Below are 57,671 nucleotides of genomic sequence, written 5' to 3'. Positions count from 1 at the left end.
GACCATGGCCTGTACCGGTTTGGTTTTGCGTCTGCGGCCGATGTAGACACGCGAAGCCAAGCCGAGAATCGCCGTCAGCACGGCCGCGGCGAGGAGCAGAAACCCCACCGCCGGCTGTGTCAAGGCCATCTCCACCTCCGGTGTCGCCGCGGCACCTTGGGTCAGCCTATAGGCCGAGATGATCCCGCAGAGTATGCCCGGACGACGAAGTCAAGTGTGGCAATCGCTTTGGACACGTGGAACGAGGTGTAGGCGCCCGGTCATCGCAACCTCTTCTCGAAGGCGATCGGATAGCCCTCGCTCGCGGCGGGCAGGGGCCCGGCGAGCCGGGCGTATCCGGATGACAGGTAGAGCGCTTCGGCCTCGGGCTGACGGTCGCCGGTCGTGAGGTAGACGCTGCGGTAGCCCCGGGCCGCGATCTCGCGCTCGAGTTCGGCGAGCATCGCCTTGCCATAGCCCCGCTGCCGGTGCCCGCTGTCGGTCCACATGCGCTTGAGTTCAGCTCTGGTGTCGTCGAATCGCCTGAACCCGCCGCCGGTGACGGGGATGCCGTCGAGCAGCCCGACCAGCAGCGCGCCGTCCGGCGGCGCGAAGTCGTCGGCGGGGTACTCCTCGAGCAGCCACTTCATGACCCGCTGCTCGGTGCTGCCGTACCGGTCGGAGTACTCCACGGCGAGCTCGGCCAGCAGCGGCGCGGCCAGCGCGTCGTGCTGGCTCACCGCCACGAAGCGGAGTCCCTCGACTGCCGACATACCCATCACCTAACTGTCCAACGTCTGCCCTGCGTATGCATTCCGGACCTGGGGATACGTTCACGCCGGTCGGAAAAACCCGGAAACGTTTTTACGCGAGCGTCAGCTAGGCTCTGCCCTAGACCGTGCGAGACGACCCTCGCGCGCCCCAGGGGCGGCTGCCGCCGACGCCCGTCGCTGTGCTGGACCAGCTTGGCGACTGGTCCCAGGGACACATCCGAACATGAAGGATTCCCAGTGGCTCAGCCCATGGTCACGCCGATCGCAGTCATTGGAATGGCCTGCCGCCTACCGGGCGGCATCGAGTCACCCGAGCAGATGTGGGAGGCCTTGCTTCGCGGTGACGATCTCGTCACCGAGGTTCCGGCGGACCGGTGGGACGCCGACGAGTACTTCGATGCCGAGCGTGGCGTGCCGGGTCGGTCGGTGTCCCGTTGGGGTGCGTTCCTGGACGACGTCGGGGGTTTCGACGCTCCGTTCTTCGGCTTGGACGACGCGAAGGCGGCCGCGATCGATCCGCAACACCGGCTGCTGCTGGAGACCTCCTGGGAGGCCATCGAGCACGCCGGGATCGCGCCGTCCTCGCTGTCGGACTCGATGACGGGCGTTTATCTCGGTCTGTCGCACGACGATTACATGCGGATCACCCTGGAGGCCGGCGAGTACGGCTACACGGGCTTGGCGTCGGCGATGGCCTCGGGTCGGGTGGCCTATGCGCTGAACCTGCACGGCCCGGCGGTGACGGTCGACACGGCATGCTCCTCGGGGCTGTTGACCGTGCACATGGCGTGTCGCAGCCTCGACGGAGGAGAGAGCGACCTCGCCCTGGCCGGTGGTTGCATGGTGATCCTCCAGCCGGAGACCACGGTGTGGGCCTCCGGGCAGGGCATGATGTCGCCGACCGGGCGGTGCCGGGCGTTCGACGAGTCGGCCGACGGGTTCGTGCGCTCCGAGGGGTGCGCGGTGGTGCTGCTCAAGCGGCTGCCGGACGCGCTCCGCGACGGTGACCGCATTCTCGCCGTGATCCGCGGAACGGCGGCCAATTCCGACGGCCGGACCAGGAACATCGCGACGCCATCGGCGGATGCGCAGGTCGCGGCGTGCCGCGCGGCGCTGGCCGCGGGCGGCGTCGACGCCGACACGGTCGGCGCGGTCGAAGCGCACGGCACCGGCACCCCGGTAGGTGACCCGATCGAGTTCGAAGGCCTCGCCCGGACCTACGGCCGCACCGGCACCGTCCTGCTCGGCTCGGCGAAGTCCAACTTCGGCCACACCGAGTCCGCCGCGGGAACGGTGGGTCTGATCAAGGCGATCCTCGAGATGCAACACGGCATCGTCCCGCCGATGGTGCACTTCGAGCGCCTGCCCGAGGCGCTCGCGCAGATCGAGACCGGGCTGGTGGTGCCGCGGCACGCCACGCCGTGGCCCGGCGGTCACGCTGGACCGCGGCGCGTGGCGGTGTCGTCCTACGGGATCTCCGGCACCAACGTGCACGCCATCGTCGAGCAGGCGCCCGAGCCCCGATCCGCGGACCCGTCCGCACCCGCGGACGAGCGTCCCTTGCTGATCCCGCTGTCCTCGAGTTCCGCCGACGAACTGCGGCGTACCTGCGGGCGGCTCGCCGACTGGCTGGACGGGCGCCCGGAACCGGTTGCGTTGGCGGACGTGGGATACACGCTGGCGCGCCGGCGCGGTCACCGAACGGTACGCACGTCGGTGATCGCCGACGACGTCAAGGCTCTGGTCACGGCCCTGCGTGACATCGCCGACACCGGCGACACGCAGTACCCGGCGCAGGTCGGACAGGATGACCGCGGCCCGGTATGGGTGTTCTCCGGGCAGGGGTCGCAGTGGGCAGGCATGGGCGCGGACCTTCTGCACACCGAGCCGGTGTTCGCCGAGACCGTGGCCGGCATCGAGCCGCTGATCGCGCGGGAGTCCGGGTTCTCGGTAACCGAGGCCATGTCGGCTCCCGAGACGGTGACCGGCATCGATCGGGTCCAGCCCACGCTGTTCGCGATGCAGGTGGCCCTGGCCACCACGGTGGCGGCGTACGGCGTGCGGCCGGGCGCGGTGATCGGGCACTCCATGGGCGAGGTCGCCGCAGCCGTCGTCGCGGGGGCGCTGTCACTGCAGGACGGCGTGCGGGTGATCTGTCGACGCTCCGCGCTGTTGGCGCGCCTGTCCGGGTCCGGCGCGATGGCGTCGGTGGAGCTTCCCGAGCAGACGGTGCGTGACGAACTGACCAGCCGCGGCATCGACGACGTCGTCGTGGCCGTGGTGGCGTCCCGGCAGACCACCGTGATCGGCGGCGAAACCCAGACCATCCGCGACCTCGTCGCCTCCTGGGACCAGCGCGAGGTGATGGCGCGCGAAGTGGCCGTCGACGTGGCGTCCCACTCACCGCAGGTGGACCCGATCCTGGCGGACCTGGCTTCCGCGCTGGCGGAGCTCACCCCGACAAGTCCGGCGATTCCCTTCTACTCGTCGACCCGGCCCGATCAGCGGGCGATGCCGTTGTGCGATCCGGACTACTGGGTGGACAACCTGCGTCAGACGGTCCGCTTCTCCGCGGCGGTACAGGCCGCGTTGCAGGACGGCCATCGGGTCTTCGCAGAGTTGGCTCCGCACCCCCTGCTGACCCGCGCGGTCGAACAGACCGCCCAGGGGATCGACACCCCGGTAGCCGCGCTGGCCGGCCTGCGGCGCGACCAACCGTCACCGCACGGCTTGCTCGACGTCGTCTCCGATCTGCACTGCGCCGGTGCCGCCGTGGATTTCGCCGTGCTGTACCCCGGCGGTCGACTGGTTGACGCGCCATTGCCGACGTGGTCTCACCGCCAACTCCTGCTCGCCCGCGCCGACGAGAAGAGCCAAGGCCACCTGGTGGCAGTCCATCCCCTGCTCGGCGCACACGTTCGGCTGTTGGAGGAACCCGAACGGCACGCCTGGCAAACCGATATCGGAACTGCTGCGCTGCCGTGGCTGAGCGACCATCGGGTGCACGACGTCGCGGCGCTGCCGGGAGCCGCCCACTGCGAATTGGCCCTTGCGGCCGCCGAACTGCTCTTCCCCGACGGTTCGGAAGTGCGCGACATCCGGTTCGAAGACCTGCTGCTGCTCGACGCTCGCACCGAGGTCGCCGCCGTCGCGTCGCTGGATGCGCCCGGTGTCGCGGCGTTCGCCGTGCAGACCGACTCGGGAGAAGGAGCCGGCGAGCGGGTCAGGCGCGCCGCCGCCCGCCTGCACGCGGTCGCCGACGGGTGCCGGCCTGCCCGCCGCGACCTGAGCGGGCTGCTGGCCGCGCACCCACTCAACGGCAGTGGCGACGAGGTCCGGCTGGCACTGGCCGCGCGGGGTATCGCGTTCGGTCCCGCCTTCACCGGGCTGACCAGCGTGCACACCGCGGCCGACGGTGCCACGCTGTTGGCCGAGATCGAGGCACCGGCCGGTATCCGGGCTGAGCAGTCCGGCTACGGCATCCACCCCGCGGTGCTGGACGCCTGCTTCCAATCCGTGGCCGCGCACCTCCTGGGCGGCGACCGGCGCGTCGGCCAGGGCGGTCTGTTGTTGCCGTTGAGTGTCGGTCGACTGCGGCGCTTCGGGCCGGGCCGCGACGCCCGCTACTGCCTGGTCACCGTCACCAAGGCCGATGCCACGGCGCTCGAGGCGGACCTGGAAGTGCTGGACGGCGCCGGGGAGGTGGTCCTCGAGGTCAACGCGCTCCGGATGGGCAGTGGCGCGAGCAAGGCCGGCGAACGCGAACGGGTACTCGCCGACCGACTGCTGACCGTGGAGTGGGAGCCGCGAGAGCTGCCTGGTGCGCCGACGGGCGCGCCCGGCTCGTGGGTCGTGGTCACCGCGGCCGCCAATCCCCTCGCAACAGACTTGCGCGATGCGCTGGTGGCCGCCGGCGCCCAGTGCCGGACGGCGCAGTTGGGCGCCGACGACGTCACCCCATACGGGCTGACGGGTGTGGTGATCGTGACGGCGGAGCCGGACGGCGAGCCGGCGCAGGCGTGCCTGGTGCGCGGCCGCGAACTGGTATCGCACATCGTCGGCGTCGCGCGTGGACTGGCCGACGCCGACGCGGCGCCGCCGCGGTTGTACGTCGTCACCCGCAACGCGCAGGCCGTGACGCCCGAGGATCGGGTCAACCTTCACCACGGAGGCGTGCGTGGGCTGCTCCGTGCGCTCGGCGCCGAGCAACCTCAGCTGCGTCCGACGCAGCTCGACGTCGACTCCCAGACGTCCGCCCAGGAGTTGGCTCGGGTGTTGCTGAGCGGCTCGGACGAGGACGAAACGGCTTGCCGCGCGGGCACCTGGTACTCGGCGCGGCTGCGGCGAAGCCCGTTGCGACCCGAGGAACGGCGGAGCGCCCTCGTCGACCCCGGATCGGACGGTATGCGGCTACCGATACGCACCCCTGGCGACCTGCAGACGCTCGAGTTGGTCGCCGCCGCGCGGCCGGCCCCGGCGGCCGGACAGGTCGAGGTCGCGGTGAACGCCTCCAGCATCAATTTCGCCGACGTGCTGGCAGCATTCGGCCGCTACCCGACGATCGACGGCAAGCAGCCGCAACTCGGCCTGGACTTCGCCGGTGTGGTGACCGCCGTCGGCCCCGGGGTCACCGAGCATCGGGTCGGCGACGAGGTCGGCGGGTTCGGCGCAGGCGGCTGCTGGGGCACATACGTCACCTGTGACGTACGCCTGGTCGCGGCGCTGCCTGCCGGCCTGACCGCCGAGCAGGCCGCCGCGGTGTCCACCGGATACGGCACGGCCTGGTACGGGCTGCACGACCTGGCCCGGATCGGGCCCGGCGACCGTGTGCTCATCCACTCCGCGACCGGCGGTGTCGGTCAGGCCGCGATGGCGATCGCCCGCACGGCCGGTGCCCAGATCTTCGCCACGGCAGGCAGCGCGGGCCGGCGCCAGTTGCTCCGGGACATGGGGATCGAGCACGTATACGATTCACGCTCAACCGATTTCGCCGAAGAGATCCGCCGCGACACCGATGGATACGGCGTCGACGTGGTGCTCAATTCGTTGACCGGACCGGCACAGCGCGCCGGACTCGAGTTGCTGGCCTTCGGCGGTCGCTTCGTCGAGATCGGCAAACGGGACGTCTACGAGCACACGCGCCTCGACCTTTATCCGTTCCGGCGGAACCTGACGTTCTTCTACGCCGACCTGGCCCTGATGACCACCGGCGCGCCGAAACTCATTGGGGCACTGCTGCGCAAGGTCTACGAATTGGTCGGCGACGGTGTGCTGCCGATACCCGAGCACACGGTGTATCCGCTGACCGAGGCGGCCACCGCGATCAGGGCGATCAGCGCCGCCGAGCACACGGGCAAACTCGTCCTCTCGGTGCCGAGGAGTGGATCCATCCGGGTGGCGATGCCGCCGAACCGGGCCCCGGTCTTCCGCGGCGACGGGTCGTACCTGGTCACCGGTGGGGCTGGCGGCTTGGGGCTGTTCTTGGCGGCGGTGATGGCCTCCGGCGGATGTGGACGAATCGTGCTGACCTCTCGATCTCAACCGAACCCACAGGCGCAGAAGACAATTGCGCGGCTCCGCAGCAACGGCGCAGACGTCGTGGTGGAGTGCGGAAACATCGCCGACCCGGACACCGCGCGACGACTTGTCAGCGCCGCGACCGCAACCGGACTTCCACTGCGCGGTGTCCTGCATGCCGCGGCGGTGGTCGACGACGCCACCCTGGACAACATCACCGACGAACTCGTCGAACGGGACTGGGCACCGAAGGTCTGCGGCGCATGGTATCTGCATCAGGCGACCGCCGGGCAGCCGCTGGACTGGTTCTGCAACTTCTCCTCGGCCGCCGCGCTGCTGGGCTCGCCCGGCCAGGGCGCTTATGCGGCGGCCAACAGCTGGCTGGACTCGTTCACGTCATGGCAACGCAGCCAAGGCATTCCGGCCACCGCGATCGCCTGGGGCGCCTGGGCCGACATCGGTCGTGGCACCGGTATGGCACAACGCGGTGACGTGACGATGATCAGTCCGGAAGACGGCGGCTACGCATTCCGGGCGCTGCTGCGTCACGATCGTGGGTACACCGGCTACCTGCCGTTGACCGGCATGCCCTTGCTCACCGCGCTGGCGGCACGGAGCCCGTTCGCCGAGTCGTTCCGCGACACCAACGGCGGTGACGGCGCCGAGATCCCCACCGTACTGGCCGAACTCGCAGAACTCGCCCATGATGAATGGCCCAACCGCTTGCGTCGACTGGTCACCGACGAGACGGGGCTGATCCTGCGACGCGCAGTCGACCCCGATCGTTCGTTCGCCGATCACGGCCTGGATTCGTTGGGCACCCTCGAATTGCGCACCCACATCGAGACGCAGACGGGTATCCGCGTGACGCCCAAGACCATCGTCACCTACAGCACGCCGCGTGCGCTGGCCGGGCATCTGACCGAGACGCTGGCGGCCGGGTCCGGGTAGTCAGCCGCCGACCAACCGCGCGGACACCGCGATCGCCAGTCGCCTCGGCAGCACCCTGGTGACAACGCGCGCCACGAGCGCATTGGCGGCACCGTCGACGAGGCTGCGTTTGCGACCCGGCAACGCGCGCATGGTGCTGTCGACGACCTGCGCGGGGGTGCGGGTCAGCGCCCGTGCCGCGGAGCCGGATGCGGCGGCGGCCGCGGCGTCGCCCGCCAAACCGAAGAACGGAGTATCCGTCAGCCCGGGACACACCGCCAGGACGCGAACCCCATGTTTGCGCTCCTCGGCCCAGAGCGCCTCGGTGAAGGACAACACGAAGGCCTTGGACGCACCATAGACCGCCATCTTGGGCAACGGCTGAAACGCCGCGATCGACGCCACGTTGATGATCGTTCCCGCACCCCTTGCTCGCATCTGGGGCAGATAACGGGCGGTCGTGCCGACAACCGTGCGGCAATTGAGCTCGACCGCGTCCTCGAGGCGCCGCGGATCGACGTCGGCGACGTCACCGTGGGTACCGAAACCGGCGTTGTTGACCAACACGGAGATTTCGAGGCCCAGGCCATCCGTCCGTTGCCACAGCTCCGCCGCAGCATCGGGGAGCGACAGGTCCATCGCCAGTACCGTGACCTGCACGCCATGCGCCGCTCGCAGTTGCGCGGCAATCTCGTTCAGCTTGTCCGCACTGCGAGCAATCACGACGAGGTCATGGCCCCGGGCGGCGAACTGGCGGGCGAACTCTGCGCCGATCCCGGTCGACGCCCCGGTGATCAACGCGACCATCGCCAACTCCGATCGGGATGATATGCCGACCGGCAAGGGATTCACACGGCGCTGGTCATCCGGCCGTAATCGTAGATGGGAGCCGGGGACCGGCGGGGACGTAGTGTCATGGAGTGCGGACATGGCAGCAGCTGAGCGGACTCGACGCCAGCATGCTCTACCTCGAAACCGCAACGCAGCCCTTACAAGTGTTTTCGGTGCTGGAACTCGATCCGGCGAGCATTCCGGGTGGTTATGCCTACGAGCGTTTCCGTGACGCGTTGGCGGCGCGGGTGCGCGCGATACCGGCGTTGCGGGAGAAGCCGTCCGAACGATTCGGCAACGTCGATCATCCCGTCTGGGTGGAGGACGCCGACTTCGACATCGACCGCCACGTGCATCGAATCACCCTTGGCGCACCCGGCGGCTGGGCCCAACTCAGCGAGCTGGCCGGGCGTCTGGCGGGTCTGCCTCTCGATCGTCGCCGACCGCTGTGGGAGCTGTGGATCATCGAGGGCGTCGTCGGCGGACGGCTGGCCGTCCTGTTCAAGGTGCACCACTCGGCGGCCGACGGGGTGACCTACGCCAAGTTGCTTTCGCAGTTGTGTAGCGCCGAACCCGATTCGCCGCCGCCGGAACCGGTCGCGGCGGCGGCGGCCCCCACGCGCCTGCAGTTGGCCGTCGGCGGGCTGACCCGGTTCGCGAGCCGACCACTGCACCTTGTCGTCACCGTGCTGCCCGCGGCCATCAGAGCGGCGGTCGACTCCATTCGTCGCGCGGCGCGCGGCAGCGCGATGGCCGCACCGTTCACCGCCCCGCGCACCCGGCTCAACGGCCGGCTCACCGCGCAGCGCAATGTCGCCTTCGCACGGCTGGACCTCGACGACGTCAAGCGGGTCAAGAACCACTTCGGGGTCAGCGTCAACGACGTGGCGATGACGCTCGCCAGCGGGGTGATACGCCAGTTTTTGCTCGACCGCGGCGAGTTGCCGGAGCCCTCCCTGGTCGCGTTGGTGCCGGTGTCGGTGCACGAACCTGCACTGGGCCAGGGGCGAAACCAGGTGTCGGGCATGTTCGCCCGACTTCAGACACAGATCGCGGACCCCGTGGCGCGGCTGAGGGCCCTCGCAGCAGTGACCGCCCATGCCAAGGAACACGCTTCGGCGATCGATGCCACTCTGCTGCAAGACTTCTGCCAGCTGCTCGGCCCCATCGTCCTCGGCATCGCGAAGCGGGTGTACGCGCGGCTGACCCAGTTCCGCCCGATGTACAACCTGGTGGTGTCCAATGTGCCGGGACCACAGACGGATTACTTCCTGGGTGCCGAGGTACTTGCGGTCTACCCGTTCGGTCCAGTCATGCACGGTTCGGGACTCAACATCACGATGTGGTCGGTGAACGGGAAACTCCACGTCAGCCTGATCTCGTGCCCGGCGCTGCTGCCCGACCTGTCGGAACTGGCCGACGGCTTCGCCATCGGCTTGAAGGAACTACTCGCCGAGGTGGGCTGAGCTCGTTCTGCTATTCCGTCGCCCATGCGTACCGCGACGGGATCGCAGCCAGGAGTTCGTGAATTTCGCGCACGTAGGAATCGGGTTCCGGTCCGTGGCTGTGATAGGTGATCACCAACCGACCGTCATACGTTGCGGCGGAATACATGTCGACGCCCGCCGACGTCGACGCGAACAACACTTCGACGTCATACTCCTCGACCGTCAGCCCGGGCGGGGTGCGTACCGGTGGCAATTCTCCGCCGTCGGTGGTCATCACGACGTCGGGCAGCCCCGGCGGATTCCCCTGGTATTGCAGGCCGAAGTGTAGGAACGACTGTTGAATCACGCCGTCGGCCAGGTCGGTGCGGAACGCGTCGACGATGTCACGCGCCAGCTCCATGATGTCGGTGTTCGGGTGAATCTCGGCCAGGTACATCGCCATTCCCACGGGATTGGTGGCCTGGGTGGGACCGACCGGCGGGGTCAGAAAGAAACGCAGATCGACCGGGTACATGTACGGGATGGGCAGGTGCGGGGCATCCCGGATGGTCCACTCGGCCAACAGGATCGCCCCGGCGACCAGAGAATTGAGACTGATCCGGTGGGCGGCACAGATGTCGAGCAGGCTCTGGGTTTCCGGACGGGAGAGCCGGCAGCTGGCCGACGGTACGAGAACCGGCCGGGGGTCGATGCGTCCCGCGTTCCGCTTGGACGCGGGTAGCTCGTAGGCGAACATCGCAGGCAGATAGCGCTCCAGACCGAATCGCGCAAGCTTGCCGATACCGCGCTCGGAGAGTACCGCCTCCAACGACTCCGGAATGGGTTCGGCCTTGACCGGCGGGACACCGGCGCCGGTGACGATGTCGGTATACCAGCCGAACAACTTCTCCAACAGAGCGAACTGGTGGTGTGCGTCGGCCAGCGCGTGGTGGGTGTAGAGGGTGAGTTCGGAGCGCTCGTCGCCTTGACGCAGCCGCAGCTCGACCAGCGCCCGGGACTGGGCCGGCAGCCGCCGGGCAGCCGTGTCGTCGATCTTCTCGAGCCACATCCCCGGATGCTCGTAGTCGTCGACCATGATTTGGTGTCTGCCGTCGGCGTCTCGTTCGAGGTGACCGGCAAGGGCCGGGTACACCTGACACAGCGTCTCGAACGCCTCCGACATCGCGCCCACGTCGACCGGTCCGCGCAGAGTCAGGGTGATACCGATGAAGTTCTCGGCTTGGGCGAAGAACTCCTCGCTGGGCGATAGATGGCGGATCGGCGATGAACCAAACACCGTGAACCCTTCCTCTCGACGTGGCGCCGGAATCACCGACTGGTGCTCGCCCTGCGGTAGCCCACCATGATGGGCCCAAGGCACACCGCGAGGATCCCGGCGAACCACAGCAACGTGGTGATCATCGGCCACCACACCGGACCACCGACCGATAGCCCCCGCATCGCGTCGACGGCCGGTGACATCGGCTGGAACCGGACGAACGCCTGGACCCAGTCGGGGTACTGTTCCAACGGCACGAACCCCGTGCAGAAGGTGGCACCGAGAATGATGACGGGCTGCATCGCCTCCACCAGAACAGCTTTCGACCAATACAGCGCGACGGTCGTGGCCAGCACCGCGAATGCGATGCCGAAGATCACCGGCACCGACACCCACAGCAGCGCAGCGGCGACACCGCGGTGAAAACGGAACCCGAGGATTACGCCCGCGCCGAGGATCACCAGCGTTGTGGCGAGCACCCGGATGGTCTCGGCGGCCAGCCGCGACAGTAGTCCGGCGCCGCGGTGCAGGGGTAGCGCCCACAACCGGCCGAGAAACCCGTCGAGCCGCTCGGCGTTGATGCCCACCACGGCCGTCGTCGACCCTGACATCGTCGCCACCAGCGCCACCAGCGGCACGCTGCGGTACAGCCCGTCCTGGCCCGTGATCGACGTGATCGAGTCGCCGAAGACGACCTTGAGTGTGAGCAGGAACGCCACCGGCAGCAGCAGGGCGTGGACCAGAGTCATGGGGTTGCGCACCGACCTGATGAGCAGGCGCCGGGTGAGCACCACGGTTTGCGGCAGCAGGCGCTCCGGTTCGGCTCGCGTGGCACGGGGCACGCCGACGATCACCGTCATCAGGTTCTCCGCCGGTACACCGCGATGGCGAAGGGCAGGGTCAGGGCGATCACGCCGACCACCCAGGCCACGGCCGGTCCGATGACCGACCAGGTGACCGGTGTCGCGCCCGGCACCGAGTCACCGGCCAACGCGTGCAAAGCGTCCACGATCCGGGAGATGGGTTGATGATGGACGATCGGCTGAATCCATCCGGGAAACCGCTCCAGCGGTTGAATTCCCACCGACAGGAAGCCAAAGATCAACTGCGGCAACAGCAGCCACTGCGCGGTTCCCGCGGGATTCCGCGAGTTGGTGCCGATCACATCTGCCAAGAACGCCAGTGCCAAACCGGTGAGCAGTACCAACAGACAGAACGCCGCGATGGCGGGCGGCGCCCGGTGAAATCGGAAGCCGATGACATAGCCACATGCCAGCGCCACGACGAGCCCGATCACACAACGGTAGAGGCTCGCGCTGATGCGGGCCGACAACGGAATCAGCGGCGCGATGGGCAACGACTGGAAACGGCGGTTGATCCCCTGGATCGAGTCGGTTGCGGCGCGATAGGCGGTGGAGATCGATGCGAACGCGATGGCCTGCAACACGATCAGCGGTAGCAGGTACTGCGCGTAGCTGCTCGCCCCCAGGTCGGGCGCGTCCATGAGCCGGTTCAGTGGGATGTACAGACTCGCGGTCGCCGCCACCGAGACAGCCACGCCCACCGCCACCTCGCCGTTGCGCAATGTGGGGGTGATCAGCCGTGTCGTCAGCACCCACCATTGCTGCGCCGGCGACGGGGCAGGCCGCGTCGTGGTCAACGGCATTGACGCAATCGACGCCGTCACGAGTAGACCTCACCGACCTCGCGTTCTGCTGCGTGGTCGGTGGCCGCGGTTCCGGTCAGCGACAGGAATACGTCGTCCAGCGATGGCCTGCGCAACATGACGTCGGCCAGCTCGATGTTCGCCGAATTCACGCGCAACAGAGCCGCGGTCAGCATGGCCGGTCCGTCCGGCGCGGGCAGGCTGACCCGATCGGACTCCGGGCTGATCGCGGCCCGACTGGCGGCCGGCACCAACGTGCCCAGCGCCTCGACCAACGCGGGCAGGTCATCCGGGTTGCGGGGCACGATCTCGCAGTAGGTGCCTCCGGTGCGCTCCTTGAGTTCGTCGGCGGTGCCCTGCGCGACGATGCTGCCGTGGTCGATCACGATGATCCGGTCGCTCAGCGCGTCCGCCTCCTCGAGGTATTGGGTGGTCAGCAATGTCGCGATGCCCGCGTCCTTGAAGGTGGTCACCAACTCCCAGATGGCTTGCCTGCTGCGCGGATCCAGTCCCGTCGTCGGCTCGTCGAGGAAGACCACCTCGGGACGAACCACCAGCCCGCAGGCGATATCGACGCGCCGGCGCATGCCGCCGGAATACGTACTCACCCGACGGCCCGCGGCGTCCTCCAGGTCGAACTCGCGCAGCAGAACACCGGCCCTCGCCGCAGCGCTGGACTTGTCCAACCCCTGCAACCGGCCGAACATCACCAGGTTCTCGTATCCGGTCAACATGTCGTCGAGCGCGACATGCTGGCCGGTGAGCATGATCGAACGGCGCACCATCGCCGGGTCGGAGACCACGTCATGACCCGCCACGCTGGCGCGTCCGCGATCCGGCGTTGTCAGCGTCGAAAGGATCTCCACCGTTGTGGTCTTGCCTGCGCCGTTGGGTCCCAACAGCCCGACCACCTCACCGCGGCCTACGTCGAAGGTGATGTCGCGCAACGCCGAAACCGAACCGAACGACTTGCCGATGCCTTCGAGTTCCACACCCTTGTCGGACTGTGACATCGCTTCCCTACCTACTCATCGTCGTCGAGAACGGCCGCCGACAGGTCCACCAGCGCGAGTGCTTCGTCCTCCGCTTCGGCGCCGTCACCGCCCTCGTCGCCCGCAACCGCGTCCTCGATCAGGGCGATCAGCGTGGCACCGAACCGTTCCGCGAGTGCCTCGGCGATGCCGCTGGGCACCCGTCGGCGGTCGTACCACCAGTCCACGTGAAGCACGCCGCCGTGTCGATAGGCCCGCAGTTCGAGCAGATGGCCCAACCCCGGCAGGGTCTGCCGGATCGTCAGCTCGGTGTCGCCATCGACTTGCACCGCCGCACCGGTCTCCTTCCATTCGGGGAGCATGCCGAGATAGGAGAAGAAGATTTCCGACGTGGGCGTGGCCTTCAGCAGCTCTGCGGTCGGCGCGTGCAGGTAGCGCAGGAGCCCGTACCCGATGCCGTGGTGCGGCACGGCCCTGACGGTCCGGCTCACCTCGGCCAGCAGCTGAGCCGCGCTGGCCCCCGGGATGTCCATGCAGGGCAGGGCGATCGGATGGATCGCGGAGAACCACCCGACCGTTCTGCGTACGTCGACCTCCGGCCGAAGCACCGATCGCCCGGCACCGGCGAGGTCGACCGTCGCGACGCCGTCACCGACGATGATCGCAAGGATGCGCGCCAGCGCGGCCAACAGAATCTCCTCGGTCGACGCCTGGGAGATTCGGCGGGCGTTGTCGACCTGCGAGGTCTGCTCGGGGGTCAATGCGGTGGCCAGTCTGGTCAGGTCCGCGGCCCCAGGCGCCCCGCCGTGCCCGGCATCGAGCTGGGGGCCGGCCAGGCTCACCGTCGCCATCGCGGCATGGTCGATCCAATAGTTGCGTCGGTTGAGCACCGCGGGGTGAGCGGCCAGCGCCGCACAGCGCCGTGACCACTCTCGCCAGTCCGTGGTGGCCGGTTCCAAGGTGATCTCGCTGCCTGCCAGTCGTTGCGCGAACGCGGTCAACAGGTCGGTCACCAGGATCTCGCGTGATTTCGAGTCGTCGACCATTCCGTGCAAGGTGAGCACCAGAAACCGGGGGGAGCCCTGCGCGTCGACGACAAAGGTGCCCGTCAACGGCGCGCTGTCGAGGTCCTGTGCCCCAATCGTGTCGGACACGATGGTCGAAAGCGCCTCTCGCTCAACATCGTTGCCCGGCAACGCATCTGCGGGCAGCGTGTGTTGCGTCAGCCCTGCATAGTCGGCAGGTTCGCTGATGTGCTGCTCCCACACCCCCGCGCGGTCGGCGACCCGCATCCGCAACGCGTCATGGTGGTTGACCACCGCAGTCATGACGGCGGTGGCATCCTCTGCACTCACGGACGGGTCGATGCGCAACACCAACGGCGTCCGCCAGCGGCCGGGTTCGGCCAACCCGCTGTCGAGGAAGCGCAGGATGTTCGGCGGAACAGGTGGATTCAGCTCGTCGGTGGGCTGGCCGCCCAGACCGCCGGATGCGTATCGGGCGACCAGGGTGTCGGCCAACGCGCCAAGGCTGTCATGGTCGTACAGGTCCTGCGGGGTGAGCTCCACACCTTCGTGTGCCGCGGTCATCGCAACGCCGATCGCCAAGAGCGAGTCGCCGCCCAGTTCGAAGAAGTTGTCGCCCGCCGCGACCGACTCGACGCCCAGACACTGCGACCAGATTCGCTGCAGCGTCGCCAGCATCTGCGAGCGGGCGTCGGTGGCGAGGGCGGGTTGCCCCCCGTCCGGTAGTGATTTCGCTGCCGTGACGATTGACGCAGAAACATCGCCCGATCGCACGAAGGCGGCGGGCTCGATCCAATGGCGCTGCCGCGCAAAGGCATAGCCGGGCAGCGTCACTAGATGCGGCCGATGGCCGTGGCGCGCCGTCCAGTCGACGTCGACCCCGGCCGACCACAATTGGCCGAGTCCGAGCAGAAAAACGTCGCGGTCATTCCTGCTCTGCAACGGGTGCCGCATCAGGCGAACCGCGCGGTGGGTTTCCGACCACCCGGGCAGGCGGACGGCCGATCCGGTCAAACTGCCGCCCGGCCCTACCTCCACGAGCACCCGGTGCCCATCGACGAGCAGTTCGGCAAGCTCATCGGCGAACCGCACGGTGGACCGGATGTGCTTCGCCCAGCGGTGGGGATCGGTGGCCTCCTCAGCGGTCATCCACGTGCCGGTTATGTTGGACAGCATCGGGATTCGGGGCGCGTGCAGCGTGACGGTGGACAGGTACTCCTCGAACGGAGCGAGCACCGAGTCCATCGATCGCGAATGGAAACCATGCGAGGTTCGGACCCGCCGGGCCAGGATGCCCGCGGCGGCAAGGCTATCGGTGAAGGCACGGATGGCCTCCTGGGAACCGGCCACCACGCAATTGCCGAATTCGTTGATGGCGGCGAGGTCCACGTCGGGCGTCATGTGCTCGGCGATGTCGTCGGGGGCGGCGGCCACCGCGACCATGGCGCCGGCCGGCGCGGCGTGCATCAGGCGGGCGCGCATCGACACCACCTTGAGCGCAGTCTCCAAGTCGAAGACCCCGGCCAGGGTGGCGGCCACCAGCTCGCCGATGCTGTGACCCGCCAATGCCGCCGGGGTGACCCCGTACGCCATGACCAGCTGCGCCAGCGCGTATTCCACTGCGAAGAGCGCCGGCTGGGCCAGATCGGTGGACTCCATGCCTGCCCCGTCGAACACCTCGGCCACCACGTCGATGCCGAGTTCCTGGCCGAATCCAGCGGCGCACCGATCGAAGGCCTCGCGGAACACCGGTTCGGCGTCATAGAGGTCGTGGGCCATGCCGACGTGCTGCGCGCCCTGCCCGGGAAACAGGAACGCCACCCGCTGCGCGCCGGGCGTGATGCCGGGCGGACACTGGCCGACCGAAACATTCTCGTGTTCTTGTTGGTCCGGCGGGGCGGTCAACACGGCGGTGGCGTTGGCGCGGTCGGCAACGACGGCCGCCATCCGGACCTCGTAGGCCCGCCGACCCGCAAGCGTGAACGCCACATCGGGCAGCGACGGGTCTTCGTCGCGTGAGTGCCGGGACAGTTCGGCGGCGAGCGCGGCCCTGGCATCCTGCAGGGACTCGGCGGTGCGCGCCGACAACAGCAGCACCTGCGGGCCGCTGGCGGGCGCGGTCACGGAGGTGCGTGGCGCCTCCTCGAGGACGACGTGCGCGTTGGTGCCACCGACACCGAAAGAGCTCACCCCGGCACGGCGCGGTGCGTCGGATTCCCAGGGTGTGTAGGTGTTCGCAACCACGAATGGCGTCTTCTCGAGGTGCAGCTCGGGGTTGGGGGCGGTGTAGTGCACGGTCGGCGGAATCGCCTTGTTCTCCAGGCAGAGAATCGTCTTGATCAGGCCGGTGACGCCGGATGCCGCATCCAGATGACCGATGTTCGACTTCACCGAACCCAGCACGCACGGGCCCGGTCGATCCAGGTCAGAAACCTCGAAAGCCTGTCGCAGGGCTTCGATTTCGATCGGATCACCCAGTGGGGTTCCGGTTCCGTGGGTCTCCACGAATCCGATGGTCGAGGAGTCGACACCGGCGACGGCATGCGCTTCGGCGATGACCTCCGCCTGGCCGGTGAGCGCAGGTGCCGCGTAGGTCATCTTGACCGAGCCGTCGTTGTTGATCGCCGATCCGCGGATGACGGCGTGGATGCGGTCGCCGTCGTCGAGCGCTGCCGCCAGCGGCTTGAGTATCACCGCCGCGACCCCGCTGCCGAAGATGGTGCCGTCGGACCGCACGTCGAACGGTCGGCAGTGACCCGAGGCCGACACCATCGCCCCGGGTTCGTAGGTGTAGCCGACATGATGCGGCACCCGAATGGAGGCCGCACCGGCCAGCACCATGTCGGATTCGCCCGACAGCAGGCTCTGGCAGGCGAGGTGTACTGCCACCAGCGATGACGAGCAGGCGGTTTGCACCGAGATACTCGGTCCACGCAGATTGAACTGGTGCGACGCCCGCGTCGCCAGGTAGTCCTTGTCGTTCAGCAAGACCAGGTTGAACATCTCGACGGTGATGCCTTCGCCGACGAGCGCCTTGGGATCACGGTGCGACATCAGGTTGTTCATCAGGTAGCCGCTGGCGGTGCTGGCGGCGAACACGCCGATCGCTCCGTCGAAGGTGGCGGGGTCGTACCCGGAATCCTCGAAGGCGTGCCACGCGGTCTGCAGGAACAGCCGCTGTTGCGGGTCCATCATCGCGGCGGTGTACGGAGTCATCCCGAAGTATTCCGCGTCGAACTCCTCGGTCCCGTCGAGCAGCGGCGCACGCCGCACATACGCCGGATCGGCCAGGGTTTTGGCACTCACTCCGGCAGCGGCAAGCGCATCCTCGGACAGCGTGGCGATGGACTCCTCACCGCGACGCAGGTTGTCCCAGAACGTAGTCACCGAGTCTGCGCCGGGAAACCGCCCGGCCATTCCGATGACCGCAATCGCGTTGGGCGGCAGGTCATTCGAACCGGTCGTCACATCGGAGTCCATAGCTAAGCTCGTCCTTTCCGTCTGCCGGCAGCAGCTTCCTGGCGGGCCTTGGCGCGCTGCTGGGCTCGGGCGCCCAGGCCGGATCGAGCCGTCGCCGGGATTTCGGTCGCCGTCACGTAGCCCATGCGCGTGCATAGTGCGTCGGTGAGACGCGCGATGGTCGGGTACTCGTAGATGACCGCCGCCGGCAGCGTGATGCCCAAACTCGCGCCGAGGCTGCGCTGAAGCGTCACGCTCATCAGAGAGTCCATCCCGAGTTGGAAGAATCCGGCCGCCGGGTCCAGGGTCGCGGTGGGAGGCAACCCCAGGACGTCCGATGCCAACGCACCGATATGGTCGGCCAGCAGGTCGCGACGCCGCTCCGGTGTGCACTCGCGCATCGCCTTGGCGAACTCGCTCTCCGGGGTCGGCTCCTCCGCTTGGGCGGCCAGCTCGCCCGCCAACACGTCATCGACGATGCGCAGCGCTCCGCGGGTGCGGTAGGCCGCGGCGAGCAGCGGCCAATCCACGTCTGCGACGGTGCACCGCAGCGGCGCGTCGGAAGCCATCACCAACGACAGCGCGCGAATGGCCACCTCGTCGGGCATTGGCACGAGCCCCGAGTTCGACATGACCTGATTCGCATCGGTTTGCCCCTCCGCCAGCGACTTCCACAATCCCCAGTTCACCACCGCAGCAGGCAGACCCATGTTGCGTCGGGCGTAGGCGAAGGTGTCAAGGAAGTTGCTGGTCGCCGTGTAGTGGGCGAGCCAGCGCGAGCCGAGCAGTCCCGAGATCGACGAGAACAACACGAAATGGCGAACGGCGGTTCGCAACGAAAGGGTGTGCAGCACGCCGAGCGCACCAAGCTTCGGATCGAACATGGCGTTGACATCGTCGGTGGTCATGTCGGACAGCGCGACCGGTCCTCCGCCGAAGGCCGCGAGGTAGATGCCCTCCAGAGCCGGGAGGTCGGTGCCGAAACGGCCGAACAGTGCCGCCATCGCGGTCTCGTCTGCTGCGTCGGCCGCCACCGTGATCAGCGTCGTTCCCTCTGCCGATAGCCGGCGGGCCAGTTCGTCGAGCCGCCCGCCGGGATTTCGCGAGACCGCGACGACGGTTCCGGCGCCCATGTCGGCGAGCTGTTGGATCAGGTGCGGCCCGATGCGACCGGTGGCGCCGATCACCAGGTGGGCGGTGTCCTTGCCCAGCAGACCGTTCTGCGCCGCCGGAGGAGTATGCCGTCGTAGCCGCGGCACGTGCCGGGCTCCTGTCCGGTAGACGACCTGGTCCTCCTGCTCACCGGGTCGTGGTTGCGCCTCGGTCAGCACGTACCGCGCCGTCAAGACGGCAGGCACGGCGTCATCGACATCGATTACGCCACCCCAGATCTCAGGGTGCTCCAACGCAAGTGTGCGGCCCAGACCCCATAGCACCGCGTGTGCCGGATTGGCGCGATCGCCTTCGGCGACCGGCTGGGCGTTGCGGGTGACGAAGTACAGCCGCGGCGGTACGGTCATCGAAAGTAGTTCTTCGACAAGACTTCTCGCCTCATTGAACAACGCGTATGCCGACGGGACGTCAATGGTTGCGCCCATGAGCGTGTTAGCGGTCGGCGCGAATACCACGTTGTCCACCTCACCCAGCGCGGTGCGCAATGCGGCCCGGTCGGCGCTCCAGTCCGCAGGTAGGCCAGGAACACTTCCTAATTCGGCACCGAGGGCGGTGTCACCGAGGACCAGCCATGGACCCACGCTCACAGTGTCGGCAGCGGGAAGCGGCTGGATGGGCCAGGTCGGCTCGTACAGCCAGTCCGTCGAGACGGGGCTGGTTTCGCCCGCCGAGGGTCGGTCTGCGCGGCGACCCCCAAATCCGTTGATGGACAACGCCGGTGCGATGTCCATCCAGTGCCGGGCGTGGCGCCACGGGGCAACCGGAATGGCCGGGTGCGGCTCGGCGGGATGTTCACCGTGCGGTGGACGGACGGTATGTGTCGCATTGAGGTTCGTGTGAAATTCAAGGGTGTCGTGAGCGTCGCGCTGCAACGTGCCGAGGCTGTGGTGATGCGCGTTGCCCGTGACCGGCTCGGCGAGCGTGTCCGAAATCGCCTTGGTGAGCAGTGGATGTGGACTGATCTCGACGAACGTGCATGCGGTGGCGCCTGCGGTGGCGACGGCATGGCTGAACCGGACTGGGTTGCGCAGGTTGGCAGCCCAGTGGTCGGCGTCGAACAGCGGTGCGGCACCGGCGTTCTCGACCGTGCTGATGACCGGGATGAGCGGAGACCTCGGCGTAAGGCCGGCCAAGGCCTCCTTCAACTCCGGCAGGATCGGATCCATCATCGCGTGGTGGGACGCCACATCCACGTTAACCCTGCGGGCGAACGTATTCTGCGCAATCGCCCTGGCGACGACGGCGTCGACGGCCTCGGTCGGCCCGGCGACCACAGTCTGGCGCGGTGAGGCATAGACCGCCACCGTGACACCTGGAAATTCGGCGATCAACGCCTCGACGGCCGGCGCATCGAGCTCCAGCAGCGCTATCGCGCCCCTGTCGGCGCGTTCGGCCATCAACCGCGAACGGGTCGCGATCACCTCCAGGCCCTGCGCCGGAGTAAGGGCGCCCGCCACCACGGCGGCCGTCACCTCACCCATCGAATGTCCGATCACGGCGTCCGGCTCGACCCCGTACGTACGCCACAATGCGGTCAGTGCAAGCTGCACGCCCACCAGCACCGGCTGGATTCGCTCGATTCCGACGAGTTCCTGTCCGGTGGTCAGCACGTCGTGCAGCGAGAACCCCACCTGGGCAACGAAATCCGGCTCCAGCTCGCCGACAGCGGCGGCGAACGCCGGTTCGGCGGCGAGCAGGCGTCGGCCCATCCCGGCCCACTGCGAACCCTGACCCGAATACACGAACACGGTGCCGGATCCGCACGGCCCCTGGTGGAGACCGACCACGCCGGTCGCGAGTTCGCCTGCGGCGACCGCACGCAGTCCGGCGATGGCGTCTGCGCGGTCGACCGCACAGACGGTGGCGAAAGTCGGGTGCTGGCTCCGGTGATGGTTGAGCGTGTGCGCGACGTCGGCCAGCGGCACCAGCGCCCCTGCGTCGGCCATCCAGTCGGCCAACGTCGTCGCCATCGCGGTCAGGCGCTCGTGGTTCTTTCCGGTGACGACCAGAGTGGTCACCTGAGGGGCCACCGTGGGCTCCTGCACCCGCACCTTGGGGGCCTGCTCGAGGACCACGTGCGCGTTCGTTCCGCCGAAGCCGAACGACGAAACGCCTGCGAGGCGCGGGTGTCCGGTCGCCGCCCATTCGGTCGGTTCGTCGACCACCTTCAGCCGGAGCTCGCCGAAGGGGATGTGCGGGTTGGGGGTTTCGAAGTGCAGGTTGGCTGGAATTGCGCCGCGTTGCACCGCCAGGGCTGCCTTGATCAGCCCGACGATGCCCGCGGCTGCTTCCAGGTGGCCGAGGTTGGTTTTCACGGCGCCGACCAGCAGCGGCGCGTCGGGTTGCCGTCCGCGCCCGTAGACCGCGCCGAGGGCGCGGGCTTCGATGGGGTCACCGAGCAACGTTCCGGTCCCATGCGCCTCGACGTAGGCGACCTCGGCGGGCTTGACGCCCGCATCGGCGCAGGCGGCCCGCAAGACTGCGGCCTGCGCGGCCGGGTTCGGAGCCATCAGTCCATTGGATCGACCGTCTTGGTTGACGGCCGAGCCGCGGACGACCGCGAGTACCCGGTCTCCGTCACGCTGCGCGTCGGAGAGCCGCTTGAGCACCGCGACGCCGCAACCCTCACCGCGGACGAACCCGTCGGCGGCGGCGTCGAACGCATGGCAGGCGCCGGTCGGCGACATCGCTCCCGCGGCATCGAAGCTGCGCGTGATGGCAGGCGAAAGCAACACATTCACCCCTGCGGCGATCGCCAGCTCGGATTGGCCGGTGCGCAGGCTCTGACAGGCCAGGTGCACCGCGACGAGCGAGGAGGAGCAGGCGGTGTCCACGGTGAGCGACGGTCCACGCAGGTCCAGGAAGTAGGAGAGCCGATTGGCGATGATGCTCAGGGCACCGCCGGTACCCGTCCAGGCGTCGATCTGGCCCAGGTCACGCGCGGCCAGGTAGCCGTATTCGCTGACACATGCGCCGGCGAACACCCCGGTCTGCGAACGCTGCAGCGATTCGGCCGGGATGCCTGCGTGTTCGAGCGCTTCGACCGCGACCTCGAGCAGTAACCGCTGCTGCGGGTCGATGCGGTCTGCTTCGCGCGGCGCGATACCGAAGTATTCGGCGTCGAAGGCGGCGATGTCGCTCAGAAACGAGCCCCACTGGGTGGTTTGGGCCAATGCCGCGGCCGCCTCCGATGAGCCGTCATCGAATGCCTGCCACCGCCCGTCGGGCACAGTTGAAACCGCGGAGCGTCCTGCGGTCAGGAAGTCCCACAGCGCATCGGGTCCATGGATGTCCCCCGGCAGTCGGCAGCCCAGCCCGATGACGGCGATCGGCTCGTTCAGCGAGCCGCCCGCGGTGCCGGGCGATGAGCCGACCGCCGGCTCCAGATCGGGGTGGAGCAGCGCGTGAGCCAACGCGTTGATGGTCGGGTTCTGCCAGAAGTCCACCGGTGAGACCGGTCGGCGCAACAACTCCGACAGTTCACCGGACAGCACCACCGCGTCGCGCGATCCCACGCCCAGTTCGTTGAGGGGTGTGTCGAGGTCGATCTGGTCGGGGCTGCAGCCGATATTGGTGACGAGGTAGTCGACAAGCCAGTTTCGCAGTTCGGGTTCGAAATGACCCCACGACGTCATACCGAGATGTCCAGCCGGTCGAACTCGCCCTGTCGATACAGGTCCGCACATGACGACCGGCGGATCTTGCCGCTGGTGGTGATCGGGATCGAACCGGGCGACACCAGCACGAGGTCACCGACACGAAGATTGTGTAACCGCCAGAGCGCCGTGGACACTTCGCGTTTCACCACGTCGAGCCGCTCGGGATGCTCATCGACGGAGCCGCGTTGCTTCAGCTCGATGATCGCGACGAGGTTCTCGGTGTCGTCGTCTTCGACGGCGATCGCGGCGACGCGACCTCCGGTGATCTCCCCGATCGTCGTCTCGATGTCGTCGGGATAGTGGTTGCGGCCATCGACGATCAACAGGTCTTTCAGGCGCCCCATGATGTACAGCTCGCCGTCGGAGATGACTCCCAGGTCCCCGGTGCGCAGCCAGCTCGCGGCCGGTGTTCCCGTTGAAGGATCGGTGATCCGTGCGTCGAACGTGCGCGCGCTCAGCTCCGGTTTGCGCCAGTAGCCCTGGGCGACGTTGTCCCCGTGCACCCAAATCTCGCCGATGGCACCCGCGGGCTGCTCGATGCCGGTCTCCGGGCGAACGATGCGGATCATGCAGGCGCGAGGCGCGCCGTAACTCACCAGCTCGGTGGTGCCGTCGCGGCCCCCGACGCAGGGGCGGGCAAGGCCGGCCGACAGTTGCGCGAGGTCGAAGCGGGCCGTCTTGACGGCCCTGCCGGGTGGCGGCGTGGCCACGTAGAGCGTCGCCTCGGCCAAGCCGTAGGAGGGGCGGATCACATGCCCTTGCAGGCCGAACGGGGCGAACCGCCCGTTGAACCGCTTCACCGTGGCGCTGGCGACGCGCTCGGCACCGCTGAGAATGGCCTGCACTCCACCGAGGTCCAGACCCGCCATGTCCGCATCGGAGGTCCGCCGGACGGCCAAGTCGAATGCGAAGTTGGGCGCCGCGGAAACGGAGTGAGGATGGCTGGCAAGAAGCTGAATCCAGCTCGCGGGTTTACGCAGGAACGCCAGCGGGCTCATCAACACCGCGGGGCGTCCGGTGACCACCGGTGCGCAGACACCCATGATCAGGCCCATATCGTGGTAGAAGGGCAGCCAGGACACGATCACGGTGCCTTCGGGAGTCTGGCCGTTGTAGTCGAAATAGTCCTGCACCGCCTGGTCGAGGTTGGCCGTGACATTGCGGTGCGTGACCATCACTCCCGCCGGAGTCCTGGTGGAGCCGGACGTGTACTGGAGGTACGCCGCGCCGAGGCCGGAATGGTCGGTGGTGTCGAGGTCGCGCGTGGAATCCAAGTCGAGCAGGTCGACCTCGATCAACGCAGGTCCCTGTCGGCCGCGCTGGCCACTCGCGTACTTGTTGACGTCGGCGACGACCGATGAGGTCGTCAACAGCGCGACCGGGGCGCTGTCCTGCAGTGTGGAAGCAACCCTGAGATCGTGAACGCCGAACTGGGGCACTGACAGCGGAACTGCGATGAAGCCTGCCTGTAGCGCGCCGAGGAAGCCGACGATGTAGTCGAGGCCCTGCGGGGCCAGGATCGCCGCGCGATCACCCGTCGTGCCGACCCGGCGCAGTTCCTCGGCCACGACCAGCGACCGGCGGTAGACCTGTGACCACGTCAGGCTTTCAGCGAAGCCGGTTCCGTCCAGGGCTGCGTCCATGCACGTGTACGCCGTGGCGTCGCCGTGCTCGGCGGCACGCGCGCGCACCAACGCAGGAATCGACAATTCGGTGTAGGGCATGCTGGGCAACCTCTTCGTGTCTTCGCCTATGTTTCGCAACCGGGTTGGACTCGAGCGTGAGGTCGGGATGCAAACCAACATGCGCCGTCCGGCAAACTCCAGTCAGGAAGAGAGAGCCAAGCGCCGACACTTCCCGGGCCCGTGCGGGTGCGGACCCTGCACCGAATTTAACAGTCGCGTCAATCGGTTGCCCAATCGGTCAAGGCGCCGCAGCTGACACACCTACTATGTGCGCAGATGAAAAACTTTGCCCGTGGTGATCGTGGTCCAGTGCATCTCGACAGATCATGCGCCAGCGCTGCCGGTGCGCTGCTTTTTTGGAGCCTAGGACGTTCCATGAACCGTCGGCGGCGAGATTTGCTCTCCAGTTCTCCCTTAACGTTTGCTGAGCAAAAGTCTCACCAGTCAGCAATCCCGCGATCACCGGCCGTGGGCTGACGGTCGAAGACCGGTGCTGCAGTGGACACCCCGCTACCCACTCGGCGGTGCACCGGAGCATCGGGTGAGCAAGCGTTCCTCCACCCACGGCGCGAGTTGCAGCAAATTAGCGTTGATGTAGAAATGGTCGCCGGGGAAGACGGTGAGATCGAAGTCCGACGTTGTACGTTGCGCCCACGGTGTCATCAGTTCGGCAGTGGCCAACTCGTCGTTGTCGGCCATCAGCCCGTAGATGGGGCACGATACCTTCGTCTCGGGCGGGCAGTCGTAGGATGCGATCGCCTTCAGGCCGCGCAGCGTCGGCAGCAGGGTGGCGGCGAATTGCTCGTCATTGAGAAACTCCGGATTGGCCCCGGTGACGTCGCTCACCAAGCTCAGCATCTCCAGGTCAGAACCCTGCAGACCGCCGTGCTGCCGTAACAGCCCGGGGGCGGCGGACGCCGATGCGAAGAATGCCGCGATGGGATTCCCGGCCCGTTCGAAACGCATCGCAACCTCGAAGGCCAGCAGGGCACCCATGCTGTGCCCGAAGAACGCGACCTGCCCTGCCGGAGCATCGGCGGGCTTGAGCAGTGTGCAGAGCTTGTCGGCCAGGTCGGGGAGACTCGTGTACTGAGACAGGTCCTTGCCTGCGCGCTTGCCCGGGTACTGGACCCCCACGCATTTGGTGCCACCGGTGAACGCTCGGGCGAACGGCACGTAGAAGTTGGCCGACCCACCGGTGTGGGGGAAGATGTAGAGCCGCGGCTCGACCTTCGTCTTGTCGTGCTCTGAAGTCACGGCCCCACGGTAGATGGACGCGGCGCCGGCGACCAAGATTCTGCGCTGCCAGCACCAGCACATCCCCTTCCGAGCCAAACTTGACACGTGTAAAGTTCGGCCGCATGGACAACATCCGGGGAAAAACCATCGCGATCACCGGCGCCGCCCGCGGCATCGGATACGCCACCGCCAAAGCGCTGCTGGCCCGTGGCGCCCGCGTGGTCATCGGTGACCGCGAGGTAGCCCTGCAGGAATCGGCCGTCGCTAAGCTGACCAACCTCGGCCAGGTCTCGGGCTATCCGCTGGATGTCACCGACCGGCAATCGTTCGCAGCGTTCCTCGACAAGGCGCGTACTGACGGCGGTGGCCGAATCGACGTGCTGATCAACAACGCAGGCGTCATGCCGATCGGACCGTTTCTGGAGCAGTCGGAACAGACCATCCGCTCGACCATCGAGGTGAACTTCTATGGCGTGCTCACCGGATGCCAGTTGGTGCTGCCCGAGATGGTCGCTCGTCGCAGCGGCCACATCATCAATATCGCCTCACTTGCCGGCATGCTGGCCGTCCCGGGACAGGTTGTCTACGCAGGCACCAAGTTCGCGGTGGTCGGACTGTCCTCGGGGCTCGCCGACGAATTCTCGCCACAGGGCGTCGAGGTGAGCTGTGTGATGCCGACGTTCACCAACACCGAGTTGGTCGCCGGCACCCACACCTCCGCGGCGCAGAAACCGGTGGAGCCCGAGGACATTGCGGCGGCCGTCCTCAAGGTGCTGGACAAGCCGAAGACGCTGGCATCGGTACCGCCGTGGGGGCGATTCTTCGGTGCGATCACGCCGATGCTGTCGGCGAAGACGCGTCGCTGGATGTCGCACAAGATGGGCAACGACACTGTTTTCCTGACCTTCGACCGGCAGGCGCGCCAGAGCTACGAGCAGCGCGCGCAGGACGCGCAGGGCGTCGTCGAGGACAAGCCCTAGGCGAACTGCGGGATCGGGCTCCCCATGCGGTAATCCTCGATCGCGTCCAGATTCTCGAACAACTCCTCGAGCCCGAACTGGTAGTCATCGGCGGTGCCGACGAACACGACGTGGACGACGTCGACGTCGTCCGACGTCATGGCGATCGTGGTCACGGGCACCACGTCCCCGACGTCAGGGACCTCCGCCGTCGACGGGATGAAATACCAGAGCGCCGACTCATCATCGGAGAGCTCTTCGTCAAAAACCCAGCCGCGCTCCGTGATTCGCTCGTCGAGCCGCTCTAGCACCGCAGCAAGCTCGATGTCGTCGGAGAGCCCTTCGAGCACGGTGTCGGGAATCCATCGCGAGTTCTGGGCCGTCTGCCGCTTCTTGCGGCGAGCCTGTTTCGCTTGGGACTTGCGAGACACCGTTGAACCTACGACAACGCCTGGTCGAGATCGCCGATGAGGTCCTCGGTTCCCTCCAACCCCACCGAGATGCGCACCACCCCGTCGCCGAGACCGATCGCGGCGCGACCCTCCGGCCCCATCGAGCGGTGCGTGGTGGTGGCCGGGTGGGTGATCAGCGACTTGGAATCGCCGAGGTTGTTCGAGATGTCGACGATCCGTAGCTTGTCGAGCACCTCGAATGCGCGGTCCTTGCCGGCACTTGAATTATCGGCACCGCCGGCCGCCTTGAGCTCGAACGTGACAACCGTTCCACCGCCGGTCATCTGGCGCTTCGCCAGGTCGTACTGCGGATGCGACTCCAGGAACGGGTACCGCACCCAGCTCACGGCCGGATGGTTCTCCAGGAACTCGGCGACGCGGTGCGCCGACGCGTTCTGGTACTCGACGCGCACCGACAACGTCTCCAGACCCTTCAGCAGGGTCCACGCGTTGAAGGGGCTCAGCGCGGGGCCGGTGTGCCGCATCAGCTTCTGCACGGGCTCGTCGATGTACTGCTTGTCGCCGAGAATCGCGCCGCCGAGCACCCGGCCCTGCCCGTCGATGTGCTTGGTGCCCGAATACACGACTACATCGGCGCCCAGCGGCATGCCCTGCTGCAGAATAGGTGTGGCGAAAACGTTGTCCAGCACCACCTTCGCACCGACCGCATGGGCCATCTCACATACCGCGGCGATGTCCACGAGCTGCTGCATCGGGTTCGACGGCGTCTCGAAGAACACCGCCTGCGTGGGCACCGAAAGCGCCTCCTCCCACTGCGAGAGGTCGTCGCCGTCGACGAACACCGTCTCCACACCCCAGCGCGGCAGGATCTCGCTGCAGACCACGAAGCACGAACCGAAGAGGCTGCGCGCGGCGACCAATCGGTCACCCGCGGCGAGCAGCGCACCCAGCGAGGTGAACACCGCGGCCATCCCCGTCGCTGTCGCGAAACACGCCGGCGCACCCTCGATCAGCCGCAGCCGCTCCTCGAACATCGAGATCGTCGGATTTCCGTAGCGCGAGTAGACGTAGCGGTCGATGTCGCCCGTGAACGCCTTCTCCGCCTCTGCCGCAGAGGAATACACGTACCCCGACGTGAGGTACATCGCCTCGGCGGTCTCCTGAAAGCCTGACCGCAGCAGGCCGCCGCGCACTCCGATGGTCGCCTGGCTGACGCCCTCGGGCAGTTCGGCCGGCCGACGGACGGAAAAAGCCTCTGGGCTCACGACTGCCTCCACGGCAGGCCGACGGCCTTCCATCCGGTGCCGCCTCGGTGCTTGTTTTCATCGAGATTGCCCTCGAACCCATCGAGCATGTTGTAGGACGGTGCGATGCCGGCGTCTGTCGCGGCCTCGGCGGCAGGGATCGAGCGATTGCCGGAGCGGCACAGGAACACCACCGGTCTTTCCTTGACGGGACCCGCGACCCCGATCTTCTCCACGAGGTCGTCGACGAAATCGTCGTTGTGTTTGCCGTCCGAAGTGTTCCATTCGACGTAGACGACCTCGCGGTCCAGACTCGAGAGATCGGCCACCCCGACGAACCGCCACTCGGCCTCGGTTCGACAGTCGACCAGCACCGCCTCCGGGTTCTCGGTCAGCAGCTTCCATGCCTCCGCAGGCGTGATGTCTCCGGCATAGCTCACGATCGTGAGTGTCCCACAGCTAGCTGGGGGCCTGTGTACAGACCTTCCATGCCCCGTCCTCGAGCACGAACGTCGTTTCGACATCGGTGGTGACGTCCGACGCCTTGTCGAACTGGTAGGTCACCTTGGCCGTGGCGCGATCGCCGTTGACCACCACGTCGGTGACGTCGGCGATGCGTCGCGTGCCCTGGTTTTCCTTCGAATCGCGTTGATCGGCAAGCACTTCAGCCTCGGTGCCCTGCTCCGCACGGCACATGTTGCTGCGGAAGTCGGCGTAATTCTCCTTCTGTAGCGCATCGTTCTGCGCCACCGCCGCGCGCACGATCTGCTGCTCCGGCGACAACTCGTCACCCTGGAAGAAATTCACCAGCGCAATTGCGATCACGACAATCGAAATGATTGCCAGCGCACCCAGGAAAGGTGCCGCAGAAGGCCGGTCCGCGCTGGGCTCCGGTTCGGAATTGGGCTCGGGCTCGTTCATGGCTACCAGAGTCTGCGCAGCGCCGCGGAAACCCGGCGGGCCCGGTCCCTGGCGATGATCGGGTCCGGGGCGGTCGCGAGCGCCACCCCAAGGCGGCGCCGCCCCTCGGTCTCGTCGGGCCTGCCGAACAGTCGGACATCGCTTTCCGCCACGGCCAGCGCCTCGGTCAGCACCGCGTTCAGCGGAGCGCCACCACTCTCGGTCGCGTCGGCTCCGGCATAACTGACCTCCGCGGCCGCCGGCGAGATCATGATGGTGTCCACCGACAAGCCGAGGATCGCGCGCGCATGCAGCTCGAACTGCGAAAGTCGTTGCGAGCGAAGCGTTACCAGCCCGCTGTCATAGGGTCGCGGCCGCACGTTGTCGAAGTAGACCTCGTCACCGCGCACCAGCACCTCGACACCGAACACACCGCGGCCACCCAGCGAGTTGACGATCCGGGCCCCGATCGACTTCGCGGCATCCAGCGCGGCGGGTGACAGCTGCTGAGGCTGCCAGGACTCGAGCATGTCGCCGCCGAGCTGCCGGTGCCCGATCGGTTCACAGAAGTGCACCACGGGCCCGGTCGACCCGATGGTGCGGATGGTGAGCAGTGTCACCTCGAAATCCACTTCGACGACAGCCTCGGCCATCACCCGGTTGTGCGGTATCCGGCCCGCGGCGACGGCGCGATGCCAGGCCGGCTCGACGTCTTCGGGACGCACCAGCACCGACTCGCCCACCCCGGGAGCCGCCGCGATCGGCTTGACGACCAGCGGAAAGCCTGCGTGCCGCGCTACCGCGCTCAGTTCCTCCGCAGAACCCGCGAACCAGAACGGGGCGGTCGGCAGGCCGAGTTCGTCGGCGGCGAGCCGCCGCAGCCCCTCGCGGTCGAGGGACAGCCGGGTGCTGCGCGGCGTCGGGAACACCTCGATGTCGCCGCGTTCGGCCACCGCGATCAGCGCGTCCGCGGCGACCAGGGTCGCCTCGGCCACCACGTACCTCGGCTGCTCCTTCTCGATCACCGCCGTCACCGCATCGGCGTCGTTCAGCTTGACGACGGCCGATCGGTCGGCGACGCCGTGCGCCGGCGCATCGGCATAGCGGTCCACCGCGATGACGGTGGCGCCGAGCCGCTGAAACGCGAGCGTCAGCTCCCGGCTCAATTCGCCCGACCCGAGCAGCATGACCGTGGTCTGGGGGGCGGGTTCGGGACTGGGTTCGGGCGCCGTCTCGACCTCGTCGGAGTCGATCTGCGCCATTAACTCGTCACTGTCGGTCGTTTCACTCATCGCGGGTCCAGCCTGCCAGATGCGCGGATCGCGAGGGGGTGAACCTCAACCGGACGTCACGTCGAGCTGGTTGCGGAACGCATCCATCGCAGCGATGAGGGCCGTGAAGGTGCGGTGTGCGGCGCGGAGATCGTCGTCGGAGACTCCGGCCAGCGCGATGCGGGTCTGCTCGGCCAACGGGGTGAAAAAGCCGCGTGCGACGTGCATCCCGTGGTCGGCGACACGCAGGATGACCTTGCGACGGTCGGCGGGATCGGACTCGCGCAGCAGGTGGTCCGATGCGATCATCCGCTCGACCAGGTACGTGATCGCCGCGCCGGACATGCCCATCCGTTTGCGGAGTTCGCCCGCGGTCAGTGGGGTTCCGGCGGTCTCGGCGACCATGATGTGCAGCAACGCACGAAAGTCGTTGGCCCCGACATCGTGTTGCCCGGCGAAGTGACGGCCGATCTGGTCGGACTCCGCGTTCATGGCCCGCACGTCGGCCGCGATCATCGCCTCCAGTGCGTCGCGGTCGTCGTTCACAGGGGAAGCATAAGCCGAAAACATTCATTTGATTAATATTTAAGTATCTGAAATATTGGAGGCATGTCGCGTCGCTTGTCCTGGCTCCTGGCAGTGCTGGTGGTGGTCGTCTCCGGTGCGTTGATGGCGCTTGTCGCCGGTGATGACTCCGCCGAACGTTCCCCGGTCGCGGTGCCCGAGGACGCCGAATCCGCGCGCGCGGACGCGATCCGCTCACAGTTCCCCGGCGGTGACGAAGTCCCGGCGATCATCGTGATCACGCGCAACGACGGCGCCCGCCTGGACGCTGCCGACCTCGCCGCCATCCAGCAGAAATGGCGGGCCCAGGTGTCCGAGGACGGTGCGGCCGCACTGACCGTCGTGCCGTTGGACGCCGACCTCACCGGATTCGCACTCAGCGACGCGGTCAAGGAGCTTCGGCAATCGGCGGCCGAGGGGCTTCCCGGCGATCTGCGGACCGAGGTCACCGGTGGACCCGCCTTCGGCGCCGACATCGCGAACTCCTTCTCGGGGGCCAACTTCACGCTGCTCGCGGTCACCGCGGCGGTGGTGGCGCTGCTGCTGATAGTCACCTACCGATCTCCGGTGCTCTGGCTGGTACCGCTGCTGGTGATCGGCTTCGCCGACCGGGTGGCCGCCGTGGTGGGCACCGCGGTCGCCAGCGGGCTCGGGATGAATCCTGACGGTTCGACATCGGGCATCACCAGTGTGCTGGTATTCGGTGCCGGCACCAACTACGCGCTGCTGCTCATCTCTCGCTATCGAGAGGAGTTGGGCCGCCACAACGATCACCACGAGGCTCTCGATATCGCGGTGCGACGCGCGGGCCCGGCGATCATCGCGAGCAACGCGACCGTGGTGCTGGCGCTGCTGACGCTGCTGTTCGCGTCGTCGCCGAGCGTGCGCAGCCTGGGCGTACAGGCCGCTTCGGGTCTGGTGGTCGCCGCGGTCTTCGTGCTGCTCGTGCTGCCGCCGCTGCTCGGCCTGTTCGGTAAGCGGTTGTTCTGGCCCTTCATCCCGCAACTCGGGGCGGAACCCCTGACCGACAGCGGAATCTGGCACCGCATCGCCGAAGCGGTGGCCAAGCGGCCCGGCCGGGTCGCGATCGTATCCATCGCGGGCCTTGCGCTGCTGTGTACCGGCTTGCTGACCACACCCGTCGGACTCTCACAGACCGAGCAGTTCCGGGTACAGGCCGAATCCGTCAACGGCTACGAGACTTTGGCGAACCATTTCCCGAGCGGTCTCACCGATCCCGCGCGCGTCATCGCGCCGACGGACCGGGCCGCCGACATCGCACAGGCGATCGCGGACACCCCCGGCGTGCTGTCTGCCAGCCCGGCCGGACAGAGTGCCGTCGGCCTATCGCAGTGGTCGGTGGTCATCGACGCCGAGCCCGCGTCGGATCGGGCTTTCGAAACCATTGATGCGCTGCGTGATTCGGTACATGCGGTCGATGAGGACGCATTGGTCGGCGGGTCCGACGCGACGGCACGCGATGCGAGTGCGGCCGCCGGGCGCGACCGGCTGGTGGTGATCCCCGCGATTCTCGTCGTCGTGCTCGCGGTGCTCTACGTGCTACTGCGTTCGGCACTGGCGCCGCTGATCCTCGTCGCCGTCACGGTGCTCAGCGCGCTGGCGGCGCTGGGGCTGGGCGGCTGGGCCAGCGTCCACCTGTTCGGCTTCCCGGCGCTGGACAACACGGCGCCGCTGTTCGCGTTCCTGTTCCTGGTGGCGCTCGGCGTGGACTACACGATCTTCCTGGTCACCCGTGCCCGCGAAGAAACCCCGACGCACGGCACCCGCGACGGGATCGTCCGCGCCGTCTCCGCGACCGGGGCCGTCATCACCAGTGCAGGCATCGTGCTGGCCGCGGTGTTCTGTGTCCTCGGAGTGCTTCCGCTGATCGTCCTCACCCAGGTCGGCATCATCGTGGGCCTCGGCATCCTGCTGGACACCTTCGTCGTGCGGACCGTGATCATCCCCGCGCTGTTCACGCTCATCGGCCCCGCGATCTGGTGGCCCAGTCTCAGGACCGACGATTACCGTGCACCTGGTGGACGAACAGCGGGTCGACACCGCGCTCGGGAAGGTGCGCATCCGCACTAGCGGAACCGGCGAAGCCATCATGTTCTGGCCGAGCCTGCTGATGACCGGCGACATGTGGTCATCGCAGGCCGACCACTTCGGCTCGACGCGCCAGGTCATCCTCGTCGATCCGCCCGGCCATGGTGGTAGCCAGAAGCTCACTGCGCCATTCACTTTCGACGATTGTGCGCGCGTCATCGTCGACATACTCGACAGCCTCGGCGTGCAGCGGACACATTTCGTCGGCAACTCGTGGGGCGGAATGATCGGCGGCACGTTCGCCGCGAGCCATCCCGACCGCATCGGTCGCGCCGTGCTGATGAACTGCACCGCATCGGCCGCGGGCGCACGGCAGAAGCTCGAGTACGGATTCCTGTTGCGCTTGGCGAACCTGCTCGGCGGCGTCCGGCCACCCCTGACCCGCTCCGTCCTCAAGGCGTTCCTCGGGCCCACCACGTTTCGGACCCGTCCCGACGTCGTGGAATTCGTGCGGAACACCGTGCAGGCCGTCGACATCCGGTCCGCTGCATGGGCGGTGCGCAGTGTGGTGCCCACCCGGCCGGACCAGCGTTCGCTGTTCGCGAAAATCTCGACGCCGGTGCTGGTGGTCGCCGGCATCGAGGACGCCACCTTCGGAGTGCCGGAGACGTCCGCAATGGCCGAGGCCATCCCGGGTGCGCAGCTCGTCGTGCTGGATGGGGTGGCCCACCTTGCCGGGCTCGAGAATCCGCCTCTGGTCAACACGTTGATCCAGGAGTTCGTTTTTCGCGGGTAGCGTCAAGAGATGACCGGCACCTCCGGAACCCAGGCCCCGCAGCTGCCGCTGCACATGCGGCGCAATGCGTTCGACCCGACACCGGATCTGCGCGAGATCCGCGAGACCACCGGGGTTCGCACCGCGACGAACTCGTTCGGTATGACGGTGTATCTCGTCACCAGATACGACGACGTCAAGGCAGTGCTGTCCGACCACGAGCGGTTCTCCAACAGCCGCCCGCCGGGGTTCTTCATGCCGGGGGCACCGCTGATATCCAACGAGGAGCTGGCCGCTTCGCGGGCGGGCAATCTGCTCGCCATCGACCCACCGGAGCACCAGCGTCTGCGCCGCATGCTCACCCCCGAGTTCACCATCCGCCGGATGAAGCGGCTGGAACCGCGCATCGTCGAGATCGTCGATCAGCACCTCGATGCGATGGAAAGCGCCGGTCCGTCAATCGATCTGGTGGAAAGCTTCGCGCTGCCGATCCCGTCGCTGGTGATCTGCGAGCTGCTTGGCGTCCCCTATGACGATCGCGACGACTTCCAGCAACGCAGCGTCCGCCAGCTGGATCTGTCCATTCCGATCGCCGACCGCATCGACCTGCAACGGGAGGGCCGCGACTACATGCAGTCGCTGGTCGACCGTGCGCGCAGGCATCCCGGCGACGACATCCTCGGGATGCTCGTCCGCGAGCACGGCGACGAGTGCACCGACGCCGAACTCATCGGCATCGCGGGTCTGCTGCTGCTCGCCGGGCACGAGACCACGTCGAACATGCTCGGTCTAGGCACCCTTGCCCTCCTGCGGCATCCCGAACAACTCGCCGCGGTCCGTGACGATCCCGACGCGGTCGGGCCCGCCGTCGAGGAGTTGCTGCGCTGGCTGTCGATCGTGCACAGCGCCATCCCACGGTTCACCACCACCGAGGTAGAGGTGGCCGGCGTACGGATCCCCAAGGGCGAAATGGTTTTCGTGTCGATGCCGTCCGGCAATCGGGACCCCGACTTCATCGACTCCCCCGAGACGTTCGACATCGGGCGAGGCGCGATCGGGCACTTGGCATTCGGGCACGGAGTGCACCACTGCCTCGGCGCCCCGCTCGCGCGCATGGAGATGCGGATCGCGTTTCCGGCGTTGTTGCGCCGGTTCCCCACGCTGGCGCTGGCCGAGGATTTCGACGACGTGCAGTTCAGATCGTTCCATTTCATCTACGGCCTGAAGTCGTTGGAGGTCACTTGGGAGGTGTCGCCGTGAAAGTCGCAGCCGACCGCGATCTGTGTATCAGTGCGGGCAACTGTGTGATGTCGGCACCGGCGGTGTTCGATCAGGACGACGACGGCATCGTGGTGGTTCTCGTCGACGAGATTCCGGACGACGAGTTGGATCACGCCCGGGAGGCCGTGAAGCTTTGCCCCTCAGAGGCTTTGCGGTTGTCTGACTAGCGTCCGTCGCGGTCGAGGTCGATGACGCCGGCCCTGCTCAACAACAGCAGGCTGACGACGAGCACCCAGATGGGGAAGGCCAGCGTCAACCACATGCTGATGTCGGCCGACAGGATGAGTCCAACGGCGACAAGGTAAGTCACGCCGACCAGCCACTTAGGCATCAGACCGGTTTTCAGCCAGATGGTGGCCAGCGAGATCATGAAGACCGCCGCCATCCGCAGGGCGTACGTCTTGCTCAACGACAACAGCAGCGCCTGCCCGAACAGAGCGCCGTCGGGCCCGGTGTGGGTGAGAGCCACACCCACCGCCGACGATACGAAGATCATTGCCAGGAACAGCAGTCCGCTGCCGATGAACACCGACGAGAAGAACTTGTCCTCGAAACCGCCGAAGCCGTCGCGTACGACGCCGATGAACCACAGGAAGGCGATGCCCGCGAAGGGCATCAGAATGGCTGACACCCTGATGCCGTGGCCGCCGTCGGCCCACTGCGAGCCGGGCTCGGCTCCCTCGGGTAGGGACTTGCGGATCATCACCAGTGCGGTGCCGAACAACAGCGCGAACAAAACTCCTGCGAACGCTGCCGCCCGCGGAGTCGACAGACTGTGCACGCGGTCGATCGGTTGGGAGGTCACGCCGCCATCGTGGCACTTCTACGGCTGGCCGGGGAGCAATCTGATCATCAGCCCGTTCGCCTCCGCGAGGAGCTTCTCGTCCCGGTCACGCAACTCGGCATTGACGAACGCCTTGCGTCCCTCGACCTCCCGCACCCATCCGCGCATCGTCAGCGGCGCATCGATTGGCGTCACTGCGCGGTAGTCGACGTGCAGGAAACCGGTCCGGCTGATCGGTCTGCCGGACGCGTGGATCACCATGCCGAACATCGAATCGAACATCAGCGGCAGCACCCCGCCGTGGACGGCATAGTTGCCGCCGACGTGATAGCGGCTGAACTGCACGGTCAACTCGACGCCATCGGCCTCGAACTTCGTCACCCGGTACGGCGGCATCAGCAGGCTGCCCGACCCGGGCAGGGACGGGACGCGGTTGGCCGGACCGACGCCTTCGGCCGCTTCGAACGGGTCCAGCAGCTTGACCAGTTCCTCGGCACGGTCGGCGGCCTGTTCCCAGGTCCCGCTGTCCGGATCGGCGGACACGGCAAGGTCCTGCGCCCGGCGCATCGCGGAGAGGAAGCGACCGAATCCCGGACCGGGCTCGGCCACCTGGAAATTCGGGAAGCCGCCGTGCTTGTCGTAGTCGGGATCGACCAGCCTGGGATCGTCGGTCACTTAGCTGCCAGAATGTCGCGGCGCACGATCGTCTGCTCGCGCCCGGGGCCCACGCCGATGCACGAAACATGTGCGCCGGCAAGATCTTCCAGACGCAGCACATAGTCGCGGGCCTTGGCGGGCAGGTCGTCGAACTCGCGCGCGTCGGAGATGTCCTCCCACCAGCCGGGCAGTTCCTCGTAGATGGGTTCGGCGCGGTGAAGGTCGGACTGGGTCATCGGCATGTCATCGACCCGCTTTCCGTCGACGGTGTAGCCGACGCACACCGGCACGGTCTCCAGGCTCGACAGCACATCGAGTTTGGTGAGGAAGTAGTCGGTGATGCCGTTGACCCGGGTCGCGTAACGGGCGATGACGGCGTCGAACCAGCCGCAGCGGCGCCGACGTCCGGTCGTCACCCCGACCTCGCCGCCCGTCTTCGACAGGTACTCGCCGAACTCGTCGAACAGCTCGGTGGGGAACGGTCCCGAGCCGACGCGGGTGGTGTAGGCCTTGAGGATCCCCAGCACCGTCGTGATGCGCGTCGGACCGATACCGGAACCGACCGCCGCGCCGCCGGCCGTCGGATTCGACGATGTGACAAAGGGATACGTTCCGTGGTCCACGTCGAGCAGTGTGCCCTGCGAACCTTCGAGCAGCACCGTTTCGCCCTTTTCCAGCGCGGTGTTCAGCAGGTATCGGGCATCGGCGATGCGGTGCTTGAAACCCTCGGCCTGGGCCAGCAGGTTGTCGACCACCTCCGCGGGCTCGAGCGCTTTGCGGTTGTAGATCTTGACCAGCACCTGATTCTTGAAATCCAGTGCGCCCTCGATCTTTTCGGCCAACTGGCCCTCGTCGAGCACATCGGCGACCCTGATCCCGATACGGGCGATCTTGTCCTGGTAGCACGGACCGATTCCGCGGCCGGTGGTGCCGATCTTCTTGCTGCCCGCGTACCGCTCGACGACCTTGTCGATCGCCACGTGATACGGCATCAGCAGATGCGCGTCGGCTGAGATCAGCAGGCGCTCGGTGTCCACGCCACGGTCTTCGAGACCCTTGAGCTCGTTGAGGAGGACTCCCGGATCGACCACGACGCCGTTGCCGATGACGTTGGTGACGCCGGGGGTCAGGATGCCCGACGGGATCAGGTGAAGGGCGAAGTTCTCGCCCGTTGGCAGCACCACCGTGTGGCCGGCATTGTTGCCGCCCTGGTAGCGCACCACCCACTGCACTCGGCCACCGAGTAGATCGGTGGCCTTTCCTTTGCCCTCGTCGCCCCACTGTGCGCCGATGAGCACGATTGCCGGCATCGCGTACTCTCCCGCTTGATCTGCCCAAAGTCTGGGTCCAGCCGGTGACCCACCCTATCCCAGCCGACGCCGAGGAGCCCCTTTGACAGCCGCTGACGTTGCGGTGTTGCTGGTCGACGGTAGAAGGATGCCCCGGTCGCTGCGGGGGCTGGCCACGATCAGCGAGGATGCCGTCACCGAATCTCGGCGCGTCATCGTGGTGGGTTCGCAGGCCGACCTGGCCGCCGTACTGAGCCGGTTGCTGAAGGCCGACCGCCTCGATGTGGAGGTCGCGCAGGTGCGGTGGCCGTGGCAGGCCAGGCGCGCCCTCACCGGCGCCGCCACCCGAATCCCGCTGATCAGGGACGAAACGGGGAAGGTGATCGTCGGGGCCGCGCACTGGCTGCCGCCGGACGACAGGGCCGCCACGCTCCGCGGCGAGGCCGCCGTCGACGACGTCGTGCTGTTCCACGGCGACGTGACCGGGGTGCGCATCGAACCGACCACGACCATGCCCGGGCTACGTGCCGCCGCGCTGTCGTCGCGCATGCGCCCGAAGCGCTGGGTCGCGGGCCGCGCCGCCCAGCTGGGTACCGAAGGCGCGCTCGTCGTCCGCGACGGGGTGGCCGGACAGCGACCGGTCCGCCGGTCGACGTTCTATCGGCACACCGAGGGCTGGCTGTCGGTTCGGTAGCGTCAAACCGTGAACGTCCGTCCGCTGCACCCCCGGGCCTCGGTCCGCCCGAGCCCGGTTTTTCTGGCGATCGTCGCGCTGACCGCCGTGGGCGGGGCGTTGGCGTGGTTCTCGGCGAGCGCGGTCGGGCCGCTCGCCTACGTCGGGGTTTTCATTTTCGTCGTCGCCGGTTGGGTGGTGACGCTGTGCCTCCACGAGTTCGGCCACGCATTCACTGCGTGGCGCTTTGGCGACCACGACGTCCCGGTGCGCGGCTATCTGACCCTCAACCCTTTCAAGTACTCGAATCCCCTGCTGTCGATCGTGCTTCCGGTGGTGATCATCGCGATCGGGGGCATCGGGCTGCCAGGCGGTGCGGTATGGGTGCGGACGTCATTCATGACCAAGGCCCAGCGGACAGTCGTCAGCCTCGCGGGCCCGTTCGCCAACCTCGTGTTCGCGGTGCTTCTGCTGGTGCCGACGGCACTGCTGCGCGACCAGGAACACGCGGTGTTCTGGGCGGCCATGGCGTTCCTCGGTTTTCTCCAGGTAACCGCGTTCGTGCTGAACATGCTGCCCGTGCCCGGGCTGGACGGGTACGGCGCGCTAGAGCCGCATCTGAGCCCGCAGACCCAACGCGCGCTGGAACCGGCCAAACAATGGGGTCTGCTCGTCCTGATCGTTCTGCTGTTCACCCCCCAGCTCAACCGGTGGTTCTTCGAGCTGGTGTTCTGGTTCGTCGAGCTCTCCGGTGTGCCCGGCGGTTTGGCAATGGCAGGTATGGATCTCACCCGCTTCTGGTCCGCCTGGTTCTGAGCGAGCCTCTTGCGACATATGCGCGTTTACGCATAGGTTGTCGGTATGGGCGCTGGGCACGACCACGGAACGCGCGATGCGCGGGTGAGCCGGATGCTGATCGCGGCGGCGATCCTGACGGCGTTCTTCGTGATAGAGCTGGTGACCGCGCTGTGGATCAACTCGATCGCGCTGCTGGCCGACGCCGGCCACATGCTCACCGACCTCGTCGCGATGTTCATGGGCCTGACCGCGGTCCTGCTCGCCCGACACGGCAGCGCGTCACCGGCGCGCACCTACGGCTGGCATCGGGCCGAGGTGTTCACCGCCGTCGCCAACGCGGTGCTGCTCCTCGGGGTCGCCGCATTCATCCTCTACGAGGCCTTCGAACGTCTCGGTGACGCGCCCGAGATCCCCGGCGTGCCGCTGATCGTCGTCGCCGTTGCCGGGCTGGTCGCCAACGCCATCGTCGTCCTGCTGTTGCGGTCGCACTCCGAGAGCAGCCTCGCCGTCAAGGGCGCCTACATGGAGGTCGTCGCCGACACCGTCGGCAGCATCGGTGTGCTGATCGCGGGAATCGTGACGGTGACGACGCGCTGGCCCTACGCCGACGTCGTGGTCGCGGTGTTCGTCGCGCTGTGGGTGTTGCCGCGCGCCATCGCACTGGCCCGCGCGGCGCTGCGGATCCTGTCGGAGACGTCGCCGGCCCATATCGACGTCGACGAACTACGCCAGGCGCTGTGCGACGTGGACGGCGTCACCGAGGTACACGACCTGCACGTGTGGACGCTGGTCCCGGGTAAGGACATGGTGACCGCACACCTGACCAGCACGCGGGATGCCGCACTGGTGCTCGACGACGCGCGCGCCGTGCTCGCTGAACACGGCCTCGACCACGCCACGGTTCAGGTGGAACCGCCCGAGGGAGCCGCCGACTGCAAGTGTGAGGCGGAGACGTAAGTGCTCAAGCAAGCCCGAGCGCCGGCCTGGCCTCGGGATCGCAGTCGTCGAGCAGATCCACGCAACGCTGATACTCGTCGGTTTCGCCGATCTGGTCCGCGGCCTGCGCCAACGCGGCCACACAGCGCAGGAATCCGCGGTTGGGTGCGTGACCGTACGGAACCGGTCCGAAGCCCTTCCACCCGTTGCGGCGCAACTGGTCGAGTCCGCGGTGATAGCCGGTCCGCGCGTAGGCGTAGGCCGTTACGGCCTGGTCGGCGGCGAGCGCCTGTTCGGCGAGTGTGGCCCATGCGACCGACGCCGATGGATGTGCGGCGGCCACGATGGCCGGGTTTTCGGCGGCGGCCAGTTCGGCCTCTGCCGCCGGGTCGCCGGGAAGCAGGACCGGATCCGGCCCGAGAAGGTCACCCATCCGTGTCATGTGACCCATTGTGCCGTGCGGCTCCCGGCGGGCGTCCCGCCGGATGGTTAAGCTTTGCGGCCGAAGCGTTGTAACGGAGGGCTGCAGTACCGATGTCGAATCCACAGGGGCCGGACCAGCCGGATGAGGTCACCGACCAGGGGGCCGACGATTCTGCGCCTGCTACCGAGGTGATGGGGTCCGCCGAATCCGAGCACGACGCGGCAACCGAGGTGATCTCGACCGAGACGCTGTCTCAAGAGCCCGCCGCGCCGGAAGAACCCGAGCGCCGGTTCACCGCACCCTCCGGTTTCGACGCCGGGGTCACGACGAGGATCGACACACCGTCCGAACCCGCAACCGAGGTCATGGCCACGGCCGCCGCACCGGTGGCGAAACCCGTTTCACCACAAGTTATTCCGCCGCGCGGCGAAGTGCCCAAATCGCCGCCGTCCAAAAACCGCAGCTTGGGCTGGGTGATCGCGGTCGTGCTGGTGATCGCTGCGCTGGTGGCCGTCGCGGTGCTTGGCACCCTGCTGCTGACCCGCGGTTCGGAGCCCACGGTGTCCCAGGAGGATCGGGTTCGCTCCGCCATCGAGAACTACGACGCCGCGATCGCGAAAGGTGACCTGGCCACGCTGCGCAGCATCACCTGCGGCAAGGCGCGCGACGACTACGTCACCTACAACGACAAGGTGTGGTCCGACACCCACTCGCGGATCGCGGCCGCCAAGCGATATCCCGTGATCGCCAGCATCGACCAGGTGGTGGTCAACGGCGATCACGCGGAGGCCAACGTCACGACGTTCATGGCCTACGCGCCGCAGACCCGCTCGACGCGAAGCCTGGATCTGGAGTTCCGCGACGACCAGTGGAAGATCTGCCAGGCACCGTCCAGTTAGCCGCCGGCTGTGACTGAGCGACCCGCACAGTGCAGGTCGCGGCACGCCTCTATGACGCGTTCGGTCATCGACGCCTCGGCCTTCTTCAGATAGCTGCGCGGGTCGTAGGCCTTCTTGTTGCCGACTTCGCCGTCGACCTTGAGCACGCCGTCGTAGTTGGTGAACATGTGCGCCGCGACGGGCCGGGTGAACGCGTACTGGGTGTCGGTGTCGACGTTCATCTTCACGACGCCGTAGCGCAGCGAGTCCTCGATCTCGGACTTCAGCGAGCCAGACCCACCATGGAAGACGAAGTCGAAAGGCTTTGCGTCCTCCGATAATCCGAGTTTTGCCGCCGCCACCTTCTGGCCCTCGGCGAGAATGTCGGGCCGCAGCTTCACGTTGCCCGGCTTGTAGACGCCGTGCACATTGCCGAACGTCGCGGCCAGCAGGTACCTGCCGTGCTCACCCGCGCCGAGCGCCTCGATGGTCTTCTCGAAATCCTCCGGCGTCGTGTAGAGCTTGTCGTTGATCTCGTGGGCCACGCCGTCTTCTTCGCCGCCGACCACACCGATCTCGATCTCGAGGACGATCTTGGCGGCCGCGGCCTCCTTCAGCAGCTCGCGCGCGATGTCCAGGTTCTCGTCGAGCGGCACCGCCGAACCGTCCCACATGTGCGACTGGAACAGCGGGTTACTCCCACCGGCGACCCGCTGCTGCGAAATCGCGAGCAACGGCCTGACGTAGGTGTCCAACTTGTCCTTCGGACAGTGGTCAGTGTGCAGGGCCACGGTGATCGGATACTTGTCGGCGATGACGTGGGCGAACTCGGCGAGCGCCACGGCGCCGGTCACCATGTCCTTGACGCCGAGTCCGGAGGCGAACTCGGCCCCGCCGGTGGAGAACTGGATGATGCCGTCACTACCGGCGTCCGCGAAACCCTTGATGGCCGCGTTGACCGATTCCGAGCCGACGCAGTTGATGGCGGGAAACGCGAAGGAATGTTCTTTGGCCCGGCTCAGCATCTCCGCGTAGACCTCGGGCGTTGCGATGGGCATATGCGTTCCTCTCGGCGATCAGTACGTACAGCGATTCTCGCAGGGGTGGGGCCACCGCACACGGTCAAGCCGAATCGACATTTCGGCAGCAACCGCTCAGACCGGTATCTTGGGGCCTTGTGACGACCTCCGCCGCTGCCGACCAGCTGGCACTCATGCCGGACTTCCTCGACCCGATGACGTTGCTCGGGTATTTCGGTACGTGGGCCCTGGTGGGACTGCTGGTGGTCATCTTCGTCGAGTCTGGCGTGCTGTTCCCGATCCTGCCGGGTGACTCGCTGCTGTTCGTGGCGGGCATGCTCGCCGCGGGCACCCAGGCGCTGCAGGCCGACGGCGGCGAGGTGATCAACTTCCAGCTCTGGCAGCTGCTGGTGTACATCCCCATCGCCGCGGTGCTCGGCGGTCAGGTCGGCTATTGGATCGGACGCAACGTCGGCACGGCGATGTTCAAGCCCGACGCCAGGATCCTCAAGCAGCGTTACCTCGACGAGGCGCACGCGTTCTTCGAACAGCGGGGCCCGTTCGCGATCGTGATCGCGCGATTCGTGCCGATCGTGCGAACGCTGGCGCCGCTGACCGCAGGCGCCGCCAGGATGAGCTACCCGGTGTTCACGTTCTTCAACGTCCTCGGTGCCGTCGTATGGGGCGTCGGGCTGACACTGCTCGGATACTGGCTCGGCCGGTTCCAGATCATCCAGGACCTCCTCGAGCCCATCGTGATCGGCATCGTGGTGGTGTCGGTCCTGCCGATGGTCTTCGAGTGGTACAAGCGGCGCAAGGCCGCCAAGCGCGCAGCGGGCGAAGCCGCCTAGCCGCTCACCGGCGGCCGGTCATGGCGGCCTTGCTCCAGAGCCCGGATCAGGCTGGCCGAATCCCACGGCCCCTTGTGCCGCTTACCGTTGACGAAGAACGTCGGCGTCGAGTTCAGATCCATCGCCTCGGCGTCCTGCGCGTCGTCCTGGACGCGGTGCAACACCTTCGACGGATGAACCCGAACGTCCTGATCGAACTGTTCGAGATCGAGCCCGACCGCGTTGGCGTAGCGGTAGATGTCCGACCACTCCAGGTCGTCCTGGTGCGCGAACAACTCGGTACCCATCTCGAAGTACTTGCCCTGCAACCCGGCAGCCTCGGCGGCGCGTGCCGCGTCGAAGGCCCGCGGGTGGACCCGCTCCAGCGGCAGGTGTCGCCACACGTAGAGCAGGTCGTCGCCGAAGCGCGTCCGCACCTCGTCGATTGCCCCCGTCGCGCGGCTGCAGAACGGGCATTCGTAGTCGCCGTACTCCACCAGCGTGAGCGGAGCGTCAGGTTTGCCGCGGAGGTGGTCGCGCGCGGGGTCGACCGGTCGAATCAGCTTGAGGCCGATGGGTTCCGGCGGGCTGACCAGGTCGGTGATGTGGAAGATGGCCCAGCCGAGGACAAATGCGACGAGCGATGCGGCGATGACGCCGATACGCGCCTGATCCTGCCGCGCGGGTTCGCTGATCGCGATGTCGACGATGAAAAGCGAGATGGTGAAGCCGATTCCGGACAGTGCGGCACCACCGGTGACCCGGCGCAACCGAAGCCCGGGAGCCAGCTGGCCGAGCCCCGTTCGGCTCATCAGCCACGTCGCACCGGTGATACCGATGAACTTCCCCACCACCAACCCGGCGACGATGCCCCACGTCAACGGTGAGCGCGCCGCGGCGGACAGGCTCTCCGCGTCGAGCCTGACCCCGGCGTTGACCAACGCGAACAACGGTAGTACCAGGAAGGACACGTACGGACCGATGTCGGTCTGCAGTCGTTCGTTGATGGAAATCGATTGCCGCAGACGGCGGGTGGCCGTGCGGGCGTACTGAGAGTTCGGTGACTGCCGGAACGCGCGGATCACCTCGACGGCGTCCTCGACCTGTCTGCGCTCCGGGGCGAATACGGGAATGAGTAACGCGAGCGCGACACCCGCGAGGGTCGGGTGAATTCCGGCCAGGTACAGACCGACCCACAACGCGAAGCCCAGCACCGCATACGCGGGGCCGCGGGCGACGGGCAGAAACCGCACCAGCGCGATGGCGATGAGCAGCAGCGCCGACACCACCAGCGGTGCCACCTGGATCGAATCCGAATAGAACACCGCGATCACGATCAGCGCACCGACGTCGTCGACGACGGCCAGGGTGAGTAGGAAGATCCGCAGTCGCCCAGGGAATTTCGGTTTGATGATGGCGAGCGCACCCACCAGGAACGCGGTGTCGGTGGAGATCACCACACCCCAGGCGTGGGCGTTCTCGCCGGAGGGGTTGAGCACCAGGAATATGACGGCGGGCGCGACGAGACCCGCGATCGCCGCGACGACGGGTACCGCGGCTCTCGCTCGGTCGGTGAGCTCGCCGATCGCGAACTCGCGTGTCACTTCGAGGCCGACGATGAAAAAGAAGAACGCCATGAGCGCGTCGTTGACCAGATGCTTGACGCTCATGTCGAAGTGGTGCTCGCCGAACGAAACACCGACGTGGGTGTCCAGCAGGGTCCAATAGCTTTCCGCCCATGGCGAATTCGCCCAAGCGATGGCGATGACGGTGGACAGCAGCAACAGGCCCGCGGCGGCGTTTTCCCCAGGCTTCATCGATTTGAGATCGCGGCCGAACCGCGTGGGAAAAGAATGAGCGACGCGCGAAGCCGGTTCAGACGTCACGTGTCGGATACCGCGTGGGCCGCTTCCATGAGCATCCACCCTGCCAGCTGAACGGACAGATCGCGCTCTGGAACCTGCGACGCGTTGACAGCACCCTCGACGAACTGGGCCTCCTCACCTGCCGCAGTGGGTATCTCGGCGGTGCGCTCCCAGAACGCCGCGAACAGCGGCAGGCCGTCGACGGTCTGCCGGTTGTCCCACGCCGCCTCCGCCGACGTCAGCACCAGCTTGGTCGCGGTGTCCCTGGCGGCCGCGTCGTCGTCGTCGTGCTGCGGCAGCGAGGTGGCCACCAGCGCCAGATAGCGCGCGAGGATCCCGTTGAACAGGCCGCCGTCACCGCCACCCGCACCCCGGATGATGCCCTCGGGAGCCATGTTGTCGCGTACCGCGGCGACGAGTCGGTGCACCCGCTTGGCGTGTTCGGCGTCCTCGGTGCGCATCGCGAGTTCGGTTTCCAGGCCGAGCACCACTCCCTGGCAGTAGGTGTACTGCGCGCGCACCATCGAACCGCCCTTGATCCCGTCGAACACCAGATGGGTCTCCGGATCGATCAGCGTCTCGTCGAGCCAATCCGACATCTGCTGAGCCCGGCGCAGCCGGTCGTGGCGGGCGAGGAAGATCGCCGCCGGACCGTTGGCCGGGGCGTTGAAGAACTGGTCTTGTTTGCGCCATGGAATTCCGCCGCCGTCCTCGGGCACCCACGAGTTGAGAAACTGCTCAGACAGCGTGTCCAGCGCCCTGGGGCGCTCGACACCTGCGAGGCGCCCCGCTCGCTCGAGCGCGATTGCCAGCCACGCCATGTCGTCGTAATAGTCGTTGGTCCAGCGCAGGCTGTTGCGTAGCCGGTGGCCCCTGATCTGCCTGGCGATCTTCTGCTGGCGTTCTGGCTGCGGGTCGCGCAATTGCGCGTCGACCAGGCAGTCCAGTAGATGGGCCTGCCACCAGTAGTGCCAGGTGCCGAACAGCCGGTACTTGCGCGTCGACGGCCAGGCGACGACGCCCAGCTGTGTTCCCGGCACGGCCCACAGCTTTTTCAGATGCCGCTTGGCGATCGCGGCCTCTGCGCTGGCCGCGCGGTTGGCCCATAGCTGATCCATGGCTTCGATCCTGCCCTACCCGGCCTGCGAAATGTGCTCGGCTGAAGAGGCCGGACCATATTCTGTATGAGACATATTCGTCTCATTTAAGCTATCCTCGTCTCATGCCATCTGATCGCGAAACGCTGCTGCGCGCCGCGGCCGACTTCCTCGGTCGCAGGCCCAACGCGACGCAGGACGAGATCGCGGCCGCGGCCGGGGTGAGCCGAGCCACGCTGCATCGCCATTTCGCGGGGAAGCCGGCCCTGCTGGCCGCATTGGACGAGCTCGCGATCAGCGAGATGGAACGTGCCCTCGACATTGCTCGCTTGCACGATGATTCGGCCGTCGAGGCGTTGCGCAGGCTGATCACCGCATGCCAACCGGTATCGCCCTACCTCGCACTGCTCTACAGCCAGACCCAGGAATTCGACGTCGACAAGTCGCTGGAGGGCTGGGCGGACATCGACGCCGCTATCACCGCGCTCTTCCAACGCGGCCAGCGCGACGGCGATTTCCGTCCCGACCTCACCGCTGCATGGCTGACCGAGGCGCTCTACTCACTGGTGGCAGGAGCGGCGTGGGCCGTTGCGGTCGGACGCGTCGCCGGACGCGAGTTCGACCACATGATCACCGAACTGCTACTGCATGGAGTTCTCACATCATGATTCGCCGCTGGTCCGCGCTCGGCGTCCTGACGCTCGCGGTTCTGCTCATCGGCATCGACGGTACGGTCCTGGCGCTGGCTACCCCGTTCATCAGCCGGGACCTCGATGCCACCGGAATCCAGATCCTGTGGATCGGCGACATCTACTCGTTCGTGCTCGCCAGTCTCCTGATCACGATGGGCGGCCTCGGTGACCGGATCGGTCACAAGAAGATGTTGCTCTGGGGTGCGACGGCCTTCGCGGTGATCTCCGCCGCAACGGCGTATGCGCCCTCCGCGGAACTGTTGATCGCGGCGCGGGCCCTGCAGGGCATTGCGGGTGCGACCCTGGCGCCTGCGACACTGGCCCTCATCCGCGGCATTTTCGCCGATCCCAGGGAACGCACACTGGCCGTGGGCATTTGGGCGTCGGCGTTCTCGGCCGGCGCCGCATTCGGCCCGATTCTCGGCGGGATACTCCTCGAGCATTTCTGGTGGGGCTCGGTGTTCTTGATCAACGTGCCGGTGATGGTGGTCCTGGTGATCGGAGGCATCGCACTGGTACCCGAGCACCGCAACCCCGCCCCCGGGCCGTGGGATCTGCTCAGCGTCGTGTTGTCGATGGCGGGCATCCTCGGCGCCGTGTACGCGATCAAAGAGGTTGCCGCGCAGGGATTTCACCTCGATGTTGCCATTGCAGCCCTGGTCGCGGCCGGAGCGCTGACACTGTTCGTCCGCCGCCAACTCAGGCTGTCACACCCGCTGATCGACGTTCGGCTGTTCGGCAACCGCGCATTCACCGGCGTGGTGAGCGCCAACCTGCTGTCCGTGCTCGGACTATCCGGTCTGGTCTTCTTCCTGTCGCAGTACTTCCAACTCGTCCAAGGCTTCAGCCCGTTGAAGGCCGGGCTCGCCGAACTACCCGCGGCAGTCACGGCGACGGTGTTCGGTGTGCTGGCGGGAATCGCAGTGCGCCACTGGTCCCGGCGCGCAGTACTCACCTCGGGCCTGGCGATGGTCGGTGCCGCCATGGCGACATTGACGGTGCTCACACCCGGCACCTCCTACCCCCAACTCGGTGTGACGCTGTTCGTCGTCGGTGTAGGTCTCGGCCTCGCGTTCACGGTGGCGAGCGACGTCATCCTGGCCAGCGTGCCGAAGGAACGCGCCGGTGCGGCGGCCGCGGTTTCAGAGACCGCGTACGAGCTCGGGATGGCGCTGGGCATTGCCACACTGGGCTCGATCGTTACCGGGGTATATCGCAATTTCACTGCGCCCGAAGGTATTCCCGCTGCGGTGGTCGCCGAATCGCGGGACTCCCTCGCCGCTGCGGTTGAGGCCGCACAGACACTGCCCGCCGATCAGGGGTCCGCCCTGCTCGACGCGACGAAGCACGCCTTCACGTCGGGGCTCGCGATCGCGTCCGGCGTCGGTGCGGCGCTGATGCTGGTCTCGGCGGTCGCGGTGTGGCTGCTGTTGCGCGAGCGGCTACCAGGCGCGGTCGAGGTCGGCGTGCGTTCGGATCCAGCTGTGCATGGCGATGCCCGCGGCGACTCCGGCATTGATGCTACGGGTGGAGCCGAATTGTGCGATCGACACTGTTAGCTCGGCGCCTGCACTGGCCTGGAAGGTGATGCCCGGACCTTCCTGCCCGAACACCAACAGGCATGCCTGCGGTAACTCGACGTCCTCCAGTCGCGCGGCACCCGGCACGTTGTCGACGGCGACAACGGTCAGCCCCGCATCGACGGCGAAGGCCAGTAGTTCTTCGGTGGTGTCGTGATGGCACAGCCGCTGGTAACGATCGGTCACCATCGCTCCACGCCGATTCCACCGGCGGCGACCCACGATGTGCACGGTGTCCACCGCGAACGCGTTGGCCGTTCGGACCACCGCACCGATGTTGGCGTCGTTACCGAAGTTCTCGATCGCGATGTGCAGGGAATGCCTACGGGTGTCGATATCGGCGATGATTGCTTCGCGAGTCCAATACCGATATGCATCAACGACATTGCGGGTGTCGCCATCCCGGAGCAGCGCGGGGTCGTAACGGGGATCGTCGGGCAGCGGACCCTGCCATGGGCCTACCCCGGGACTCTCGCCCCACTCGGTCGGACCCGCCTCACTCACCCTTGGTCCACATCGCGGCGTGCGTGCCGACCACCGACAGCGTCGGATACAGCAGCGCTTCGTTCATCTCGCCCTGGGTGCACAACGTCACGCGGGTGAAAACCGCGTCGCGCGTGCTGTCAGGTAGCAGGAGAGTCGACGCGCCGTAGACGTCGCAGGCATGGCTCAGCCCGGGCGGAGGCAACGTCGGAGCCATCACCACCATCGTCGGTCCGCCGCGGCGTCTCGACTCCTCACGGTATTGCGTTGCCTGACCGGAGATCTCGAGGCCGAGCAGCATGTAGCCGTTACCGGTGAACTCGTTGGGATCTCCGAGCGCGGCCTGGTCGAGCATGGAGCCGTCCGCACGGAACGCGTCCACGCTGGTCGTCTTGAGCGACAGTCCGGTGGCCTCGTCCTCGACCGCAGGCAGCCCGACGGGAAACGCCACGCCGTGCGCCATCGTGGTACCGGGCGTGCGGTCACGAGTCGAATAGACGTACACCCCGCGCACCTGGAGCTGGTCTCGCTGTGGCCCCACACATACCGTTCCCGTCAGCCGGTCCGGCGTCTGGACCGACAGCGGCTGCACGTCAAGGTCTGTCACGTCACGGCACCCGCCGATGGCGGGGGCCTCGAGCGGGTGTGCCAACGCGCCGTAAAGCCCGAACCTCAGGTCCTTCGGGTCGGCGTGCGGACCGTCACCCGATGGCGCCGCGTCGATGTCGATCAGGACGTTTTCGCCCTCGAAACGCAGATTCGACACCGACATGTTCCAGCCCAAAAACGCCAGTGATTCGCCGATGGTCGCGGTCTGGGCGGAATAGGTGTCGACCTTCGCGTCATCGCTCGAACAGGCCGAGGCGACCAGGAGCACCGCGGTGAGGGCAGCGAAAACTGAACGGGCGGACACTGAGCGCGACTCAGGTTCTATCCCGGCCCCGGCCAACGACTTTCGTCACCGCCCGCACCACGTTTCGCGGCACCATGCGGCCGCCGGTGGTCAGTGCCTTGTACTGCAGGCCGGGCACGATCACCACCTTGCCCCGTGCGACATCGGCCATCGTCTCGCGGACCACGTCGTCCACCTCCAGCCACAGGAACGACGGCGTGTTCGCCATGTCGATGCCCGCTCGTTCATGGAATTCGGTGTGCACGAAACCGGGACACAGAGCATGCACGCCGACGCCGGTGCCACCCAGGCCGTTGGCAAGGCCCTCGGAGAACGCGACCACCCAGGCTTTGGAGGCCGAGTACGTCGAACCACGCCCAGGCAGCAGTCCGGCCACGCTGGCCACGTTGATCACGGTGCCTTCACCGGCCGCCAGCATCGGCGGCATCGCGGCGTGCGTCAGATGCATGACCGCCGTGACGTTGACATCCAGTTGGGATTGGAGCACCGCGAGGTCTGCGGTCCAGAATTCACCGGAGGTTCCGAAACCGGCGTTGTTGACCAGAACGCGCACACCGGCGGCGAGCCGGTCGGCCACCTTCGAACGATCGGCGGCCTGCGCCAGATCGGCGACGAGCACCTCGACGTTCGCGCCTGCCTCGTCGTGCAGTTCGGCGGCCAGCGCGTCGAGACGCTTCGCATCGCGCGCAACGAGCACGAGGTCGTAGCCGTCCACGGCATATCTGTGGGCGAATCCTGCGCCCAACCCCGACGTGGGTCCGGTGATCAGGGCGACGGGGCGTGACATGGCGACAGCTTAGTCACCGCGTCGGTTACCGCTGATAGTGCGGGGACTGCCGTCCGTTGCGCGACTGCGGTGGCTGCGGGGGCGACGCGGGCCGACGAGCCTGTTCGGATCGCGGGGGCGCCTGGGCATACCTGCCGCCCGAAGCCTCGGCCCTGCCTGCAGGCACCTCGGAGCGGGCCGGCGCCGGCTTGAGCGGACGGCTCGGCGACCCGCTACGGCGCGTCACGGACTGACCGACGGTGGCCTGCGACGTCGGTGGCAGCACGCGCAGCAGGTCGTTGAACTGGCGCACGGTGCGCAGGCCCTCATCCCACTGGGCCCGCGTGCTGGTCACCGGCATCGAGACCAGCGTCCAGTGCTCCTCGTTCCACATGATCTCCGCACAATCCGGCGCGGTGTGGGCGAACGTCACCATGCGGCGGTCGCAGGCGCGGCGGGCCGCGTCGAGGTTGGTCGAGTACACCATCCGCGGACCGATCGCACCGAGCAGCCAGATGTCGTTTTCCCGCGGCTCTTTGATTCCCTTGAGCCGCAGATCGACGACGACGTTGGTGCCGACCTTGCGGTGCAGGGCGATGACGGTCGCGACGTCTTCGAGGTCGAAGATGAACACCGCTTCGCCGCGGATCTGCCCGAGGACGACGTTCTTGGCGTTGATGTCGCCGACGGTCGACATCACACCGCGCTTCCAGCGGTTCAGGATGTCGCTCGACTCGTGTTCATAGTCGAAACCGTGTGACTTCGCCCACGACTTTCGGCGACGACCCAGCCCACGTCGCCGGTCGATGTCGACGTACAGAAGTACCGCCGCACCCACGAAACAGAGCGCGGACAGCGTGAACCAGAGCGGGACCATTAGGTCGTAGCTTACTTGCAGGTAGCCCTCAAGTCCGAACTCGAGCAGATCACAGGCTCGTCACATAGCGGCTTTCCATGTCATATGCCGACTACCAGGTTCTTCGCATCGCAAGCCCCCGGCCTACCCGGGGAAGGACGCCTCGGCGAGCCCGACGATCTCGGTTCGGTCGGCCGCCACGATGAATCCCGCCTCGATCGCGCGATCCAGCGCGTCGCTGAAACGCGCCAGGTAGTCGGCGGCGCCGCCGGGATAGAGCGCGCGCACCGTGCCGTCGTCGAACACCTCCCCGGTACCGAACAAGAAGGACATCGGGCTCTCGTCGGGTGCGAGGCCCGATGTCCGCGCAATCGGCACGTCGACCCACGGCGTACGGACTCCACCGACGGCGAGTCGGTGATCGTCGAGCACCAGCGCGGGGATGTCCCCGTCGGTGAGGGCCATCGGCTGCGCCGTCGCGGCGGGTGTTCCAGTGCGAACCCAGCCGTTCAGGCCGGCGATCGCGGCCTGTAGGACGTAGTGATGCTGGGGCGCGAAGTTGATGTAGTACGACAGGTTCGTCCCCATCAACTCGTTCGTGGGTGCATAGGCCGCGACAAGGCCCTCCAGCGGCATCGAGCCGTCGTCGATGAAGCCGACCCGAATCGTGTAGTTGTCTGCGTGCGCGGTGCCGGGTATCTCCCACACCCGCAACCTGTCGTCGTCGGGTCTGCGGGCGTGGTGGTAGCCGAGCAGATGACCGTCGACCAGATCGGTTTCGGTGATGACCGATAGCACCGGGACCCGCAGATCGTCCCGGAAGGGCGCAGGCCGTGACTCTTCCAGCGCACTACCGCCCGTGAGCGGAGCGGCGGGACCGAACCGCGAGTGCACGAGGAAGCCGTCGAAAACTTCAGCGACCGCATCGACCTCGTTCACATAGGTGGTCAGAAACATCGCCGACTGCGATTCCCCCACCGCGAGAACCGCATCCGGCTGCAATCTGTCGATGCCACCCTCGCTGACCACACGGCCGATCTGGGAGTAGATGTCATAAGCGAACTGGTCACCCGGATGGTTGAGCTGCGAATAGCGTTCGCGGTCTTGGGCTTTCAGCGACATGTCGATGCCGATCAGGTTGTCACCGCCCTCGACGCCGACGTACTGGGCGGACACCGCGACGTAGGCGTAGCCGGCGCGCGCGATCTCGCGATGCGCCATCAGCCAGACCGCGGGTGCGTCGATGCCGCCGCTGACGTTGAGCCATTCGACGACGGCGGTGCCGTTGAACGCGCCGTTCGGGCGGCACACCACGATGCGGGTGGTGTAGTCCGCCGTCTCGTCGGTGGCATGCGAGCGGGCCGTGCCGGAGACGACGAACTCCTCGGCGCCGTAACCCAGCGTGGCCAGGTCGTAGGCGCCGAGGAGCAGGCTGGGTCTACCGGGAAGGGACGAGACGCGAGTGCTCATCCCTCATCGATATCAGGCTCAGCCCAAGACCAGCGAATCGCCGTCCGCGCTGAGGTTGACCGGCACCACGTCGCCGTCGTGCACCTCACCGGCAAGCAGCATCTTGGCGAGCTGGTCGCCGATGGCCTGCTGGATCAGCCGCCGCAGCGGACGCGCGCCGTAGAGCGGGTCGAAGCCGCGCTCGGCCAGCCACGTCTTGGCGGGCAGCGACACCTCGAGGGTGAGCCGCCGCTGCGCCAACCGCTTGTCCAACTGCTGGAGCTGGATGTCGACGATCTGCACCAGCTCCTCGGGATTCAGCGGATCGAAGACGATCACGTCGTCCAGGCGGTTGATGAACTCCGGCTTGAACGCCGACCGCACCGCCGCCATGACCTGCTCCTCGGTGCCACCGGCCCCGAGGTTCGACGTCAGGATCAGGATCGTGTTGCGGAAGTCGACCGTGCGACCCTGGCCGTCAGTCAGCCGGCCTTCGTCGAGGACAGCCAACAGCACGTCGAACACGTCCGGGTGAGCCTTCTCGATCTCGTCGAACAGGATCACCGTGTACGGCCGCCTGCGCACCGCCTCGGTCAGCTGACCGCCCTGGTCGTATCCGATGTAGCCGGGAGGCGCACCGACAAGCCGAGCCACCGAGTGCTTCTCGCCGTACTCGCTCATGTCAATGCGGACCATCGCGTGCTCATCGTCGAACAGGAACTCCGCCAGCGCCTTTGCCAACTCGGTCTTGCCGACGCCGGTCGGGCCGAGGAACATGAACGACCCCGTCGGCCGGTTCGGATCGGCGACTCCCGCACGGCTGCGGCGAACCGCATCAGACACCGCCTGGACGGCCATTTTCTGACCGACGACGCGCTTGCCGAGCTCGTCCTCCATGCGTAGCAACTTGGCCGTCTCGCCCTCGAGCATCCGGCCCGCAGGGATTCCGGTCCATGCCGACACCACATCGGCGATGTCGTCGGGTCCGACTTCCTCCTTGAGCATAACGTCCTCGCGTGCCTCAGCCTGGGGCACCGCGGCGTCGAGCTTCTTCTCGATCTCCGGGATACGCCCGTATCGAAGTTCGGAGGCCTTGGCCAGATCGCCGTCGCGCTCGGCCCGATCGGCCTCGCCGCGCAGCGACTCGAGCTGCTCCTTGAGCTCACGCACGACGTCGATGGCGTTCTTCTCGTTCTGCCAGCGTGTGGTCAGCTCTGCCAACTTTTCTTTGTCATCGGCGAGTTCGGCACGCAGCTTCTCCAGCCGGTCCTTGGAGGCGTCGTCCTCCTCCTTGGCCAGTGCCATCTCCTCGATCTCCAGCCGGCGCACCAGGCGCTCGACCTCATCGATCTCGACGGGCCGGGAGTCGATCTCCATTCGCAGCCGGGACGCGGCCTCGTCGACGAGGTCGATGGCCTTGTCCGGCAGGAAGCGGCTGGTGATGTAGCGGTCGGACAGCGCGGCGGCCGAAACCAGTGCCGAGTCGGTGATCCGCACACCGTGGTGGACCTCGTAGCGGTCCTTGAGACCGCGCAGGATGCCGACGGTGTCCTCGACCGACGGCTCACCGACGAACACCTGCTGGAAGCGGCGTTCCAGCGCGGCGTCCTTCTCGATGTACTTGCGGTACTCGTCGAGGGTGGTCGCGCCGACCAGCCGCAGCTCGCCGCGCGCCAGCATCGGCTTGATCATGTTGCCCGCGTCCATCGCCGATTCACCGGTCGCGCCGGCACCGACGATGGTGTGCAGCTCGTCGATGAACGTGATGATCTGGCCGGCCGAGTTCTTGATGTCGTCGAGGACGGCCTTGAGCCGCTCCTCGAACTCACCGCGGTACTTGGCACCGGCGACCATCGAGCCCATATCCAGTGACACGACGGTCTTGTCGCGCAGGCTCTCCGGTACGTCGCCTGCGACGATGCGCTGGGCCAGGCCCTCGACGATCGCGGTCTTGCCGACGCCGGGCTCACCGATCAGCACCGGATTGTTCTTGGTACGACGTGAGAGCACCTGAACGACCCGGCGAATCTCGTTGTCGCGCCCGATGACCGGATCCAGCTTGCCCTCTTTGGCTCGCGCGGTCAGGTCGGTGGAGTACTTCTCCAGCGCCTGGTACGTGGCCTCCGGGTCGGGGTTGGTGACGCGCGCACTGCCGCGCACGTTTCCGAAGGCGTCGCGCAGCACCTGCGGCGACGCGCCGTGGCCGCTGAGCAGCTTGGCGACGTCGGAGTCACCGGTGGCCAGGCCGACGAGCAGATGCTCGGTGGAGACGTATTCGTCGTCCATCTCGGTTGCTAGGTGCTGCGCCACGGTTATTGAAGCGATCGCGTCCTTACTCAGCTGCGGCTGCGAACTCGACCCCGATGCGCTGGGCAGCCGGTCGAGAAGTCGTTGCGTCTCTGCACGGATAGTCGCGGGTTCGACGCCGACGGCCTCCAACAACGGTGCGGCAATGCCGTCGTTCTGGGTGAGCAGTGCCATCAACAAATGGGCGGGCGTGATCTGTGGGTTGCCGGCGGCGGTAGCCGCTTGCAGCGCCGAAGTAAGGGCCGCCTGGGTTTTGGTCGTCGGATTGAACGAGTCCACGACGCCTCCGTTTCTATGTACTTCAGGGCCGCGCAAAAGGCCCTTGGAATGCTTGTCGCGTTGTACAACGCCGTCAAGGTTGAGTCTGTTCCGCTCAACTTTAACTTTTTTGCCGGCACAGCGCCAGCGCGTACCGAGCCGCTGATCCAGCAACCACCCACCACGTCCCTCTACGATGGCGGAATCCAACTCGGGCAAAGCCGCATGGGGGAAGACGTTTGGACCTCAACACCGTCACCGATGTGGTCCGCCACCCGCACGATCCGCCCGGGGCGCAATGGCGCGCCGGGGATGCCTTCCTCGCGGGCGGCACCTGGCTGTTCTCGGATCAGCAATCACACCTGCGGCGGCTGATCGATCTGGCGCCGCTGGGCTGGGACGCCCTCACGGTCGAGGAGACCGGGCTGGAGATCGGCGCGATGTGCACGATCCGCGACCTGTACGCGCTCACCCCGCCGAGCGACTGGCCCGCCGCATCGCTGCTGGGGACGAGCTGTGAGGCGTTCCTGGCCTCGTTCAAGGTGTGGAACAGCGCGACGGTCGGCGGGAACATCTGCATGTCGCTGCCCGCCGGCCCGATGATCACGATGACAGTGGCGCTGGAGGCCACCTACACCCTGCGCGCGCCCGACGGCTCCGAGCGCACCGTCGACGCGGCCGACTTCGTCACCGGGAACAACGCCAACATCCTGTCGCCCGGCGAGGTGTTGCGGAAGGTCGACATTCCGGCGAGTGCCCTGCGAAAGCGGCACACCCACCGACGGTTCACCCTGACCAGGCTCGGCCGATCGACAATCTTCATCGTCGCGACGCAACACCGGCACGACCTGCTGCTGACCATCACCGCGGGCACCACCCACCCGGTACGCATGAGATTCGATTCGATGCCGGACGCCGACGCGCTCGCACAACGTATCGACGAGCTGCCCGAGGAGCTTTGGTTCGACGACCCCAACGGCAGCCCGGACCACCGCCGCCACCTCGCCGCGCACTACGCCGAGGACATCCGCGCCGAGTTCTCGCGGGGGGCTTCGTGACCTACACCGTGAACGGCGCGGACTTCGACGAGCAGCCACGACCCGGCCAGTGTCTGCGTACCTTCGTCCGCTCGCTTGGCTGCCTCGGTGTCAAAAAAGGTTGTGATGCAGGTGATTGCGGAGCCTGCACGGTGTGGCTTGACGGTGATCCGGTGCACAGCTGCATCACCCCCGCCTTCCGCGCGGAGGGGCGGGAAGTCACCACCATCGAGGGCCTCGGCACACCCGACAACCTGCATCCCATGCAACAGCGATTTCTCGACGGACCGGGATTCCAGTGTGGTTTCTGCACCGCGGGGATGATCATGACGTCGGCCACCTTCACCGACGAGCAGAAGCGCGACCTGCCGCGCGCGCTGAAGGGAAACCTGTGTCGCTGCACCGGGTATCGCGTCATCGAGGACGCGATCAACGGTGTCAAGGGAATCGAGGACGCGGCACCCGGTGAGGCGGTAGGCGCCAACGTCGTCGCGCCGGCAGCCACCGGGGTCGTCACCGGGACGGTCGAGTTCACCATGGACACCGCGATGCCGGGAATGCTCCACCTCAAGGTGCTGCATTCACCGCACGCCCATGCGCGCGTCGTCTCCATCGACACGTCCGCCGCGCTCGAAGTTCCCGGCGTGCAGCGCGTATACACGTGGCAGGACGTCCCCCGTAAGCGATTCAGCACGGCGATCCACACCGACCACCTCGTCGATCCCGACGACACCTACATACTCGACAACGTCATGCGGTTCGTGGGCCAGCGGGTCGTGGCGGTGGTCGCCGAGTCCGTCGGCGCTGCCGAAGAGGGTTGCCGCAAGGTCGCCGTGGAGTACGAGGTGCTGCCCGCGGTCTTCGACCCCGAGGAGGCGATGGCCGACGGCGCGCCCCAATTGCACAGCTACGACGACCCGTTCGCGCACGACAAGCTGCGCAACATCCTGCTCGAACTGCACGGCGAGGTCGGTGACGTCGAGGCCGGAT

The 57,671-nt window shown here is 67.1% G+C and carries 46 protein-coding genes (2 of these 46 cut by a window edge); 16 read left to right on the top strand and 30 right to left on the bottom strand.

The genetic code is table 11. The features are described 5' to 3' along the window. Together BST47_RS04960 and BST47_RS04955 are read right to left on the bottom strand one after the other, a co-directional pair. Nucleotides 1-129, bottom strand: the beginning of a protein-coding gene (locus tag BST47_RS04960; protein WP_107528869.1) for a hypothetical protein. It extends 168 nt beyond the left edge of the window; the window shows 129 of its 297 coding nt (coding positions 1-129); the start codon lies at nt 127-129; its stop codon lies off the left edge, out of view. 131 nt (nt 130-260) lie between these two features. Then, nucleotides 261-758: a GNAT family N-acetyltransferase gene (locus BST47_RS04955; RefSeq protein WP_083124091.1), complete on the bottom strand. Its 498-nt coding sequence runs from the start codon at nt 756-758 to the stop codon at nt 261-263. Nucleotides 759-1,001: 243 nt separating this feature from the next. On the opposite strand from BST47_RS04955, the gene pks2 reads away from it, so the two are divergent. Further along, nucleotides 1,002-7,220 (top strand): sulfolipid-1 biosynthesis phthioceranic/hydroxyphthioceranic acid synthase, encoded by a 6,219-nt coding sequence (gene pks2, locus BST47_RS04950; RefSeq protein ID WP_083124090.1) that lies wholly within the window; start codon nt 1,002-1,004, stop codon nt 7,218-7,220. Here the strand turns inward: pks2 and BST47_RS04945 are convergent, their stop codons facing one another. Continuing rightward, nucleotides 7,221-8,006, bottom strand: coding sequence for an SDR family NAD(P)-dependent oxidoreductase (locus tag BST47_RS04945; RefSeq protein ID WP_083124089.1), 786 nt, complete (start codon nt 8,004-8,006; stop codon nt 7,221-7,223). Nucleotides 8,007-8,119: 113 nt separating this feature from the next. Here BST47_RS04945 and BST47_RS04940 point away from each other — a divergent pair, with 113 nt between their 5' ends. Then, the gene (locus BST47_RS04940) at nt 8,120-9,496 is read left to right on the top strand and encodes a WS/DGAT/MGAT family O-acyltransferase (protein ID WP_272937628.1); all 1,377 of its coding nucleotides are present in this window, start codon (nt 8,120-8,122) and stop codon (nt 9,494-9,496) included. Nucleotides 9,497-9,506: 10 nt separating this feature from the next. On the opposite strand, the gene BST47_RS04935 is transcribed toward BST47_RS04940, so the two are convergent. The 8 genes from BST47_RS04935 to BST47_RS04900 all read right to left on the bottom strand — a co-directional run bounded on the left by BST47_RS04935 (nt 9,507) and on the right by BST47_RS04900 (nt 25,715). Next, nucleotides 9,507-10,754, bottom strand: coding sequence for a phthiocerol/phthiodiolone dimycocerosyl transferase family protein (locus tag BST47_RS04935; RefSeq protein WP_083124088.1), 1,248 nt, complete (start codon nt 10,752-10,754; stop codon nt 9,507-9,509). 32 nt (nt 10,755-10,786) lie between these two features. After that, a complete protein-coding gene (locus tag BST47_RS04930) occupies nt 10,787-11,596 on the bottom strand; it encodes an ABC transporter permease (protein WP_107528852.1) in 810 nt (269 codons plus the stop codon). Next, a complete protein-coding gene (locus tag BST47_RS04925) occupies nt 11,596-12,402 on the bottom strand; it encodes an ABC transporter permease (RefSeq protein WP_083124283.1) in 807 nt (268 codons plus the stop codon). The genes BST47_RS04930 and BST47_RS04925 overlap by 1 nt, the downstream gene beginning before the upstream one ends. 17 nt (nt 12,403-12,419) lie before the next feature. Then, complete coding sequence (locus BST47_RS04920; protein ID WP_083124086.1) at nt 12,420-13,415, bottom strand: efflux ABC transporter ATPase subunit, DrrA-related; 996 nt, start codon at nt 13,413-13,415, stop codon at nt 12,420-12,422. Between the two features lie 11 nt (nt 13,416-13,426). Further along, nucleotides 13,427-17,899, bottom strand: a complete 4,473-nt coding sequence (locus tag BST47_RS04915) for a type I polyketide synthase (RefSeq protein WP_083124085.1) — start codon at nt 17,897-17,899, stop codon at nt 13,427-13,429. 2 nt (nt 17,900-17,901) lie between these two features. Then, on the bottom strand, nt 17,902-22,686 hold the full coding sequence (locus BST47_RS04910) for a type I polyketide synthase (RefSeq protein ID WP_083124084.1): 4,785 nt from the start codon (nt 22,684-22,686) through the stop codon (nt 17,902-17,904). Further along, nucleotides 22,683-24,434, bottom strand: a complete 1,752-nt coding sequence (locus tag BST47_RS04905; protein WP_083124083.1) for an AMP-binding protein — start codon at nt 24,432-24,434, stop codon at nt 22,683-22,685. The genes BST47_RS04910 and BST47_RS04905 overlap by 4 nt, the downstream gene beginning before the upstream one ends. A gap of 471 nt (nt 24,435-24,905) precedes the next feature. After that, nucleotides 24,906-25,715 carry a thioesterase II family protein gene (locus BST47_RS04900; RefSeq protein WP_083124082.1) on the bottom strand — a complete coding sequence of 270 codons (810 nt, stop codon included), beginning with the start codon at nt 25,713-25,715 and terminating at the stop codon, nt 24,906-24,908. 41 nt (nt 25,716-25,756) lie between these two features. Here BST47_RS04900 and BST47_RS04895 point away from each other — a divergent pair, with 41 nt between their 5' ends. After that, nucleotides 25,757-26,614 carry an SDR family oxidoreductase gene (locus BST47_RS04895; RefSeq protein WP_083124081.1) on the top strand — a complete coding sequence of 286 codons (858 nt, stop codon included), beginning with the start codon at nt 25,757-25,759 and terminating at the stop codon, nt 26,612-26,614. On the opposite strand, the gene BST47_RS04890 is transcribed toward BST47_RS04895, so the two are convergent. Genes BST47_RS04890 through BST47_RS04865 form a run of 6 tightly spaced genes read right to left on the bottom strand, consistent with a single transcriptional unit; the run spans nt 26,611 to nt 30,991 of the window. Then, nucleotides 26,611-27,024 carry a hypothetical protein gene (locus BST47_RS04890; RefSeq protein ID WP_083124080.1) on the bottom strand — a complete coding sequence of 138 codons (414 nt, stop codon included), beginning with the start codon at nt 27,022-27,024 and terminating at the stop codon, nt 26,611-26,613. The genes BST47_RS04895 and BST47_RS04890 overlap by 4 nt on opposite strands. 8 nt (nt 27,025-27,032) lie before the next feature. Continuing rightward, nucleotides 27,033-28,304 carry an O-succinylhomoserine sulfhydrylase gene (locus BST47_RS04885; RefSeq protein WP_165799739.1) on the bottom strand — a complete coding sequence of 424 codons (1,272 nt, stop codon included), beginning with the start codon at nt 28,302-28,304 and terminating at the stop codon, nt 27,033-27,035. Next, nucleotides 28,268-28,690, bottom strand: coding sequence for a rhodanese-like domain-containing protein (locus BST47_RS04880; RefSeq protein WP_083124079.1), 423 nt, complete (start codon nt 28,688-28,690; stop codon nt 28,268-28,270). The genes BST47_RS04885 and BST47_RS04880 overlap by 37 nt, the downstream gene beginning before the upstream one ends. A 19-nt stretch (nt 28,691-28,709) precedes the next feature. Beyond that, the gene (locus BST47_RS04875) at nt 28,710-29,171 is read right to left on the bottom strand and encodes an Rv0361 family membrane protein (RefSeq protein WP_083124078.1); all 462 of its coding nucleotides are present in this window, start codon (nt 29,169-29,171) and stop codon (nt 28,710-28,712) included. Between the two features lie 2 nt (nt 29,172-29,173). Next, nucleotides 29,174-30,442 carry a formate-dependent phosphoribosylglycinamide formyltransferase gene (gene purT / locus BST47_RS04870; RefSeq protein ID WP_083124077.1) on the bottom strand — a complete coding sequence of 423 codons (1,269 nt, stop codon included), beginning with the start codon at nt 30,440-30,442 and terminating at the stop codon, nt 29,174-29,176. Nucleotides 30,443-30,487: 45 nt separating this feature from the next. Beyond that, a complete protein-coding gene (locus tag BST47_RS04865; protein WP_083124076.1) occupies nt 30,488-30,991 on the bottom strand; it encodes a MarR family winged helix-turn-helix transcriptional regulator in 504 nt (167 codons plus the stop codon). 39 nt (nt 30,992-31,030) lie between these two features. On the opposite strand from BST47_RS04865, the gene BST47_RS04860 reads away from it, so the two are divergent. The 4 genes from BST47_RS04860 to BST47_RS04845 are packed head-to-tail and all read left to right on the top strand — an operon-like array spanning nt 31,031 to nt 35,257. After that, nucleotides 31,031-33,076 (top strand): MMPL family transporter, encoded by a 2,046-nt coding sequence (locus tag BST47_RS04860; RefSeq protein ID WP_083124075.1) that lies wholly within the window; start codon nt 31,031-31,033, stop codon nt 33,074-33,076. Nucleotides 33,077-33,095: 19 nt separating this feature from the next. Continuing rightward, nucleotides 33,096-33,830 (top strand): alpha/beta fold hydrolase, encoded by a 735-nt coding sequence (locus BST47_RS04855; RefSeq protein ID WP_165799744.1) that lies wholly within the window; start codon nt 33,096-33,098, stop codon nt 33,828-33,830. 9 nt (nt 33,831-33,839) lie between these two features. Continuing rightward, nucleotides 33,840-35,069, top strand: a complete 1,230-nt coding sequence (locus BST47_RS04850) for a cytochrome P450 (protein ID WP_083124073.1) — start codon at nt 33,840-33,842, stop codon at nt 35,067-35,069. Next, complete coding sequence (locus BST47_RS04845) at nt 35,066-35,257, top strand: ferredoxin (RefSeq protein ID WP_083124072.1); 192 nt, start codon at nt 35,066-35,068, stop codon at nt 35,255-35,257. The genes BST47_RS04850 and BST47_RS04845 overlap by 4 nt, the downstream gene beginning before the upstream one ends. On the opposite strand, the gene BST47_RS04840 is transcribed toward BST47_RS04845, so the two are convergent. Genes BST47_RS04840 through BST47_RS04830 form a run of 3 tightly spaced genes read right to left on the bottom strand, consistent with a single transcriptional unit; the run spans nt 35,254 to nt 37,841 of the window. Then, entirely contained in the window at nt 35,254-35,862 is a 609-nt protein-coding gene (locus BST47_RS04840) for a hypothetical protein (RefSeq protein WP_083124281.1), read from the bottom strand. The genes BST47_RS04845 and BST47_RS04840 overlap by 4 nt on opposite strands. Before the next feature lie 51 nt (nt 35,863-35,913). Continuing rightward, on the bottom strand, nt 35,914-36,549 hold the full coding sequence (locus tag BST47_RS04835; RefSeq protein ID WP_083124071.1) for a PaaI family thioesterase: 636 nt from the start codon (nt 36,547-36,549) through the stop codon (nt 35,914-35,916). After that, complete coding sequence (locus BST47_RS04830) at nt 36,546-37,841, bottom strand: adenylosuccinate synthase (protein ID WP_083124070.1); 1,296 nt, start codon at nt 37,839-37,841, stop codon at nt 36,546-36,548. Before BST47_RS04830 ends, BST47_RS04835 begins: the two co-directional genes overlap by 4 nt. A 127-nt stretch (nt 37,842-37,968) precedes the next feature. Between BST47_RS04830 and BST47_RS04825 the strand changes: the two genes are divergently transcribed. The 3 genes from BST47_RS04825 to BST47_RS04815 are packed head-to-tail and all read left to right on the top strand — an operon-like array spanning nt 37,969 to nt 40,248. After that, nucleotides 37,969-38,514 carry a peptidase M50 gene (locus BST47_RS04825; protein ID WP_083124069.1) on the top strand — a complete coding sequence of 182 codons (546 nt, stop codon included), beginning with the start codon at nt 37,969-37,971 and terminating at the stop codon, nt 38,512-38,514. 9 nt (nt 38,515-38,523) lie between these two features. Beyond that, on the top strand, nt 38,524-39,309 hold the full coding sequence (locus BST47_RS04820; RefSeq protein ID WP_083124068.1) for a site-2 protease family protein: 786 nt from the start codon (nt 38,524-38,526) through the stop codon (nt 39,307-39,309). 45 nt (nt 39,310-39,354) lie between these two features. After that, nucleotides 39,355-40,248: a cation diffusion facilitator family transporter gene (locus BST47_RS04815; protein ID WP_083124067.1), complete on the top strand. Its 894-nt coding sequence runs from the start codon at nt 39,355-39,357 to the stop codon at nt 40,246-40,248. A gap of 4 nt (nt 40,249-40,252) precedes the next feature. On the opposite strand, the gene BST47_RS04810 is transcribed toward BST47_RS04815, so the two are convergent. Beyond that, entirely contained in the window at nt 40,253-40,669 is a 417-nt protein-coding gene (locus BST47_RS04810) for a DUF3151 domain-containing protein (protein WP_083124280.1), read from the bottom strand. Nucleotides 40,670-40,761: 92 nt separating this feature from the next. Here BST47_RS04810 and BST47_RS04805 point away from each other — a divergent pair, with 92 nt between their 5' ends. Further along, nucleotides 40,762-41,550: an Rv0361 family membrane protein gene (locus BST47_RS04805; RefSeq protein WP_083124066.1), complete on the top strand. Its 789-nt coding sequence runs from the start codon at nt 40,762-40,764 to the stop codon at nt 41,548-41,550. Here BST47_RS04805 and fbaA read toward each other — a convergent pair. Next, on the bottom strand, nt 41,547-42,587 hold the full coding sequence (gene fbaA, locus BST47_RS04800) for a class II fructose-bisphosphate aldolase (RefSeq protein ID WP_083124065.1): 1,041 nt from the start codon (nt 42,585-42,587) through the stop codon (nt 41,547-41,549). The two genes, BST47_RS04805 and fbaA, sit on opposite strands and share 4 nt — an antisense overlap. Nucleotides 42,588-42,742: 155 nt before the next feature. Between fbaA and BST47_RS04795 the strand changes: the two genes are divergently transcribed. Next, nucleotides 42,743-43,399, top strand: a complete 657-nt coding sequence (locus BST47_RS04795; RefSeq protein WP_083124279.1) for a VTT domain-containing protein — start codon at nt 42,743-42,745, stop codon at nt 43,397-43,399. Here BST47_RS04795 and nhaA read toward each other — a convergent pair. Beyond that, the gene (nhaA, locus tag BST47_RS04790; protein ID WP_234809570.1) at nt 43,396-45,195 is read right to left on the bottom strand and encodes a Na+/H+ antiporter NhaA; all 1,800 of its coding nucleotides are present in this window, start codon (nt 45,193-45,195) and stop codon (nt 43,396-43,398) included. The genes BST47_RS04795 and nhaA overlap by 4 nt on opposite strands. 65 nt (nt 45,196-45,260) lie before the next feature. Further along, nucleotides 45,261-46,361: a glycoside hydrolase family 76 protein gene (locus BST47_RS04785; protein ID WP_083124063.1), complete on the bottom strand. Its 1,101-nt coding sequence runs from the start codon at nt 46,359-46,361 to the stop codon at nt 45,261-45,263. Between the two features lie 104 nt (nt 46,362-46,465). On the opposite strand from BST47_RS04785, the gene BST47_RS04780 reads away from it, so the two are divergent. Next, nucleotides 46,466-47,008: a TetR/AcrR family transcriptional regulator gene (locus BST47_RS04780; RefSeq protein ID WP_083124062.1), complete on the top strand. Its 543-nt coding sequence runs from the start codon at nt 46,466-46,468 to the stop codon at nt 47,006-47,008. After that, entirely contained in the window at nt 47,005-48,591 is a 1,587-nt protein-coding gene (locus BST47_RS04775) for an MFS transporter (protein ID WP_122984567.1), read from the top strand. Before BST47_RS04780 ends, BST47_RS04775 begins: the two co-directional genes overlap by 4 nt. Here the strand turns inward: BST47_RS04775 and BST47_RS04770 are convergent. The 6 genes from BST47_RS04770 to clpB form a co-directional block, all read right to left on the bottom strand. Further along, nucleotides 48,475-49,116, bottom strand: a complete 642-nt coding sequence (locus tag BST47_RS04770) for a TrmH family RNA methyltransferase (protein WP_083124061.1) — start codon at nt 49,114-49,116, stop codon at nt 48,475-48,477. The genes BST47_RS04775 and BST47_RS04770 overlap by 117 nt on opposite strands. Next, nucleotides 49,109-50,008: a hypothetical protein gene (locus BST47_RS04765; RefSeq protein WP_083124060.1), complete on the bottom strand. Its 900-nt coding sequence runs from the start codon at nt 50,006-50,008 to the stop codon at nt 49,109-49,111. Before BST47_RS04765 ends, BST47_RS04770 begins: the two co-directional genes overlap by 8 nt. Before the next feature lie 10 nt (nt 50,009-50,018). Beyond that, nucleotides 50,019-50,795: an SDR family NAD(P)-dependent oxidoreductase gene (locus BST47_RS04760; protein WP_083124059.1), complete on the bottom strand. Its 777-nt coding sequence runs from the start codon at nt 50,793-50,795 to the stop codon at nt 50,019-50,021. A gap of 25 nt (nt 50,796-50,820) precedes the next feature. Then, the gene (ttfA, locus tag BST47_RS04755; RefSeq protein ID WP_083124058.1) at nt 50,821-51,651 is read right to left on the bottom strand and encodes a trehalose monomycolate transport factor TtfA; all 831 of its coding nucleotides are present in this window, start codon (nt 51,649-51,651) and stop codon (nt 50,821-50,823) included. 123 nt (nt 51,652-51,774) lie between these two features. Further along, a complete protein-coding gene (locus tag BST47_RS04750; protein ID WP_083124057.1) occupies nt 51,775-53,100 on the bottom strand; it encodes an alpha/beta hydrolase domain-containing protein in 1,326 nt (441 codons plus the stop codon). Between the two features lie 18 nt (nt 53,101-53,118). Further along, entirely contained in the window at nt 53,119-55,665 is a 2,547-nt protein-coding gene (gene clpB / locus BST47_RS04745) for an ATP-dependent chaperone ClpB (RefSeq protein WP_083124056.1), read from the bottom strand. Between the two features lie 218 nt (nt 55,666-55,883). Here clpB and BST47_RS04740 point away from each other — a divergent pair, with 218 nt between their 5' ends. Together BST47_RS04740 and BST47_RS04735 are read left to right on the top strand one after the other, a co-directional pair. After that, on the top strand, nt 55,884-56,702 hold the full coding sequence (locus BST47_RS04740; protein ID WP_083124055.1) for an FAD binding domain-containing protein: 819 nt from the start codon (nt 55,884-55,886) through the stop codon (nt 56,700-56,702). Then, nucleotides 56,699-57,671 carry the 5' end (the start) of a molybdopterin-dependent oxidoreductase gene (locus BST47_RS04735; protein WP_083124054.1) on the top strand. Its footprint extends 1,745 nt past the window's final position, so 973 of the gene's 2,718 nt are visible here — the first part of the coding sequence; its start codon is at nt 56,699-56,701; its stop codon lies beyond the right edge, outside the window. Before BST47_RS04740 ends, BST47_RS04735 begins: the two co-directional genes overlap by 4 nt.

The sequence above is a fragment of the Mycolicibacterium tusciae genome, from assembly GCF_002086795.1.
GTDB lineage: Bacteria > Actinomycetota > Actinomycetes > Mycobacteriales > Mycobacteriaceae > Mycobacterium > Mycobacterium tusciae.
This window is presented reverse-complemented; position numbering and strand designations above follow the sequence as displayed.

Coding starts and splice junctions, on each gene's coding strand:
- BST47_RS04955 (WP_083124091.1), bottom strand. CDS start 758: ATGGGTATGTCGGCAGTCGAGGGACTCCGCTTCGTGGCGGTGAGCCAG.
- pks2 (WP_083124090.1), top strand. CDS start 1,002: ATGGTCACGCCGATCGCAGTCATTGGAATGGCCTGCCGCCTACCGGGC.
- BST47_RS04945 (WP_083124089.1), bottom strand. CDS start 8,006: ATGGTCGCGTTGATCACCGGGGCGTCGACCGGGATCGGCGCAGAGTTC.
- BST47_RS04930 (WP_107528852.1), bottom strand. CDS start 11,596: ATGACGGTGATCGTCGGCGTGCCCCGTGCCACGCGAGCCGAACCGGAG.
- BST47_RS04925 (WP_083124283.1), bottom strand. CDS start 12,402: ATGCCGTTGACCACGACGCGGCCTGCCCCGTCGCCGGCGCAGCAATGG.
- BST47_RS04920 (WP_083124086.1), bottom strand. CDS start 13,415: ATGTCACAGTCCGACAAGGGTGTGGAACTCGAAGGCATCGGCAAGTCG.
- BST47_RS04915 (WP_083124085.1), bottom strand. CDS start 17,899: ATGGACTCCGATGTGACGACCGGTTCGAATGACCTGCCGCCCAACGCG.
- BST47_RS04910 (WP_083124084.1), bottom strand. CDS start 22,686: ATGACGTCGTGGGGTCATTTCGAACCCGAACTGCGAAACTGGCTTGTC.
- BST47_RS04905 (WP_083124083.1), bottom strand. CDS start 24,434: ATGCCCTACACCGAATTGTCGATTCCTGCGTTGGTGCGCGCGCGTGCC.
- BST47_RS04900 (WP_083124082.1), bottom strand. CDS start 25,715: ATGTGCTGGTGCTGGCAGCGCAGAATCTTGGTCGCCGGCGCCGCGTCC.
- BST47_RS04895 (WP_083124081.1), top strand. CDS start 25,757: ATGGACAACATCCGGGGAAAAACCATCGCGATCACCGGCGCCGCCCGC.
- BST47_RS04885 (WP_165799739.1), bottom strand. CDS start 28,304: ATGGAAGGCCGTCGGCCTGCCGTGGAGGCAGTCGTGAGCCCAGAGGCT.
- BST47_RS04875 (WP_083124078.1), bottom strand. CDS start 29,171: ATGAACGAGCCCGAGCCCAATTCCGAACCGGAGCCCAGCGCGGACCGG.
- purT (WP_083124077.1), bottom strand. CDS start 30,442: ATGAGTGAAACGACCGACAGTGACGAGTTAATGGCGCAGATCGACTCC.
- BST47_RS04865 (WP_083124076.1), bottom strand. CDS start 30,991: ATGTTTTCGGCTTATGCTTCCCCTGTGAACGACGACCGCGACGCACTG.
- BST47_RS04860 (WP_083124075.1), top strand. CDS start 31,031: ATGTCGCGTCGCTTGTCCTGGCTCCTGGCAGTGCTGGTGGTGGTCGTC.
- BST47_RS04855 (WP_165799744.1), top strand. CDS start 33,096: ATGTTCTGGCCGAGCCTGCTGATGACCGGCGACATGTGGTCATCGCAG.
- BST47_RS04850 (WP_083124073.1), top strand. CDS start 33,840: ATGACCGGCACCTCCGGAACCCAGGCCCCGCAGCTGCCGCTGCACATG.
- BST47_RS04830 (WP_083124070.1), bottom strand. CDS start 37,841: ATGCCGGCAATCGTGCTCATCGGCGCACAGTGGGGCGACGAGGGCAAA.
- BST47_RS04825 (WP_083124069.1), top strand. CDS start 37,969: ATGCCCCGGTCGCTGCGGGGGCTGGCCACGATCAGCGAGGATGCCGTC.
- BST47_RS04815 (WP_083124067.1), top strand. CDS start 39,355: ATGGGCGCTGGGCACGACCACGGAACGCGCGATGCGCGGGTGAGCCGG.
- BST47_RS04810 (WP_083124280.1), bottom strand. CDS start 40,669: ATGACACGGATGGGTGACCTTCTCGGGCCGGATCCGGTCCTGCTTCCC.
- BST47_RS04805 (WP_083124066.1), top strand. CDS start 40,762: ATGTCGAATCCACAGGGGCCGGACCAGCCGGATGAGGTCACCGACCAG.
- fbaA (WP_083124065.1), bottom strand. CDS start 42,587: ATGCCCATCGCAACGCCCGAGGTCTACGCGGAGATGCTGAGCCGGGCC.
- BST47_RS04795 (WP_083124279.1), top strand. CDS start 42,743: ATGCCGGACTTCCTCGACCCGATGACGTTGCTCGGGTATTTCGGTACG.
- nhaA (WP_234809570.1), bottom strand. CDS start 45,195: ATGAAGCCTGGGGAAAACGCCGCCGCGGGCCTGTTGCTGCTGTCCACC.
- BST47_RS04785 (WP_083124063.1), bottom strand. CDS start 46,361: ATGGATCAGCTATGGGCCAACCGCGCGGCCAGCGCAGAGGCCGCGATC.
- BST47_RS04780 (WP_083124062.1), top strand. CDS start 46,466: ATGCCATCTGATCGCGAAACGCTGCTGCGCGCCGCGGCCGACTTCCTC.
- BST47_RS04775 (WP_122984567.1), top strand. CDS start 47,005: ATGATTCGCCGCTGGTCCGCGCTCGGCGTCCTGACGCTCGCGGTTCTG.
- BST47_RS04760 (WP_083124059.1), bottom strand. CDS start 50,795: ATGTCACGCCCCGTCGCCCTGATCACCGGACCCACGTCGGGGTTGGGC.
- ttfA (WP_083124058.1), bottom strand. CDS start 51,651: ATGGTCCCGCTCTGGTTCACGCTGTCCGCGCTCTGTTTCGTGGGTGCG.
- BST47_RS04750 (WP_083124057.1), bottom strand. CDS start 53,100: ATGAGCACTCGCGTCTCGTCCCTTCCCGGTAGACCCAGCCTGCTCCTC.